Origin of the sequence: Microbacterium sp. MMO-113, assembly GCF_037148555.1 — a bacterium.
Lineage (GTDB): Bacteria > Actinomycetota > Actinomycetes > Actinomycetales > Microbacteriaceae > Microbacterium.
In genome coordinates this window covers 441,599-496,088 of the sequence record NZ_JBBCTD010000004.1, presented here as the reverse complement: position 1 = coordinate 496,088, position 54,490 = coordinate 441,599, and the positions used below count along the sequence as shown (strand labels likewise).

58 protein-coding genes (2 of these 58 cut by a window edge) are annotated in these 54,490 nt (G+C 69.8%); 35 read left to right on the top strand and 23 right to left on the bottom strand.

The window, feature by feature from the left end; genetic code table 11:
* From WFJ36_RS16135 to WFJ36_RS16115, 5 genes are all read left to right on the top strand, one after another.
* Positions 1–12: the 3' portion of a ParA family protein gene (locus WFJ36_RS16135; protein WP_442927878.1), read on the top strand. Its footprint begins 912 nt before the window's first position; the window shows 12 of its 924 coding nt (coding positions 913–924); its start codon lies beyond the left edge, outside the window; the stop codon is at positions 10–12.
* A complete protein-coding gene (locus WFJ36_RS16130) occupies positions 12–986 on the top strand; it encodes a ParB/RepB/Spo0J family partition protein (protein ID WP_336643701.1) in 975 nt (324 codons plus the stop codon). The genes WFJ36_RS16135 and WFJ36_RS16130 overlap by 1 nt, the downstream gene beginning before the upstream one ends.
* A 61-nt stretch (positions 987–1,047) precedes the next feature.
* Positions 1,048–2,496 carry a sugar porter family MFS transporter gene (locus WFJ36_RS16125; protein ID WP_218138570.1) on the top strand — a complete coding sequence of 483 codons (1,449 nt, stop codon included), beginning with the start codon at positions 1,048–1,050 and terminating at the stop codon, positions 2,494–2,496.
* A gap of 9 nt (positions 2,497–2,505) precedes the next feature.
* Positions 2,506–2,841 carry a tryptophan synthase subunit alpha gene (locus WFJ36_RS16120; protein WP_336643700.1) on the top strand — a complete coding sequence of 112 codons (336 nt, stop codon included), beginning with the start codon at positions 2,506–2,508 and terminating at the stop codon, positions 2,839–2,841.
* 15 nt (positions 2,842–2,856) lie between these two features.
* Positions 2,857–3,222 (top strand): GrpB family protein, encoded by a 366-nt coding sequence (locus WFJ36_RS16115; RefSeq protein WP_336643699.1) that lies wholly within the window; start codon positions 2,857–2,859, stop codon positions 3,220–3,222.
* A 73-nt stretch (positions 3,223–3,295) separates the two neighbouring features.
* On the opposite strand, the gene trxA is transcribed toward WFJ36_RS16115, so the two are convergent.
* The 4 genes from trxA to WFJ36_RS16095 all read right to left on the bottom strand — a co-directional run bounded on the left by trxA (position 3,296) and on the right by WFJ36_RS16095 (position 8,546).
* Complete coding sequence (gene trxA, locus WFJ36_RS16110; RefSeq protein ID WP_025102859.1) at positions 3,296–3,619, bottom strand: thioredoxin; 324 nt, start codon at positions 3,617–3,619, stop codon at positions 3,296–3,298.
* A 68-nt stretch (positions 3,620–3,687) separates the two neighbouring features.
* Positions 3,688–4,662 carry a thioredoxin-disulfide reductase gene (gene trxB / locus WFJ36_RS16105; RefSeq protein WP_025102858.1) on the bottom strand — a complete coding sequence of 325 codons (975 nt, stop codon included), beginning with the start codon at positions 4,660–4,662 and terminating at the stop codon, positions 3,688–3,690.
* 79 nt (positions 4,663–4,741) lie between these two features.
* The gene (gene murJ / locus WFJ36_RS16100) at positions 4,742–6,358 is read right to left on the bottom strand and encodes a murein biosynthesis integral membrane protein MurJ (RefSeq protein ID WP_071329775.1); all 1,617 of its coding nucleotides are present in this window, start codon (positions 6,356–6,358) and stop codon (positions 4,742–4,744) included.
* Positions 6,351–8,546 (bottom strand): DUF6049 family protein, encoded by a 2,196-nt coding sequence (locus tag WFJ36_RS16095; RefSeq protein WP_336643698.1) that lies wholly within the window; start codon positions 8,544–8,546, stop codon positions 6,351–6,353. Before WFJ36_RS16095 ends, murJ begins: the two co-directional genes overlap by 8 nt.
* A gap of 96 nt (positions 8,547–8,642) precedes the next feature.
* Between WFJ36_RS16095 and WFJ36_RS16090 the strand changes: the two genes are divergently transcribed.
* The 3 genes from WFJ36_RS16090 (at position 8,643) to WFJ36_RS16080 (ending at position 11,986) form a co-directional block, all read left to right on the top strand.
* Entirely contained in the window at positions 8,643–10,151 is a 1,509-nt protein-coding gene (locus tag WFJ36_RS16090) for a class I SAM-dependent methyltransferase (RefSeq protein WP_442927877.1), read from the top strand.
* Positions 10,152–10,179: 28 nt separating this feature from the next.
* Positions 10,180–11,238: an LLM class flavin-dependent oxidoreductase gene (locus WFJ36_RS16085; protein ID WP_071329777.1), complete on the top strand. Its 1,059-nt coding sequence runs from the start codon at positions 10,180–10,182 to the stop codon at positions 11,236–11,238.
* 97 nt (positions 11,239–11,335) lie between these two features.
* Positions 11,336–11,986 carry a dihydrofolate reductase family protein gene (locus WFJ36_RS16080; RefSeq protein ID WP_071329778.1) on the top strand — a complete coding sequence of 217 codons (651 nt, stop codon included), beginning with the start codon at positions 11,336–11,338 and terminating at the stop codon, positions 11,984–11,986.
* Positions 11,987–12,067: 81 nt separating this feature from the next.
* On the opposite strand, the gene WFJ36_RS16075 is transcribed toward WFJ36_RS16080, so the two are convergent.
* The 4 genes from WFJ36_RS16075 to WFJ36_RS16060 all read right to left on the bottom strand — a co-directional run bounded on the left by WFJ36_RS16075 (position 12,068) and on the right by WFJ36_RS16060 (position 16,820).
* Complete coding sequence (locus tag WFJ36_RS16075; RefSeq protein ID WP_336643696.1) at positions 12,068–12,652, bottom strand: alkaline phosphatase family protein; 585 nt, start codon at positions 12,650–12,652, stop codon at positions 12,068–12,070.
* The gene (locus WFJ36_RS16070) at positions 12,613–13,824 is read right to left on the bottom strand and encodes an alkaline phosphatase family protein (protein ID WP_336643695.1); all 1,212 of its coding nucleotides are present in this window, start codon (positions 13,822–13,824) and stop codon (positions 12,613–12,615) included. Before WFJ36_RS16070 ends, WFJ36_RS16075 begins: the two co-directional genes overlap by 40 nt.
* Before the next feature lie 72 nt (positions 13,825–13,896).
* The gene (locus WFJ36_RS16065; RefSeq protein ID WP_292789053.1) at positions 13,897–14,082 is read right to left on the bottom strand and encodes a hypothetical protein; all 186 of its coding nucleotides are present in this window, start codon (positions 14,080–14,082) and stop codon (positions 13,897–13,899) included.
* Between the two features lie 176 nt (positions 14,083–14,258).
* A complete protein-coding gene (locus WFJ36_RS16060) occupies positions 14,259–16,820 on the bottom strand; it encodes a metallophosphoesterase family protein (RefSeq protein ID WP_336643694.1) in 2,562 nt (853 codons plus the stop codon).
* Between the two features lie 142 nt (positions 16,821–16,962).
* Here WFJ36_RS16060 and WFJ36_RS16055 point away from each other — a divergent pair, with 142 nt between their 5' ends.
* The gene (locus WFJ36_RS16055; protein ID WP_336643693.1) at positions 16,963–18,390 is read left to right on the top strand and encodes a CCA tRNA nucleotidyltransferase; all 1,428 of its coding nucleotides are present in this window, start codon (positions 16,963–16,965) and stop codon (positions 18,388–18,390) included.
* Between the two features lie 88 nt (positions 18,391–18,478).
* Here WFJ36_RS16055 and treZ read toward each other — a convergent pair whose 3' ends face one another.
* From treZ to WFJ36_RS16030, 5 genes are all read right to left on the bottom strand, one after another.
* The gene (gene treZ / locus WFJ36_RS16050) at positions 18,479–20,233 is read right to left on the bottom strand and encodes a malto-oligosyltrehalose trehalohydrolase (RefSeq protein WP_071329783.1); all 1,755 of its coding nucleotides are present in this window, start codon (positions 20,231–20,233) and stop codon (positions 18,479–18,481) included.
* Complete coding sequence (gene treY / locus WFJ36_RS16045) at positions 20,230–22,578, bottom strand: malto-oligosyltrehalose synthase (RefSeq protein ID WP_071329784.1); 2,349 nt, start codon at positions 22,576–22,578, stop codon at positions 20,230–20,232. The genes treZ and treY overlap by 4 nt, the downstream gene beginning before the upstream one ends.
* Entirely contained in the window at positions 22,575–24,749 is a 2,175-nt protein-coding gene (glgX, locus tag WFJ36_RS16040; RefSeq protein ID WP_071329785.1) for a glycogen debranching protein GlgX, read from the bottom strand. Before glgX ends, treY begins: the two co-directional genes overlap by 4 nt.
* Complete coding sequence (locus WFJ36_RS16035) at positions 24,746–25,030, bottom strand: hypothetical protein (protein ID WP_071329786.1); 285 nt, start codon at positions 25,028–25,030, stop codon at positions 24,746–24,748. Before WFJ36_RS16035 ends, glgX begins: the two co-directional genes overlap by 4 nt.
* A 104-nt stretch (positions 25,031–25,134) precedes the next feature.
* Positions 25,135–25,704 (bottom strand): dihydrofolate reductase family protein, encoded by a 570-nt coding sequence (locus WFJ36_RS16030; RefSeq protein ID WP_071329787.1) that lies wholly within the window; start codon positions 25,702–25,704, stop codon positions 25,135–25,137.
* Positions 25,705–25,774: 70 nt separating this feature from the next.
* On the opposite strand from WFJ36_RS16030, the gene WFJ36_RS16025 reads away from it, so the two are divergent.
* The 5 genes from WFJ36_RS16025 to WFJ36_RS16005 all read left to right on the top strand — a co-directional run bounded on the left by WFJ36_RS16025 (position 25,775) and on the right by WFJ36_RS16005 (position 30,413).
* Complete coding sequence (locus tag WFJ36_RS16025; protein ID WP_071329788.1) at positions 25,775–26,341, top strand: TetR/AcrR family transcriptional regulator; 567 nt, start codon at positions 25,775–25,777, stop codon at positions 26,339–26,341.
* Between the two features lie 80 nt (positions 26,342–26,421).
* Positions 26,422–27,744 carry a GAF domain-containing protein gene (locus WFJ36_RS16020; RefSeq protein WP_292786580.1) on the top strand — a complete coding sequence of 441 codons (1,323 nt, stop codon included), beginning with the start codon at positions 26,422–26,424 and terminating at the stop codon, positions 27,742–27,744.
* 171 nt (positions 27,745–27,915) lie between these two features.
* Positions 27,916–29,466 carry an acetaldehyde dehydrogenase ExaC gene (gene exaC, locus WFJ36_RS16015; protein WP_336643692.1) on the top strand — a complete coding sequence of 517 codons (1,551 nt, stop codon included), beginning with the start codon at positions 27,916–27,918 and terminating at the stop codon, positions 29,464–29,466.
* A gap of 71 nt (positions 29,467–29,537) precedes the next feature.
* A complete protein-coding gene (locus WFJ36_RS16010; protein ID WP_292786583.1) occupies positions 29,538–29,927 on the top strand; it encodes a DUF779 domain-containing protein in 390 nt (129 codons plus the stop codon).
* Between the two features lie 81 nt (positions 29,928–30,008).
* Positions 30,009–30,413, top strand: coding sequence for an arsenate reductase ArsC (locus WFJ36_RS16005; RefSeq protein WP_071329792.1), 405 nt, complete (start codon positions 30,009–30,011; stop codon positions 30,411–30,413).
* Between the two features lie 7 nt (positions 30,414–30,420).
* Here WFJ36_RS16005 and WFJ36_RS16000 read toward each other — a convergent pair whose 3' ends face one another.
* Entirely contained in the window at positions 30,421–31,332 is a 912-nt protein-coding gene (locus WFJ36_RS16000; protein WP_336643691.1) for a LysR family transcriptional regulator, read from the bottom strand.
* A 103-nt stretch (positions 31,333–31,435) separates the two neighbouring features.
* Between WFJ36_RS16000 and WFJ36_RS15995 the strand changes: the two genes are divergently transcribed.
* On the top strand, positions 31,436–32,821 hold the full coding sequence (locus WFJ36_RS15995) for an MFS transporter (protein WP_071329794.1): 1,386 nt from the start codon (positions 31,436–31,438) through the stop codon (positions 32,819–32,821).
* A complete protein-coding gene (locus WFJ36_RS15990; RefSeq protein WP_292786592.1) occupies positions 32,818–33,564 on the top strand; it encodes a 3-hydroxybutyrate dehydrogenase in 747 nt (248 codons plus the stop codon). Before WFJ36_RS15995 ends, WFJ36_RS15990 begins: the two co-directional genes overlap by 4 nt.
* A 4-nt stretch (positions 33,565–33,568) precedes the next feature.
* Here the strand turns inward: WFJ36_RS15990 and WFJ36_RS15985 are convergent, their stop codons facing one another.
* Positions 33,569–34,207, bottom strand: coding sequence for a TetR/AcrR family transcriptional regulator (locus tag WFJ36_RS15985; RefSeq protein ID WP_071329796.1), 639 nt, complete (start codon positions 34,205–34,207; stop codon positions 33,569–33,571).
* A gap of 63 nt (positions 34,208–34,270) precedes the next feature.
* Between WFJ36_RS15985 and WFJ36_RS15980 the strand changes: the two genes are divergently transcribed.
* From WFJ36_RS15980 to WFJ36_RS15970, 3 genes are all read left to right on the top strand, one after another.
* Positions 34,271–35,584: a glycosyltransferase gene (locus WFJ36_RS15980; protein ID WP_071329797.1), complete on the top strand. Its 1,314-nt coding sequence runs from the start codon at positions 34,271–34,273 to the stop codon at positions 35,582–35,584.
* A gap of 486 nt (positions 35,585–36,070) precedes the next feature.
* Positions 36,071–36,487: a hypothetical protein gene (locus tag WFJ36_RS15975; protein WP_336643690.1), complete on the top strand. Its 417-nt coding sequence runs from the start codon at positions 36,071–36,073 to the stop codon at positions 36,485–36,487.
* Between the two features lie 30 nt (positions 36,488–36,517).
* The gene (locus tag WFJ36_RS15970) at positions 36,518–37,807 is read left to right on the top strand and encodes a hypothetical protein (protein ID WP_336643689.1); all 1,290 of its coding nucleotides are present in this window, start codon (positions 36,518–36,520) and stop codon (positions 37,805–37,807) included.
* A gap of 10 nt (positions 37,808–37,817) precedes the next feature.
* Here the strand turns inward: WFJ36_RS15970 and WFJ36_RS15965 are convergent, their stop codons facing one another.
* The 3 genes from WFJ36_RS15965 to WFJ36_RS15955 all read right to left on the bottom strand — a co-directional run bounded on the left by WFJ36_RS15965 (position 37,818) and on the right by WFJ36_RS15955 (position 40,663).
* Positions 37,818–38,906: a hypothetical protein gene (locus tag WFJ36_RS15965; RefSeq protein WP_071329799.1), complete on the bottom strand. Its 1,089-nt coding sequence runs from the start codon at positions 38,904–38,906 to the stop codon at positions 37,818–37,820.
* Entirely contained in the window at positions 38,903–39,808 is a 906-nt protein-coding gene (locus tag WFJ36_RS15960; protein WP_071329800.1) for a hypothetical protein, read from the bottom strand. Before WFJ36_RS15960 ends, WFJ36_RS15965 begins: the two co-directional genes overlap by 4 nt.
* A gap of 78 nt (positions 39,809–39,886) precedes the next feature.
* A complete protein-coding gene (locus WFJ36_RS15955) occupies positions 39,887–40,663 on the bottom strand; it encodes a VOC family protein (RefSeq protein ID WP_071329801.1) in 777 nt (258 codons plus the stop codon).
* Positions 40,664–40,772: 109 nt separating this feature from the next.
* Between WFJ36_RS15955 and WFJ36_RS15950 the strand changes: the two genes are divergently transcribed.
* A complete protein-coding gene (locus WFJ36_RS15950) occupies positions 40,773–41,132 on the top strand; it encodes a hypothetical protein (RefSeq protein WP_256209484.1) in 360 nt (119 codons plus the stop codon).
* Position 41,133: 1 nt separating this feature from the next.
* Here the strand turns inward: WFJ36_RS15950 and WFJ36_RS15945 are convergent, their stop codons facing one another.
* On the bottom strand, positions 41,134–41,721 hold the full coding sequence (locus WFJ36_RS15945; RefSeq protein ID WP_234024180.1) for an Lrp/AsnC family transcriptional regulator: 588 nt from the start codon (positions 41,719–41,721) through the stop codon (positions 41,134–41,136).
* 151 nt (positions 41,722–41,872) lie between these two features.
* Here WFJ36_RS15945 and WFJ36_RS15940 point away from each other — a divergent pair, with 151 nt between their 5' ends.
* From WFJ36_RS15940 to WFJ36_RS15920, 5 genes are read left to right on the top strand one after another with little or no spacing between them, the layout of a single operon-like run.
* The gene (locus WFJ36_RS15940) at positions 41,873–43,456 is read left to right on the top strand and encodes an ABC transporter substrate-binding protein (RefSeq protein WP_071329802.1); all 1,584 of its coding nucleotides are present in this window, start codon (positions 41,873–41,875) and stop codon (positions 43,454–43,456) included.
* 10 nt (positions 43,457–43,466) lie between these two features.
* Positions 43,467–44,528, top strand: a complete 1,062-nt coding sequence (locus WFJ36_RS15935; RefSeq protein ID WP_058631931.1) for an ABC transporter permease — start codon at positions 43,467–43,469, stop codon at positions 44,526–44,528.
* Positions 44,525–45,436 carry an ABC transporter permease gene (locus WFJ36_RS15930; protein ID WP_025102819.1) on the top strand — a complete coding sequence of 304 codons (912 nt, stop codon included), beginning with the start codon at positions 44,525–44,527 and terminating at the stop codon, positions 45,434–45,436. The genes WFJ36_RS15935 and WFJ36_RS15930 overlap by 4 nt, the downstream gene beginning before the upstream one ends.
* Positions 45,433–46,248, top strand: a complete 816-nt coding sequence (locus WFJ36_RS15925) for an ABC transporter ATP-binding protein (protein ID WP_062637787.1) — start codon at positions 45,433–45,435, stop codon at positions 46,246–46,248. Before WFJ36_RS15930 ends, WFJ36_RS15925 begins: the two co-directional genes overlap by 4 nt.
* On the top strand, positions 46,241–47,080 hold the full coding sequence (locus tag WFJ36_RS15920; RefSeq protein WP_071329804.1) for an ABC transporter ATP-binding protein: 840 nt from the start codon (positions 46,241–46,243) through the stop codon (positions 47,078–47,080). Before WFJ36_RS15925 ends, WFJ36_RS15920 begins: the two co-directional genes overlap by 8 nt.
* A 34-nt stretch (positions 47,081–47,114) precedes the next feature.
* Here the strand turns inward: WFJ36_RS15920 and WFJ36_RS15915 are convergent, their stop codons facing one another.
* From WFJ36_RS15915 to WFJ36_RS15900, 4 genes are all read right to left on the bottom strand, one after another.
* Positions 47,115–47,321 carry a hypothetical protein gene (locus WFJ36_RS15915; protein WP_336643688.1) on the bottom strand — a complete coding sequence of 69 codons (207 nt, stop codon included), beginning with the start codon at positions 47,319–47,321 and terminating at the stop codon, positions 47,115–47,117.
* A gap of 16 nt (positions 47,322–47,337) precedes the next feature.
* A complete protein-coding gene (locus tag WFJ36_RS15910) occupies positions 47,338–47,613 on the bottom strand; it encodes a hypothetical protein (protein WP_143049325.1) in 276 nt (91 codons plus the stop codon).
* A 164-nt stretch (positions 47,614–47,777) separates the two neighbouring features.
* On the bottom strand, positions 47,778–48,017 hold the full coding sequence (locus WFJ36_RS15905; protein WP_331201498.1) for a DUF2283 domain-containing protein: 240 nt from the start codon (positions 48,015–48,017) through the stop codon (positions 47,778–47,780).
* Positions 48,018–48,106: 89 nt separating this feature from the next.
* On the bottom strand, positions 48,107–48,811 hold the full coding sequence (locus tag WFJ36_RS15900; protein WP_071329819.1) for a hypothetical protein: 705 nt from the start codon (positions 48,809–48,811) through the stop codon (positions 48,107–48,109).
* Positions 48,812–49,036: 225 nt separating this feature from the next.
* Between WFJ36_RS15900 and rpsF the strand changes: the two genes are divergently transcribed.
* The 10 genes from rpsF to WFJ36_RS15850 all read left to right on the top strand — a co-directional run.
* The gene (gene rpsF, locus WFJ36_RS15895) at positions 49,037–49,405 is read left to right on the top strand and encodes a 30S ribosomal protein S6 (protein ID WP_021201450.1); all 369 of its coding nucleotides are present in this window, start codon (positions 49,037–49,039) and stop codon (positions 49,403–49,405) included.
* Between the two features lie 5 nt (positions 49,406–49,410).
* Positions 49,411–49,914 (top strand): single-stranded DNA-binding protein, encoded by a 504-nt coding sequence (locus WFJ36_RS15890; protein ID WP_025102815.1) that lies wholly within the window; start codon positions 49,411–49,413, stop codon positions 49,912–49,914.
* A 71-nt stretch (positions 49,915–49,985) separates the two neighbouring features.
* The gene (rpsR, locus tag WFJ36_RS15885) at positions 49,986–50,240 is read left to right on the top strand and encodes a 30S ribosomal protein S18 (protein ID WP_017203799.1); all 255 of its coding nucleotides are present in this window, start codon (positions 49,986–49,988) and stop codon (positions 50,238–50,240) included.
* 11 nt (positions 50,241–50,251) lie between these two features.
* Positions 50,252–50,704, top strand: a complete 453-nt coding sequence (gene rplI / locus WFJ36_RS15880) for a 50S ribosomal protein L9 (protein WP_025102814.1) — start codon at positions 50,252–50,254, stop codon at positions 50,702–50,704.
* 137 nt (positions 50,705–50,841) lie between these two features.
* Positions 50,842–51,252 (top strand): acyltransferase family protein, encoded by a 411-nt coding sequence (locus WFJ36_RS15875; protein ID WP_336643687.1) that lies wholly within the window; start codon positions 50,842–50,844, stop codon positions 51,250–51,252.
* Between the two features lie 23 nt (positions 51,253–51,275).
* Positions 51,276–52,322 carry a CapA family protein gene (locus WFJ36_RS15870; RefSeq protein WP_336643686.1) on the top strand — a complete coding sequence of 349 codons (1,047 nt, stop codon included), beginning with the start codon at positions 51,276–51,278 and terminating at the stop codon, positions 52,320–52,322.
* A gap of 16 nt (positions 52,323–52,338) precedes the next feature.
* Positions 52,339–52,704: a cupin domain-containing protein gene (locus WFJ36_RS15865; RefSeq protein ID WP_336643685.1), complete on the top strand. Its 366-nt coding sequence runs from the start codon at positions 52,339–52,341 to the stop codon at positions 52,702–52,704.
* A gap of 109 nt (positions 52,705–52,813) precedes the next feature.
* On the top strand, positions 52,814–53,110 hold the full coding sequence (locus WFJ36_RS15860) for a hypothetical protein (protein WP_336643684.1): 297 nt from the start codon (positions 52,814–52,816) through the stop codon (positions 53,108–53,110).
* Between the two features lie 142 nt (positions 53,111–53,252).
* Positions 53,253–54,212 (top strand): hypothetical protein, encoded by a 960-nt coding sequence (locus WFJ36_RS15855; protein ID WP_336643683.1) that lies wholly within the window; start codon positions 53,253–53,255, stop codon positions 54,210–54,212.
* Positions 54,213–54,247: 35 nt separating this feature from the next.
* Positions 54,248–54,490 carry the 5' portion of a hypothetical protein gene (locus WFJ36_RS15850; protein WP_292786657.1) on the top strand. Its footprint extends 141 nt past the window's final position, so the window shows 243 of its 384 coding nt (coding positions 1–243); its start codon is at positions 54,248–54,250; the stop codon falls past the right edge of the window.

Genomic DNA, 54,490 nt, shown 5'->3' with positions numbered 1-54,490 from the left:
AAGGAGAAATAATGGCGAAGCGCACTGGACTCGGCCGCGGCATCGGCGCCCTCATCCCGACAGCGGACCAGACGGAACGTCCCGTCGACGTGTTCTTCCCCGGCGCGAAGATCGCTCCGACCCCCGAGGCTCCCTCCACGAGCGCCGACGCCGCGCCCGCGCCCGAACTCGAGGCGGTTCCTGGGATCCATCTGATCCAGGTCGACCCGCAAGCGATCGTCCCCAACCCTCGCCAGCCACGCACGCACTTCAACCCGGAGGACCTCGCGGAGCTCGTCCACAGCGTCCGTGAGTTCGGCGTGCTGCAGCCGGTGGTCGTCCGGAAGAACAACGACGGCGAGTACGAGCTCATCATGGGGGAGCGGCGCACGCGTGCCGCTCGCGAGGCCGGACTCGAGGCGATCCCGGCCATCGTCCGCGACACGGCCGACGAGGATCTCCTGCGGGACGCGCTGCTGGAGAACCTCCACCGCTCGGAGCTGAATCCCCTCGAAGAGGCGTCGGCCTACCAGCAGCTCCTGGATGATTTCGGCATCACCCAGGAGGAGCTGGCCACGCGTATCGGTCGCTCCCGTCCGCAGATCAGCAACACCATCCGCCTGCTCAAGCTCCCGGTCCCGGTGCAGCAGCGGGTGGCCGCCGGCGTGCTGACCGCCGGGCACGCCCGCGCCATCCTCAGCGTGGAGTCTGCGGAGGCGATGCAGCGTCTCGCGGACAAGGTCGTCAACGAGGATCTGTCCGTTCGCGCGACGGAAGAAGCCGCCAAGGCGCAGCCGTCGGCAGGCAAGACCCCGAAGCCGACACCTGGTGCGCGTCGGGCGTACCTGGACGAGGTCGCCGGCACGCTCGGCGACCGCCTCAACACCCGGGTCCGGATCTCGCTGGGTGCGCGGAAAGGCCAGGTCACGATCGATTTCGCATCGATCCAGGACCTGAACCGCATTCTCGAGGAGCTCGGTGAAGAAGGGTACGGCTCCGCGCGGTGACCGCGCCCCTGGTCGGGGCTGGCATAGACTCGCGTCATCTTGACGATGCGAGGGGGATGTCATGTCCAGACCAGCTGATCCAGCGACCATCAAGCGTCGCGTGATCGCCGTCAGTATCGCGGCGGCCCTGGGTGGTTTCCTCTTCGGATTCGACACCGCGGTGATCAACGGCGCCGTCGACGCTCTGGCCGGAGACGTCTCCGGATTCGATCTCGGCACCGGCCTCAAGGGCTTCGCGGTGTCGTCGGCCTTGATCGGCTGCGCTGTGGGTGCCTGGTTCGCCGGGCCCGTCTCGAACAAGTTCGGCCGCATCCCGGTGATGGTGGCCGCCGCCGCCATGTTCTTCGTCTCGGCGATCGGCTCCGGCCTCGCCTTCAGCGTCGTCGACCTCATCATCTGGCGAGTCATCGGCGGCCTCGGCGTCGGTGCGGCGTCGGTGATCGCACCCGCATACATCGCAGAGGTGTCGCCGGCAGCGATTCGCGGCCGTCTCGGCTCGCTGCAACAGCTCGCGATCGTCCTCGGCATCTTCGCCGCACTGTTGTCCGATGCCCTGCTGGCCGGCATCGCGGGAGAGGCGGACCAGCCGCTCTGGGGTCTGACCGCGTGGCGATGGATGTTCATGGTCGCGGCCATCCCCGCGCTCGTCTACGGACTGATGTCGCTCCGGCTGCCGGAATCCCCGCGCTACCTGGTGCGCAAGGGCGAGGTGAAGCGCGCTGCGGAAGTGCTCCAGACCGTCACGGGGACGATCGACACCGAGGCGAAGATCAAGGAGATCACGGGGACGATCGACACAGAGCGCTCCGAGTCGCTGCGGGATCTGCGGGGGAGCCGGCTGGGACTCAAGCCGATCGTCTGGGTCGGCATCCTGCTGTCGGTGTTCCAGCAGTTCGTCGGCATCAACGTCATCTTCTACTACTCCACGACGCTGTGGCAGTCGGTGGGCTTCGACGAGTCCAGCGCCCTCCTCACCTCCGTCATCACCTCTGTCACGAACATCGTCGTCACGATCGTCGCGATCCTCCTCGTCGACCGCATCGGGCGTCGGATCATGCTGCTCGTCGGCTCGGTCGGCATGACGGTGACTCTCGGGCTGATGGCGCTCGCCTTCTCATTCGGCACGCTCGACGCCTCCGGAACCGCGACTCTCCCCGACCCCTGGGCCACCGTCGCCCTCATCTGCGCCAACGGCTTCGTCGTGTTCTTCGGTGCGAGCTGGGGTCCGCTGGTATGGGTGCTCCTAGGCGAGATCTTCCCGAACTCGATCCGTGCCGGTGCCCTGGCCGTGGCCGCCGCGGCGCAGTGGGTGGCGAACTTCTTCATCTCGACGACGTTCCCCGCGTTCGCCGAGATCGGCCTCACGTTCGCCTACGGCTTCTACGCGTTCTTCGCGCTGCTGTCGTTCTTCTTCGTGTTCTTCAAGGTGCCGGAGACCAAGGGCCGCGAGCTCGAGGACATGAGCGAGGATGCGAAGGTGGAGCGCCGACCCCGTCGCGCACGCGCGTAGGCTGGAGGGATGACCGAGTCCGTCCCCCGTCGCGCCAGCCTGGAAGTGCTGCGCGCCGAGGCGTCGGACGAACTCGCCGTCCTCGTGCAGGAGCGCCTGCTCGGCGGCGAGGACCCCTGGGAGTTCATGGAGGAGCTGCCCAGCGTCGACGAGCTCGTCGTCTACCTGCTCCGCGCCGACAACATCGCGGCAAACGACGGTGTGCGTCCGAACGCCGCGCGACACTACCGCGTGCTGCGACAGATCGCCCTCGAGTACCCGGAACTCACACCGGCCGTGTGGGGGCTCCTGGACGCGAAGCAGCGCCATCGTCGCTGGGATCCCCGCATCGCGGACGCCTCCTGACGACCGATGCTCCTCTTGCCTTCTGACCCGTCCTGGCCGCTGCGGTTCGAGGAGTTCGCGACAACGATCCGCGCCGCCGGGGAGGACGGGTGGATCATCGAGCACATCGGCTCGACCGCGATTCCCGGGATGAGCGCGAAACCGGTCATCGACCTCGCGGTGCGCGTGGAGACGCGGGAGCGGCTCGACGCTCGTCTGCCCGAGCTGGAGGCCGCCGGATGGTGCGTCGGATATGAGCAGGTCAAGCACGACGCTGCGCGGGCGGCAGCGGACGGGGTGTCCTCCTACAACGCGGGAAAGACCGCCGTCATCCAGGAGATCGTGAACAGCGCCCGGGCCGCGCGCGGTCTCGAGCCCGTGGACGTGTACGACAAGCGCTGACCAGTACGGGCGGCCCGGAGGATGCGACAAGGGCCGCACCCGGAGGTGCGGCCCTTCTCGCGGTCGTGGGGGATCAGCCGAGGAAAGCGGCCAGATCCTGCTCGAGGGCGAACTTCGGCTTGGCGCCGATGATCGTCGTCTTGACCTCTCCGCCCTGGAAGACCTTCATCGCCGGGATCGACGTGATCTGGTACTTCATGGCCAGCTCCGGGTTCTCGTCCACGTTGAGCTTGAGGATGGTGATCTTGTCGGGGTTGTCGGACTGGATCTCGTCCAGCACCGGCGCGACCATACGACACGGACCGCACCACTCGGCCCAGAAGTCCACCAGCACGGGACCATCGGCCTGCAGCACGTCCTGCTCCCAGGTCGCCTGGCTCGTTGCCTTTGCACTCATCAGAGTTCTCCTTGTTCGAGGTTCGCCTGTTGCAACAACGGGCGAGGGGAAAGTGTTCCCGGCCGTGGTCAGGCCGTGATGACCTCGGCCGCCTCGGCCGCGGGGACCTCGACGGAGGAGTCCTCCAGGTCGGCGAGGAAGTGCTCGGCGTCGAGGGCCGCGATCGTGCCCGTTCCGGCGGCGGTGATGGCCTGGCGGTAGGTGGGGTCGATCACGTCGCCGGCGGCGAAGACACCGGGAACCGACGTGCGCGAGGAGCGACCGTCGACCCAGATCGTCCCCTCGGGCGTGAGCTCGAGCTTCTCGTGGACGAGGTGGGTTCGCGGGTCGTTGCCGATGGCGATGAACAGGCCGTCGAGGGGCAGGTCGCGCAGCGAGCCGTCCTCGGTGGAACGCAGCTGCACGCCCGAGACGGCGTTGTCGCCGAGGATCTCCACGACCTCGCTGTTCCACACGAACTCGATCTTCTCGTTCGCGAAGGCGCGCTCCTGCATGATCTTCGAGGCCCGCAGGGTGTCCTTGCGGTGGATGACGTACACCTTGTCCGCGAAGCGCGTGAGGAAGGTGGCCTCCTCCATCGCCGAGTCACCGCCGCCGACGACCGCGATGGTCTTCTGACGGAAGAAGAAGCCGTCGCAGGTGGCGCACCAGGAGACGCCGAAGCCGGAGAGACGCTCCTCGCCCTCGATGCCGAGCTTGCGGTAGGCGGAACCCGTCGCGTAGATGATGGTCTTCGCCTCGTGGGTCGCGCCCGAACCGAGGGTGACCTTCTTGACGGGGCCGGCGACGTCGAGCTCGGTGACGTCGTCGTAGAGCACCTCGGTGCCGAACTTCTCGGCCTGCTCCTGGAACTTCGCCATGAGCTCGGGGCCCTGGATGCCCTCCGGGAAGCCGGGGTAGTTCTCCACCTCGGTCGTGTTCATGAGCTCTCCGCCGACCTCGACGGAGCTCGCGATGAGCAGCGGCTCCAGGTTCGCGCGCGCCGCGTAGATGGCAGCCGTGAATCCGGCGGGGCCGGAGCCGATGATGATGACCTGACGCATGTGATCTCCGTTAGAAAGGCGGTGCCGTCGAAAGACGTCCGACTGTTTCAACCCATGGTAACCGCGGGGCATTCCCGCGTCAGCGGCCGGGCAGGAAGCGGCGGACGAGCCCGCCGGCGGCCTTCAGCTCCGGGGCGCGGAAGACCGCGAGGATCGCGACGTACACGAGCACGACGACGAGGCCGATGACGGCCGTCGCCAGGGTGCCGGGAATGACTCCGGACGTCGCCCATCCCGTCGTCCCGCCGAGGAGGAGGAACGTGCCCCAGCCGGCGAGACCGGCCGGGATCGCGGCGATCGCGAAGAGCGCCAGGGCACGCATCCACGAGAGGACGCCCAGCCCACCGATCTTGCGGTGCAGCAGCCAGGTCGCCACGATCGTCTGCAGCGTGCTGGCGATCGACTGGCCCAGAGCCACGGCGGCAGCCAGCTGAGACAGGGCGATGATCTCCGCGGACAGGAGCCCCGCCGCGCCCAGTGCGGTCACGACGATCAACGTGCACTGGAAGATCGTGAACCAGAAGGGGGTGCGGGTGTCGTCGTAAGCGTAGAAGGTCCGCTGGACGATGAACAGGATCGTGAGCGGGATGAGGCTGATCAGATAGCAGAGGAGGACGATGGCGGCTCCCTCGGCATCCGAAGGGCTCTCGGTGAAGACACGCGATGCGGGGATCGCCGCGGCCGCGACCGCGGCGACGGCGGCGACGATGAAGAACAGTAGCGTGCGGATGCTGCGCGAGATGTCTCCGCGGACCTCGTCGTCGCGACCTGCGGCCGCGTGCTCGCTGATCTGCGTGAAGTACGGGGTCCCGATCGACAGCACGATGACCGAGTACGGCAGCATGAAGATGAGCCAGGCGTTGGCCGTCACGGCGAGCGACGCCCCCGACTCCGACGCGTTGCTGACGATGTTCCCCTGGAGCACACCCGCGGACAGCGAGGCCAGGGCCATCAGGAAGGTCCACCCCGCGAGTTTGCCCACGTTGCCGAGGCCGACGCCCCGCCAGTGGAAGTCGGGACGCAGGGACAGCCCGGTCCGTCTCCAGAACAGCAGCAGGATGAGCGCCTGCACGGCGATGCCGAGGGTCGCCGTGCCGCCGAGCATCGCGATCATCTCCGGCGTCCAGTCGGCGGAGTTCCGGGAGACCGGGGAGAAGGCCCATCCCAGGATCAGGAACCCGATGATGGAGACGATGTTGTTGACGACGGGCGCCCAGGTGAAGGGACCGAAGATCCGCCGCGCGTTCAGGGCTTCGCCCAGCAGGGCGTACAGACCATAGAACAGGATCTGCGGGAGACACCAGTACGCGAGCGCGGTCGCGAGCGCCTGGGTGGTCGAGGACAGGCCCCCGGCGACGATCTGCACGAGCCACGGGGCGGCGATCGTGGCGATCGCCGTGACAGCCACCAGCACGACCGTGCCGAGGGTGAAGAGCTTCGAGATGAAGGCATTGCCCCCGTCGGCGTCTGCGGTGGCCTTGACGATCTGCGGCACGATGACCGCGGTGAGGATGCCGACGGAGATGAGGGAGAAGACGCTGTTCGGGAGAGTGTTCGCCGCGGCGAACGCGTCGGCGGGCCCCGAGTTGAACGACCCGATCACCGCCACGAGGACGATGCTGCGCAGCAGCCCGGTCACGCGCGACACCATGGTGCCGGCGCCGATGATGGCGCTGGCGCGCCCGAGACTACTCACGCGACTCCTTCGTCGGCGGGGCATCCGGACCGTCGTGGTGCTCCTGCACGGCCGCCTCCGCCTCCTTCTCCTCGATCAGTTCCTCGACGGCGGCCTCGACGGCCTGCTCCTCGATCGCCTCTCGGCGCTTCCGACGCACGGTGCGCACCACCCCGAGAGCGATGAGGAGCACGGCGAGTCCGCCGAAGACGACGAGGCCGATGGTCTCCCACTCCGCGCGCACCGCGACGCGGATGGTCTGCTCGGACTGGATCGGCACCCCGGTCGGGCTGGTGAGGCTGAGGCGCAGATCGAGCTCGCCGCTGCCGACTCGGGCCGACACCGGCACCTTCGCCCTCGTGGTCGAGTTCGCCTGCACGGCGACGTCGATCACGGGCGTCACCTCGAGGCGCGGATCGGTGGGGGCGGCGTACAGCCGCACCGTCACCGGCCACGGGAGGTCGTTGCGCACGGCGATGGGGAGGTCGGCGTTGGCCGTGAGGAGCTGGATGGTGCTGGAGTCGGGGATGCTGACGGCACCGAGCGTCTCGGTGGTGCGGGCACGATGGGCCGCGACCTTCTCGGCGAAGGCTTCCGCGGACGATCCGACCGCGATGGTCCGCAGGACCCGGATCCGCTCGGGGCTGAGCAGCACGAGGGGGTCGCTGAGGACGGTGGCGAAGGCCGTGAGGGAGCGCTCGTCGGCGAGGAGATTGGTGAGGTCGGACGCCTGGGTCGCCGCGGCCGTCTCGGGCAGCGTCACCGAGGCGGCGGGAGCCGCCCGCACCGTCGAGAGCTCGAAGCCGATCGAGTCGGCTGCCGAGATCGCGTCGCGGAGGGCATCCGCGGAGCGGTTCTCGTCGCGCTCCAGGCCGATGAGGATCGGAGCGCCGGGGGCCCGGGCGCCGGCGAGGAAGAGCCGCGCGGCCGCTTCCGCCAACAGCCCCTGACGGGGAACCGAGGCGGATTCGGTCGCCGCAGCAGACAACGCGGCCGACGTGGCGGCATCGATGACGAGCAGGTCCTGACCGCCCGCTGTCGCATGGGCCGCACTCTGATCGCCGACGGTCTCGGACGACACGATGGTCGTGGCGGGGCGGCCCAGATAGCCGGTGAACGCCGCGAGGTCGGCCTCCGTGAGGTCGCTCTCCGGCCAGACGATCCCCGGGATCGCGCCGTCGATCTCCGTGAGCTCCTCGTCGGTGGGAAGAGCCGGTCCGTCGGTCGGCGTCGGCGACGGTTCTGCAGTGATGCCGGGAGTACTCGTCGGTGTCACGGCTCGCTGCTGGGGGAACGCGGCGGGATCGAGCAGCGAGGTCAGCGGAAGCGGTGCCAGCGCCTCGGGCAGACCGGCCTGCGCTTGCACCGTGAGGTCGGCATCGCCGAACTGCAGGGCGAAACGGGCGTTGGGGAGTTCGTCGAGCCGCTGCAGCCAGTCAGTCGCCGCTGAGGGGGCGGCGGTGCCCAGCGCGCGGATCGACGTGAGGATGGCAGGGTCGACCGCGAGCACCGCCGTCGTCCCGGCCACGCCGTCGAGCTGCGCGGTGAGGTCGCCGTCCGGGGCGGTCAACTCCGCGAGCTCCTCGGCGCTCAGGAGGGCACCGCCCGCCGGCGTGGCGGTGATGGGCACGATGACCCCGACCGGGCTTGTGGGGCCGGAGGTGACGACGAGGACGCTCGTCGCGGTGGTGTCCCAGGTCGTGGTGCGCTGTCCCTCACCATCCTTCGTGCCGGCGTCGCTCAGGGCAGCCCGCAGCGGGTACACCCCGGGTTTCAACGGCTTCAAGGTCTCCTGCGGCACGAACACGGTGGTGCCGGCGGATCCGCCCGCCTCCGTCGGCTTCGTGGTCTCCTCTCCGAGGGAGAGGAAGGAACCCGCGGCCTGGCCCTCGTCCAACCATTCGGTGACGGCGTCGTCGTCGGTCAGTGGCGTGCTGCCGAGCTCGATCTCGACGCGACCAGCGGAGAGCTCCGCCTCGGTGCGGTTGTCGATCGTGACCACGGCCGACGTCGACGTCCCGGGGGCGACGGTCCCGCGCAGGCCCGCCGTGACATGCAGTTCCACCCGTTGATCGTCGTCGGCGGCCGGCTGGTCGGCCGCCACAGCGGGACCGGCGATGCCGACGACGCAGACGCCGGCGGCGACCACGAACGCCGCGAGCCGGCGCACGCGCGCGCGGAGGCCCGTCTCGGGAGTGATCGCGGTCATGAAGGTCTTCCTCGAACGCCGGGGAGAGGCGGATCGTGAGTACTGACTCTGCGATTCTAGGAGGCCGGACAGAGGAGAACCCTGAAGACGCGTAGAGTGACGGCCGTGTCCGACACCCCCGCCCCCCGCCCCGACCCGCTCCGCAGCGCCGCGCTCGCCGCGGATCTGGACGACGCCGACCTTCGCTCCGAGCCCCTGCGTCGCCTCTGGGGAGAGGAGGCGGACGATGCCCTGGGCCGTGGCCTGCGGGAGCCCATCCTGCGGGCGATCGCCGGGGACGAGGGCGTGCTCGCGACCCTCGGGCGGCTCCTGGTGCTCGGGCTTCCGCAGCCCCGAGCGGCGGTGGAGCGTGCCCTGCCCACCCTCGGCGTGGACGGTCTGGAGGCGCTGGGCCTGGCGACGATCGACGCCGACTCCGTGACTCCGATCGCGCTGCTGCGCCCGCAGTCGTTCGTCGACGAGGACGGCGTCGGGGAGTGGTGGATCGCCAGCGACCTGGACGAGGTCGCCCTCGACGGTCCGCTGCCCGCCGATCACGTGCTCGGTGTGGGCGGCGCCTCCCGCACGCTCGCCGAGACGGTCGTGCCGCTCGCGGTGGACCGTGCGCTCGACCTCGGCACGGGCTGCGGCATCCAGGCGCTCCTCGTCGCTCGGCGCGCCGGCCGGGTCGTCGCCACCGATGTCTCTCGCCGCGCCCTCGCCTACGCCGCGTTGAACGCGCAGCTCAACGGGGTCACGAACATCGAGTTCCGTCACGGGAGCATGTTCGAGCCGGTCGCCGGGGAGGCGTTCGACCTCATCGTCTCAAACCCGCCGTTCGTGATCACGCCCCGCACGGAGGGGGTGCCCGCCTACGAGTATCGCGACGGCGGACTCGTCGGAGACGCGCTGGTCGAGCAGTTCGTGCGCACGGCACCGGCCCACCTCACCCCCGGCGGCATCGCCCAGCTTCTCGGCAACTGGGAGTCCCGCACGGGGATCACGGGCCTCGCCCGGCTGGACGCGTGGGTGCCCGCGGACCTCGATCTGTGGGTGGTGGAGCGGGAGGAGCTGTCGCCCCTCGCGTACGCGGAGCTGTGGATCAGGGACGGCGGCATCACACCGCGCGATGCCGCGTTCACTCCGCTGCTGACCGCGTGGCTCGACGACTTCGCCGCGCGGGGCGTGACCGCGATCGGCTTCGGCTACGTGCTGCTCCGCCGCGGGCAGGGGGAGCCGCTGCGGCGGTCGGAGCGGATCTCGCAGCCCGTGGCGAACGTGGGGGCGGCGCTCGGCCTCGGCCTCACGGCCCACGATGCGCTCGCCGACGGACTGCCCGACACGCTCGTCGTGGCCCCCGACGTCACGGAGGCGCGTCACCTGCTCCCCGGCAACGACGACCCGAGCGTGATCGAGCTGCGTCAGGGCGGCGGGTTCGCGCGGACGGTCGCGGTGGACCCGGCGCTGGCCGGGTTCGTCGGCGCCTGCGACGGGGAACTCCAGGTGCTGCAGATCGCCCCCGCTCTCGCCGACCTCTTCGAGGTGCCCTTCGCGCAGCTCTGGGCGGAGCTCGAGCCGCGCATCCGAGGACTCGTGCTCGACGGCTTCCTCCTCCCGGGGGAATAGTCGCGGCTTCCATGCGTTCGAATACACCATGAAGGCTTTCGGATTCCTCTCGTTCGGTCACTACGCCGACGTGCCCGGCTCGGCCACCCGCACCGCGGGCGACATGCTGAAGCAGACCATCGAGATCGCGGAGGGCGCCGACGAGCTCGGCGTCAACGGCGCCTACGTGCGGGTGCACCACTGGGCTCGCCAGGCGGCGTCCCCGATGCCGCTGCTGACGGCCATGGCCGCGCGCACCGAGCGGATCGAGGTCGGGACCGGCGTGATCGACATGCGCTACGAGAACCCGTTCCAGTTCGCGGAGGAGGCGGCCGCGCTCGACCTCATCGCGGACGGGCGCATCGCGCTCGGCGTGAGCCGTGGGTCACCCGAGACGGCGCTGCGCGGCTACGAGACCTTCGGTTTCCGCGACGAGGAGGACCCGGAGCGCGGCAGCGTGCTCGCGCGGGAGAAGTTCGAGATCTTCCTGCGGGCCATCGACGGCGAGCGACTCGCCCCCGGCGACCCCCGGATGGTGGGCGCGGGACAGTACCTCGCGATCGAGCCGCAGTCGCCCACGCTGCGTGATCACATCTGGTGGGGCTCGGGTTCGCGCGCCACGGCCGAGGAGACCGGACGCCAGGGGCTCAACATGATGAGCTCGACGCTCGTGACCGAGGCCACGGGGCAGCCGTTCCACGAGCTGCAGCGCGAGCAGATCGAGCTGTTCCGCTCCGCCTACCGTGACGCCGGCCACACCGGGTCGCCGCGGGTGTCGGTCAGCCGCAGTGTGTTCCCGCTCGTGTCGGACATGGACCGCGCCTACTTCGGGCTGCGCAGCGAGGAGAACGCCGACCAGATCGGCATCATCGACGGGTTCCGCTCCACGTTCGGCAAGACCTACGCCGCGGAGCCCGATGTGCTCATCGAGCAGCTCCGAAAGGACGAGGCCGTCATGGCCGCGGACACCCTCATGCTGACCATCCCGAACCAGCTCGGGCCGGAGTACAACCTGCATGTGCTCGAGGCGTTCGCGGAGCACGTGGCGCCGGCCCTCGGGTGGAAGCCCAACACGGAGGGTCCGGTCCAGGGCGACCCCGTGGCCTGATCCGGCACGGCGGTTCGCTCTTGACAGGGGCCGCGTGACGCCCGACGCTGGGGACGGCGCGCCGACCGGCGCCCGTCCCCACCGCTTCGGAGGCACCATGACCCGCGTGCGCGTCGACCTCAACATCACCCTCGACGGCTTCGCCACGACGACCGATCAGACCCCGGAGAACCCCTTCGGCGAGGACTGGGGACGACTCACCGCGGCCTACACGGCGACCCGCACCTTCCAGGAGCGCGTCTTCCACGACACGAGCGGCGCGGGCACCACCGGGGTGGACGAGAAGTACGCGGCGCAGTACTTCCAAGGCATCGGCGCCGAGATCATGGGGGCCGGGATGTTCGGGCTCCACGCGAACCCGGACGACCCGGAGTGGCGCGGCTGGTGGGGCGAGGAGCCGCCGTTCGAGGTGCCGGTGTTCGTCCTCACCCACACGCCGCGCCCGCCGATCGAGTTCGCGAACGGCACGAGCTTCCGCTTCCTCTCCGCGACCCCGGAGGAGGCGCTGCGGGAAGCCGTGGCCGTGGCCGGAGGGCGTGACGTGCGCGTCGGCGGCGGGGCGACGACGGTCCGGGAGTTCCTGCGCGCCGGGCTCGTCGATGACCTGCACGTGGGCATCACCCCCATCCTCACCGGCAGCGGCATCCGGCTCTGGGACGACCTGCGGGGCCTCGAGGCCGGCTATCGCGTGACGTCCGAGGTCGCGGAGTCCGGGGTGACTCACATCACGTTCTCCCGCGCGGACTGAGGCTCCGGCGCGCGGTCGCAGAGTTGCACCGGGGTCGCGGGAACTCCCGGAAACCCTGCGACCTCGTGCGGAAGTGCGATCTCAGAGCGGAGGGCCGAACAGCTCCTCGCCGTGCTCGTGGAGGATCCGGTACGCGTCGGCGAAGGTCTCCGGTTCCTTCTCGCCCGGCGCGCCGTACCGGGCGAGAAGGAGCCCGAGGAGGCCGCGGGCGGGAGGAGTGAGCGGCTTGAGGTGATCCGCCTGGTTCGGCTGCGGGGTGCCGCCCTCGGGGTTCGGCGGGGTGTACGCGGGCGTGGTCACGGGCCAGTCGGCCGGGTGCCGCGGCTTGTCGAGGTTCACGACGTTGAGCAGCGTGTTGGCCGACTGATCGCGGTCGTTCAGCGGCTCCAGGCCGTGCAGGCGCGACAGCGTGGCCGTGACCGATCCGTGGTGCATCTCGTCGTGGATGATCGTGCCGCGCCGCGTGTACGCCGACACCGCGATCGCCGGGACACGACAGCCGAGCCGGTCGAACGTGAAGCCCATCTCCCCGGCGCCGGTGTCCTTCGTGGGTTTCGTGGCTGCGGGTGGCGGCACGTGGTCGTAACAGCCCCCGTGCTCGTCGAACGTGATGAGCAGCAGCGTGTTCACGGCGTTCGAGCCGCCGGGCGTCGCGCTCGTGCGCACGGCCTCGTAGACGTCGTGGATGAGCCGATCGCCCGCCCGCACATCGGAGATGGCGCTGTCGTACACAGGCTCGCCGTCGACCACGCTCGCCCGCGGCTTCCCGAACGGCGGATGGAAGTCGTTGGGTCGTAGACCATTCGCGGCTCGATGAATGCGTACGCCGGGAGGGTGCCGTTCTTCGCGTCGGCGTAGAAGTCCTCCATCGTGCCGAAATGGTCCGTGCGCCAATACTTCTCGAGCACCGCCGCATGCAGCATCCCCGTGAACGAGACCAGCTGGAGCTTGTCGATGTAGATCCGCCAGCTCACCTTGCGGTCTTCCAGGCGGTTGAACACCGTCGGTGCGGCCGGGGCGTCGAGCCACTTCCGGTAGCCGCCGCCCCCCTGATTCGTCACGAAGCCGTGCGAGGTCGAGGCGTGGAAGAAGGAGCGGTTGCAGAAGGTCTGGGAGGGCACTCCCGCGTACCAGTGGTCGAACACGGCGAACTCGGCTGCGAGGGTGGAGAGCACCGGGAGCATCTCCGGCGAGAACGAGCCCATGATGTGCCGCGCTTCGTCCAGGCCCGGCTCCTTCCCGTCCCGCAGCCGGCGGAAGTTGATGATGTAGTCCTCGAGGAAGCCGGACATCGTCGCCTTCTCGCCATGGGTGGGGGCGTTGAAGGGCGTGGTCATCTGGTCGACGAACAGGTCGGCGTTGGTCTTCGGGTCGACGGTGCCGAAGATCTGCGTGTTGACGTGCGGGTACTCCTCACCCGGGTCCGGATCGGGGAGGCTCATGATGCGGTCGGTGTCGCCCCGGTAGACGTGCGCCTCCACGACCGTGCCGTCCGGGGCGGTGTTGCTGTACGAGCCGAAGTCGAGCCCCTCGAACGTCTCGCCCTGCGGCACATTCTGCTTCGTGTAGAGGTAGCCGAGGAGGTTGTCGAACGAACGGTTCTCGCCCATCACGACGACGAGGTGGTCGAAGCCCGGCTCGCTGCGCGGAGTGAGGGCGGCGAAGGGATCCGGATCGTCGGCGAAGCCGTCCCGTCCCCCGGCGACGGAGGCCCCGATCGCCGCCCCTCCCGCTCCTCCGATCACCGCTCCCGCCAGGGCGGCGCCGCCCGCGGCGAGGAATCCGCGCCGGGAGGGGTCGCGGGGAGGGGCGTCGGAGGGGCTGTCGGCGTCGACCATGCCGCGATCCTACGACCGTCCCCTCCGAAATCGTCCCGTTCTAGGTTCGCGATCTCGGGTGAGTGCGTCGATTCAGATGTCGGCGTAGTCGTTGGCGCCGCTCTGGATGCCGGTCACACGCGGGGTCGGCGACGTTCCCACGGAGACCGTCGGTGTCGGATCGGACGCGGTCTCGACCTGGACGCACGCTGTCAGTGCCATAGCGAGGAAGATGACGGCGCCGGTGAGAGCGGAGGCGCGGCGGAGAGACCGGTGCATGACGCGAGCCTAGAGCGAGGATGCCTGGCCGTGCACGACTTCGGAGATTCGTATCGACGCGCCGGGGCCGCCCCTCCGGGTGCGGCGTGTCGGCCGAGAACTCCGAAGTCGTGCACGCGAGGGACGGCACGGGCGCCGCCGAGAGACCGGCGGCGCCCGTGGAGGGAGGGAACCGGTTACGCGGCTTCCGTCGTCTCGACCTCCGCGGTCGCACGGCGGCGACGCAGGGCGAACAGGCCGAGGCCGGCGGCGAGCAGCACGATGGCCCCGATGACGAACGGCATGCTGTCGGCGCCCGTCGTCGCGAGGTCGCCGTCGGTTGCGCCACCCGAGCCGTTCTCGCCGGGGACGACCGCTCCGCCACCGGCCGCCGCGGTGACGGTGAGGGAGGCCGTCACCTCGGTGCCGTCGGGGAGGATCACGGCGAGCGTGTGCGTTCCCGCCGGAGTTCCGGCGGGAATGGTGACAATGCGCGAGAACGTGCCGTCGGCCGCGACCGTGACCGTGCCGAGGGACACCGGGTCGGATCGCAGCTCGAGGGCGACCTCGGCGCCGGCCGCGAAGCCGCCGCCCGACACCGCGAGAGTGCCCCCGGCCACGACCGAGGATGCGCCGAGCTCCACCGTCGCCGGCTTCTCGGGCTCCGGCTCCTCCGTGACCGGCGGGGTGACGCCGGCCTCGGTGACCCACTTCTCGCCGGCGTCCGACTTCGTCACGGTGAACGTGTCGTACACGGCACCGACGGGGAGGTCCGTCGTGGCGTCCGGCTGCTTCTCGGCCAGATACGACCGGTAGACGAGCTGGTTCTTCGAGACGTCGATCACCTGGTACGTCGTCACGCCCTGACCGCGCAGCACCTGGGTGGCGCCGTTGTTGGTCCAGACGTTCTTCTCGGCGGTCTCCAGGTCGTAGTGCTTCGCGCCGGAGTTGGAGACCACGTAGACCGGTCCCGTGGTGAGGCCGGGGGTCTCGGTCGCATCCGTGTTCACGTAGCCGCGGGCGTACGTGTGGTCGTGGCCCATGAGCACGAGGTCGATGTCGTTGCGCTGGAACACCGGCAGCCACTCGGCGCGGAGCACCGGCTCGTCACGACCGGCCGAGGCCGAGAAGACCGGCTGGTGGAAGGTGACGACGTTCCACTTCGACGGGCTGTTCTGCAGCAGCAGGTCGAGCCAGGCGGCCTGGAAGCGCGTCCACAGGGTGGCGATCTGCGACGACGGGCACTCCGCCCCCGTGCAGGACGGGAGCCCGGCCGGGGTGAGGAAGGTCGTGTCGCGGGTCGCGTTCAGGGTGATGAAACGGACGCCTTGGTAGTCGGTGTAGTACGCGGTCTCGGCGGCGAACGAGCTCCAGTGATCGAAGAACGCGCGGTATTGCTGCGCGACGGCGGAGTCGCCCTTCGCGAGGTTCGCCAGCTCGCCGATGGAGCTCGTCGACGGGTTGTTGTGCGGGTACTCGAATGCGGCCTTCCAGGCCGTGAGCAGCTTGTCGCCGGAATACTCGTGGTTGCCCGGAGCGGCCATCACGTTGGTGCGGACGGCCGAGTCCTTCATGCCCTTGAACCAGTTGACCCACTCGTTCTCGTTGCTGGAGGTGTTGATCAGGTCGCCCGCGTGGACGGAGCCGATCGACCGGGGAGCCTGCGCCTCGGCCTGCTTCACGACGCTCGGCCATGTGGTGTCGAGACCGATCTGGGCGTCGCCGTAATAGATGAACTGGAAGTCGCTCGCCTTCGGGTCCGCCGTGCGGAACTCGTACCAGTCGCTCCAGCTCCCGGGGAGACCCACCCGGTAGCGGTACACCGTGGCGGGGGTGAGGTCGGTGACCGTGGCCGAGAAGTGCTTGTTCGGGTTGCCGTTCACCACTCCGGCGTCGTAGGCATCGACCGTGCGGGTGTCCCCGCCGGACGCGAGACCGATCTCGACCTGGCCGACCGTGTGCGACGCGTCGCCGGCGAGCCAGGAGAACGACTGCGACACCTCCGGCTTCTCGGTCGGGGTGAGGATGACGCGAGTCGGCGGGGCGACGACGGGGGTGCCAGGATCGGAGGCCTTCATGAGGGTGAGCGACGACATGTCGAAGTAGATGTCGGAGCTCGACGCGCGGTCCTGGAACAGCGACACGGCGATCGTGTTCGTGCCGTCGCGGAGCAGGTCGCCCTCGGCGCTGAACGTGCTGGTTAGCGGGTCGCCGTTGGAGTCGCCGGCGTACTCGACGTTGGTGGTGTCGGTGATCCGGCCGTCGACGTAGCGGGCCACTTCTTCGCCGTTGATCCACACGATGAGCGCGTCGTCGAAGGTGACGGTGCTCTGCAGGACGGCGACCTGCTCGGCGACGCCGGCCTCCAACTCGAATGTCGTACGGAAGAAGTAGGTCGGGACCGTCGGGGCCGCCGAGCCGTCGAGGTAGTGGTTGAGGAGCGTCTTCGGGGTGTGCGGCCCGACGGGGGCGAGCGTACCGCTCTTGGCCCCGAAGCTCCCGGGCGCGGTCTTCCACGCGCTGTCGTCGTAGGCGGGCAGGGTCCAGTCGCGCAGCGCGGCCGGGGCCGGTGACGGGTCGGAGCCGTCGTCGAGATAGTGCCAGGGCGTGTCGCCGGTGACGAGCGATCCAGTCGGCACCTCGGGGTCGGGCGCGGCGAGGGCCGCGGGGGCGACGACGGCGCCGCCGAGCACGGCGAGCAGCGCGACGGACGTCAGTCCGCGACGCCGCCACCGCACCGCAGGGGTGGGGGAGGTCATGTCTGTCCTTCGTGGGTGGGTGTCCGTGCTCAGCCGCACGGGGCGTCCCCAGCCCAGCGGAGGCGGATGACGGAGGTCTGACATCGAGGCGACGGGGAGGTGAACGGGGGTGCGTCAAGGGGCGGCCGGTACGCTGGAACCCATGCTCAACATGGCCGACGGCCTCGCGCGTCTCGGCGCGCTCGCCGAGAATCCCGTCGTCCGCACCCTCGCGGAGGCCTTCGACGAAGCCGGTTTCGAGCTGGCCGTCGTGGGCGGTCCGGTGCGCGATGCCCTGCTCGGCCGCGAGACGCACGACCTCGACTTCACGACGAGTGCCTCGCCGGACGAGATCCTCGCGATCGTGAAGCCGGTGGCATCCGCGCACTGGGACATCGGTCGGGCCTTCGGGACCATCGGCGCCCGGGTGCGCGGCGAGCAGGTCGAGATCACGACCTATCGCGCCGACAGCTACGACGGCGTGACGCGGAAGCCGACGGTGGAGTTCGGCAACTCGATCGACGGCGACCTCGTCCGCCGCGACTTCACGGTCAACGCGATGGCCCTCCAGGTGCCCGCGGTGAAGCTCGTCGATCCGACCGGCGGTGTCGAGGACCTCGTGGCGGGGGTGTTGCGGACACCGACCGATCCCCGGGTGTCGTTCGGCGACGACCCGCTCCGGATGCTGCGCGCCGCCCGGTTCAGCGCGCAGCTCGGCTTCACCGTGGCGGAGGACACGGAGCGGGCGATCACCGAGCTCCGCGAGACCCTGAGGATCGTGAGCCCGGAGCGCGTGCAGTCCGAGCTCGTACGCCTCATGCAGACCGACGACCCCGTCCGCGGCATCCGGGTGCTGGTGGAGACCGGACTCATCGACGAGTTCCTCCCCGAGGTCAGCGCGCTCAAGCTCGAGGTCGACGAGCACCACCACCACAAGGACGTCTACGAGCACTCCCTCACGGTGCTCAGCCAGGCCATCGCGCTGGAGCAGGCCAGGAACCCCGGAGCCGGGCCGGACGTGCCGCTGCGGATCGCGGCTCTGCTGCACGACATCGGAAAGCCCCGCACGCGCAAGCTCGAGCCGGGTGGCGCGGTCACGTTCCACCACCACGACGTCGTCGGCGCCCGGATGGCCCGCAAGCGGCTGCAGGCCCTGCGCTTCGACTCGGCGACCACGGACGCCGTCGCGACCCTCATCGAGCTGCATCTGCGCTTCTTCGGCTATGCGGAGGGGGCGTGGACGGATGCCGCCGTGCGCCGCTACGTCCGCGACGCCGGGGACCTGCTGGAGCGGCTGCACATCCTCACGCGCGCCGACGTCACCACGCGGAACAAGCGCAAGGCCGCCCGCCTCGCCGCCGCCTACGACGACATCGAGTCCCGGATCGCGGCTCTTCGCGAGCAGGAGGAGCTCGATGCGATCCGTCCCGAGCTCGACGGCAACCGCATCCAGGAGGTGCTCGGCATCTCTCCGGGCCGGGAGGTCGGCGAGGCGTACAGGTTCCTCCTCGATCTGCGCCTCGATGAGGGCGTGGTGGGCGAGGACGTCGCGGAGCAGCGCCTCCGGGAGTGGTGGGCTTCGCGCGGCTGACTCCTGCCGACCCACCCCCTTGCGTGCCTCCCGGCCCCTTCCGACCGCACGTAGAGGGCCGGGACGACCGCAGAGGGGTGGGTCGACCTCAGTTGATGATGGCGGCGGCGTCCGGGGGGAGAGTCAGGAGCGTGGGGGTGCGCGTGGGGGTGCGCGATGTGGGGAGGGTTGTGAGGAGGATCTCGGACGCGGCGGGGACGGGGAACGAGGCGGGGGTGGGGGAGAGGTTCACGAGCACCGACACTCCTCCGCGATCGATGCGGTAGACGCGGTGCTCGGGGCGGCCGTCCGTCTCTCGGACCTCGACCGCCGCGTGCGCGGAGTCCGGGTCGGTGAGCTCCGGTCGCGCTCGCCGCAGTCGCGCCAGGTCGCGGTACAGCGCCAGCAGCCGGGCGTGCACCGGCGCCTCGGCCTCCGCCCAGTCGAGGCGCGAGCGGTGGAAGGTGGCGGGGTCCTGGGGGTCGGGGACCGCATCCGGATCCCAGCCCATGCGGGCGAACTCCGCCGTGCGCCCCTCCGCGACCGCGCGGCCGAGTTCGGGCTCGGGGTGGGAGGTGAAGAACTGCCACGGTGTCGTCGCGCCCCACTCCTCGCCCATGAAGAGCATCGGGGTGCCCGGGGCCGTCAGGGTGAGCACGGCGGCCACCGCGAGCCGGTCGGGGGACAGAGCGGCGGAGAGCCGGTCCCCGGCGGCGCGGTTCCCGATCTGGTCGTGGTCCTGCGCGAAGGTCACCAGCCGCCAGCTCGGCACCTCGGCCGGGATCGGGGACCCGTGCGGACGGTCGCGGAAGGACGAGAAGGTGCCGTCGTGGAAGAAGCCGCCCTCCGTCACCTTGGTCACCGCGTCGGCTGAGGCGAAGTCGGCGTAGTACCCGGCGGTCTCCCCGGTGAGCGCGACGTGCGCGGCGTGGTGCCAGTCGTCCGACCACTGCGCCGTGAGTCCGTAGCCCCCGGCTTCCCGCGGCAGGATGAGCGTCGGATCGTTGAGGTCCGACTCCGCGATGAGGGTCAGCGGCCGATTCTGCTGCGCGGAGAGGGCGTCCACGCGTTCGGAGAGCTCGCGCAGCAGGTGCACGGGCCGCCGGTCGTGCAGGGCGTGCACGGCGTCGAGCCGCAGTCCATCGACGTGGAAGTCGCGCAGCCACATCAGGGCGTTGTCGAGGATGTACTCGCGCACCGCGTCCTCGTCGAGGTTCACCGAGTCGCCCCAGGTGTTGCTCTCGCCCTCGCGCAGGTACGGACCGAAGAGGGGGAGGTAGTTCCCGCTCGGACCGAGGTGGTTGTAGACCACGTCCTGCACGACGGCGAGCCCGTGTGCGTGGGCGGCGTCGACGAACCGCTGGTAGGCCGCCGGACCGCCGTACTCCTCCTGCACCGCGTACCAGAGCACGCCGTCGTATCCCCAGTTCCAGCGCCCGTTGAAGGCGTTGACCGGGAGCAGCTCGACGTGGGTGACGCCGAGGTCGACGAGGTGCGCCAGGCGGCCGATCGCCGCGTCGAGCGTGCCCTCCGGCGTGAAGGTGCCGAGGTGCAGTTCGTAGATCAGCCCGCCCGCGAGCTGCCGTCCGGTCCAGGAGGCGTCGGTCCAGGCGAAGGCCGCGGGGTCGAAAGCCGCCGAGGCCCCGTGCACGCCGTCCGGCTGACGACGCGACCGAGGGTCCGGGCGGAGGTCGTCGCCGTCGTCCAGCAGGAAGCCATAGCGCTCCCCGTCCGCGAGGACCAGATCGGTGGTCCAGTGCCCCTCGGCCCCCGCCGTGAGTGCGCGCTCCTCCACGGTCGCGCCCGCGGCGTCGAGGCGCCGTACCCGCACACGGGTCGCCCGCGGCGCCCACACCGAGATCATCGGGCCAGCTCGATCAGCGCGACCGGATACGTATCGAGCAGTTCCGCCAGCCGCACCGGTCCGGGCGGGATCCGCCGACCGGTGAGGAGATCCGTCCCCGGCAGCTCCGGGCGCATCAGGACGGTGTCGCCCCAGCCCCCGCGGCGCGCCAGCGCGACCGGCAGCCGCGTGGCCACGGCGGTCGCGCCGCCGCGATGCACGGCGACGGCGTGGTCCGCGGCCGCACCCTCGACGACGGCCGGCCGGTAGAAGCGGAACAGCTCCGGATTGTCTCGCCGCAGCCGCAGGGCCCGCGAGGTCACCAGCAGCTTCGCGGCACCGGAGTCGTCGATCGGCGGGAGCACACCGCGGGCGTGGTCCGCGTCGAGCTCCCGCAGCATCCGGGCGCGCAGAGCGAAGTCGACGGGTCGACGGTTGTCGGGGTCGACGAGCGAGAGGTCCCACAGCTCGGTGCCCTGGTAGACGTCCGGCACGCCGGGACCGGTGAGCTGCAGCAGTTTGGCGGAGAGGGAGTTGGAACGGCCCGCATCGACGATCTCCGCCACGAAACGGTCGAGGATCGGCGCGGCGTCGCCCTCGACGGACCGGGCGATCGCGGCCAGGCCCTCCTCGAAGGTCGCGTCCGGATGCTGCCAGGTGGTCCGCTCGGCGGCCTCGCGGGCGGCCTTCGTGGCATAGGCGAGGAGCCGGTCGGAGGGGAGCGGCCAGGCTCCGACGGCGGCCTGCCAGATCAGCGCGTCGAGAGGACCGTGTCCGGTGGTCGCGACGGCGCGCAGCTCCGCCAGCACCTCGCCCCACCGCTCCGGGATCTCCGAGAGCACCGACAGGCGTGCCCGTACGTCCTCCGAGCGCTTCGTGTCGTGCGTGGAGAGGGTCGTCATCGAGTGCGGCCAGGCCGCCAGTCGTGCCCGCTGCGCGTCGTGGAACTCCTCGACCGACAGGGCGGGGATCGACGGATCGGCGCCGACCTCGGTCAGCGTTCCGAGGCGCGTGAACCGGTAGAACGCGGTGTCCTCAACGCCCTTCGCCATCACGGCGCCGCTCACCTGGGGGAACCGCTGCGCGACCTCGAGGGCGGGGTCGACCAGGAGCGGTTCGAGCGCGCTGAAAGCGGCGGAGAGATCCGGGCGCCGCCGCCGAGCGTCCGCGAAGGCGGCGCGCAGGTGCTCGCGGCCCTCCGGGAGATAGGAGCGGTACACGGGGAAGCAGGCGAGGAGTTCGGCCAGGGCGTCGTCCGCGTGCACGATCCCGTGGGGAAGCGTGCGGACGAGTCGGCGCACCTCGGCGGCCAGGAGCGTGTCGGCGATCATCCGCTTCGTGTCGTGGATGAGGTCGTGCCAGGGGAGCGCGTCCGGGAGGCCGGTCTCCGCACGGAGCCGGGCGTCCAGCCGGTCCAGCGCCGCCACGCCCTCCGCGTCGACGAACAGACGGTCGAGCTCGGCCAGCGCGTCGTATCCGGTCGTGCCGTCGGTCCGCCACCAGGCCGGCAGGGCCTCGCCGGGCTCCAGGATCTTCTCCACGAGCGTGTACGCGCGTCCGGTCGCGTCGGCGAGCTGCTCCAGGTACGCGCCGGGGTCGACGAGGCCGTCCGGGTGGTCCACCCGTAGACCGTCCGCGAGTCCGGTCCGGAGCCAGCGAAGGATCTCCCGGTGCGACTCGGCGAAGACGTCGGGGCGCTCGACCCGGATGCCGGCGAGCTCGGAGACCGCGAAGAACCGGCGGTAGGTGAGATCGGTGTTCTGGTCCTGCCAGAACCGCAGCTCGTAGTTCTGGGCGGCCAGGAGTGCCGGGAGGTCGTCGGCCAGCGCCGCGGTGCCGGGGGCGAGCGGGAGTTCGTGCTCGAAGTAGCGCAGCACGCCGTCCGGTGCATCGGCGGCCGGTGTCGTGTCGACGACCAGTTCGCCCTTCGCGACGACCTCCTCCGGGGTCCCGCCCAGCAGCGGGAGCAGGAGGCGTCCGCCGCCCGCCGCCCAGTCGATGTCGAACGCCGCGGCGCGGCGGGTCTCCCGCCCGAGCCGCAGCACCTCCCACCACCATGGATTCTGCCGCGGCACCGCGACGCCCACATGGTTGGGCACGATGTCGGCGAGGATGCCGAGGCCGGCCGTGCGCGCCGCCGAGGCGAAGCGCACGAGGCCCTCCTCGCCCCCGCGGTCGGGGTCGACGCGCCCGTGGTCGACCACGTCGTAGCCGTGGTTCGAACCGCGGGTCGCCGCCAGCAGCGGCGACAGATAAGCCCACGACGCCCCCAGCTCGGCGAGGTAGCCGACCACATCGGCCGCCGCTTCGAGGGGGAAGCTGCCGCTGATCTGAAGGCGATAGGTCGACAGCGGCCTGTCGGTCACGAGGCGGCCTGCTCGCTCTGCGCGCGGAGCGAGGCGTCGACGGAGTCGTCGGTGTCGACCGGCTCGCCGTCGATCTCCTGCAGCACGAGCATGGCCTTGCCCTCGAGCGGCACGGTGTCGCGCGCCCGGAGGTTCCGGTCGCCCAGCTCGCCGGCGGTGTCCACCGCGACGAGCCATTCCGCACCGTGGCGATCGTCCGGTAGGGCGAGGTCGACGGGCTCGTCGCCGCTGTTGAAGTAGACGAGGAAGTTCACGTCCTCCACGGGTCGCCCTCGCCGGTCGTTCTCGCGGATCCCGCGGCCGTTCAGGAACATGCCGACAGAGCGGCCGAAGCCCGAGTCCCAGTCCTCCGGCGTCATGCGCGCTCCGTCCGGGCGCAGCCACACCACGTCGGGGATGCGCTCGCCGTCCTCATCCGCCACCGGGCGTCCGTCGAAGAAGCGGCTGCGGCGGAAGGTCGGATGCTCGTGCCGGAGCCGTGCCACCGCCGCGGTGAACTCCACGAGCGGCAGGTCGGCGGCCTCCCAGTCGATCCAGGTGAGCTCGTTGTCCTGTGCGTAGCCGTTGTTGTTGCCGTGCTGCGTGCGGCCGAGCTCGTCGCCGTGGGAGATCATCGGCACGCCCTGCGAGAGCAGCAGCGTCGCGAGGAAGTTCCGCTGCTGGCGTGCGCGGCGGCGATTGATGTCGATGTCGTCGGTCGGCCCCTCCGCGCCCATGTTGTCGGAGCGGTTGTGGGATTCGCCGTCGTTGTTGTCCTCGCCGTTGTCCTCGTTGTGCTTCTCGTTGTAGGAGACGAGGTCGCGCAGCGTGAAGCCGTCGTGCGCGGTGACGAAGTTGATGGAGGCGACGGGTCGTCGGCCGGAGTGCTCGTACAGGTCGGCGGAGCCGGTGAGGCGCGAGGCGAACTCGCCGAGGGCCTGCGGCTCGCCGCGCCAGAAGTCGCGGACGGTGTCGCGGTACTTGCCGTTCCACTCCGTCCACTGCGGCGGGAAGTTGCCCACCTGATAGCCCCCGGGGCCGATGTCCCACGGCTCGGCGATGAGCTTCACCTGCGAGACGATCGGATCCTGCTGCACGAGCTCGAAGAACGCGGCGAGGCGGTCGACGTCGTAGAACTCGCGGGCGAGGGTCGCCGCGAGGTCGAAGCGGAAGCCGTCGACGTGCATCTCGGTCACCCAGTAGCGCAGCGAGTCCATGAGCAGCTGCAGGGCGTGCGGGTTGCCCGCGTTCAGGCTGTTGCCCGTGCCGGTGTAGTCCGTGTAGTAGCGCTTGTCCTCTTCGAGCCGGTAGTACGCCTCGTTGTCGATCCCGCGCATCGAGAGAGTCGGACCGAGGTGGTTGCCCTCCGCGGTGTGGTTGTAGACGACGTCGAGGATGACCTCGATGCCGGCCTCGTGGAGCGCGCGCACCATGGCGCGGAACTCCTGCACCTGCTGGCCGTCCTGGCCGCCGGCGGCGTACGCGTTGTGGGGGGCGAAGAACCCGAGGGTGTTGTAGCCCCAGTAGTTCGACAGGCCCTTGTCCTGCAGCACCGAGTCGTTGACGAACTGGTGCACGGGCATCAGCTCCAGCGCGGTCACGCCGAGGCGCTGGAGGTGCTCGATGACCGCCGGGTGCGCGATGCCGGCGTAGGTCCCGCGCAGCTCCTCCGGCACCTCGGGATGCCGCTGGGTGAGCCCCTTCACATGGGCCTCGTAGATCACCGTCTCGGCGTACGGCGTCTTCAGCGGCCGGTCGCCGCCCCACTCGAAGAACGGGCTGACGACGACGCCCTTCGCCATCGCGGCCGCGGAGTCGTCGTCGTTGCGGGAGTCGGGGTCGCCGAAGTCGTAGCCGAACAGGGACTGTCCCCAGTCGATCTCGCCGGCGACGGCCTTCGCGTACGGGTCGAGGAGCAGCTTGTTCGGGTTGAACCGCTGCCCCTGGGCCGGGTCGTAGGGACCGTGCACCCGGTAGCCGTAGCGCTGTCCCGGCTGCACCGTGGGCAGGTAGCCGTGCCAGACGAACGCGTCGACCTCGGTGAGCGGCACCCGTGTCTCCGTGCCGTCCGCGTCGAAGAGGCAGAGCTCTACGCGCTCCGCGCCCTCGCTGAAGAGGGCGAAATTGGTGCCCTGACCGTCGAAGGTGGCCCCCAGCGGGTACGCGGACCCGGGCCAGACCTCGCGGCTCATCCGGCGAGGGCGTGGTCGCGCGAACCCGCGGCCATGGCACTGACGATGCTGACGGCATGGTCGTAGTCGTACACCTGAGCGATCTCCACAGCCCGAGGATACGGGTGTCCGAGGTAGCAGACATAGAGCGGCGGCACGACCTCGATGTACCCGACGGGAGCGTCGTGCGCGACGACGTACCGGTCGAAGTCTATCCGCTCGCAGGCCGGCTCGGTCGCGGCGGGGTGGGCCGCGTCGGCGCGCTGCGAGGAGCCAGTGCTGGTGGGGATGTGGACGTTCATGGCGCCTCCTGACTCGTGATGGGACCACGATAGGAACCGGGAACGGATTCGAGAACGGTATTGCCATCCGGGCCTCGACCGGCTACGCACCCCCGACGGCAGGATCACTCCCCGCGCCGTCGCACGTACTCCGTCACCACGACGCCCGATCCGTAGGGGGTCGTCTCCCCAGCCTCGAACCGTTCCGGACGATAGGGGCGGTCCCCGAAGAGCGGGATGCCGGATCCGAAGAGCAGCGGCTGCCGTTTCAGGATGAGCCGGTCGATCTCGTCGGCCAGCGTCGCCGCGAGAGCCCCGCCGCCGCACAGCCAGATCGCGCCGCCCTCCTCACGCTTGAGCCGTCGCACGACCTGCACCGGGTCCTCTGCCGTCACCTCGAGGTTCTCGGCCTCGGCGGTGCGGGTGCGGCTGAAGACGATCTGACGCAGATGCCTGTACGGGCTCGCGAGCCCGCCCACCTCGTAGGTGTTGCTGCCCATCAGCACGGTGTCGAACACGTCGTTGCGCTGCGGGATGCCGAGGGCTTCGGCGGCCACGGTCGGCAGGGTGTCGGCGAAGCGGGCGTTGATGCCGTCCATGTGGTCGCCCTCGACGAGGAAGGCGTCGAACTCTCCGTTCGGACCGGCGATGAACCCGTCCAGGGTCACCGCGGCGTAGTACACGAGCTCACGCATGGTTCTCCAATCACTACATCTGTTGCGGTTGAGAGTACAACAGTCGTAGTGATTGCGCTAGGGTGGCGGCATGGCGAGGAACGAGCCGCGACGACGGCAGATCGCGGATGCGGGGCTGGCGGTGCTCGCCCGCGAGGGATCCCGGGGGCTCACACACCGCGCGGTCGACGCCGAGGCGGAGGTCCCCGCGGGCACGACGTCGAACTACTTCCGCAGCAGGGAGGCGCTGATCGAGGGACTCGTCGACCGCATCGGGGAACGCCTGGCTCCGTCGCCTGCGGACCTGGAGCGGAGGGCGGAGATCACGCCCAGCCGGGAGCTGTTCGCCGACTACCTCCGGGACATCGTGCGCCGCCTCACCGTCGATCGCGATGTGACCCTCGCCCTGTTCGCCTTGCGGCTCGAGAGCGCTCGTCGTCCGGAGCTCGCCGCCGTGCTCGGGGCCTGGCAACGCGCCGGCTTCGAGGCGGACGTGGCCTTCAACGTCGCGGCGGGCCTCCCGGGAGGACGCCGCGAGATCGCCCTGTTCCACTACGCGATCGATGGTCTGCTGCTCGACCGGCTCACCACCCCGATCGACCCGGAGACCTCGACTGACGACGTGATCGACGATCTCGTGGCCGGGCTGCTGCCCTGACCGCCGCCGCCCGCTGTTCCCCCGGGTCGATCCTGCTCGTACACTGAGGGCACGCTCCCGGCGCCAGGAACGGAGAACGCGTGTCTGCGACGTGGCACGATCCGCGGGAGGCGTCGCCGACGGCGTCTCGCCTCCTCGTCGAGCGTGCGCACGAGGAGCTCATCGCCGGCAATCTCGACGATCACCGTCTCCGCGAGGTGCGTCCGCTCGTGCGCGAGTCGTGGGAGCGGTCGTGGCGTCGTCGCGTCGGCCCGGAGGGGCTGCCGCCGCTCGATCTGCACGAGGACGAGCTCGACGCCTATCGCCTGGCCCATCCGCTCGCCTCCGCGATGGAGATGATCCGCGCGCTGCTGCTTCCCGGTGACTCCGAGGACTCGGGGGTCGTGATCGCCGTCGGGGACCAGGCCGGGCGCCTGCTGTGGATCGAGGGCGACGCGCAGCTGCGGTCCCTCACCGAGGGCATGGGGTTCGTCGCCGGCGCGAACTGGGCGGAGGACGCCGTGGGCACGAGCGCCCCCGGTACCGCTCTCGCCCTGGAGCGGTCGGTGCAGATCCGCGGGGCCGAGCACTACAACCGGCTGGTGCACCCGTGGTCGTGCAGCGCCGCTCCCGTGCGCGACCCGGAGACGCAGCGGGTCCTGGGCGTGATCGACATCACCGGGGGGCCGGAGGTGGTGACCCCGCAGGCGCGGCTGCTCGTCGACGCGACGGCGCGAGCGGTCGAATCCGAGCTCCTCGTGGCGCGACTGCAGCGGAGGGCGGAGCCTCCGGCCCGTCGATCGCCGAACAGGACGACACCGGACGCCCTCGCACGCGCACGACTGCACGTGCTCGGACGCGACCGCGCCCGGCTGGAGACCACGTCGGCGCATGAGGAGGCGGTCACCGAGCTCAGCGCCCGGCATGCCGCCATCCTCCTGATGCTGGCTGTGCACCGTCAGGGCCTCTCCGCCGACCGGCTCGCCGAGCTCGTCTACGGTCCCGGCGTCTCTCCGGACACGCTGCGGCCGGAGATGGTGCGCCTGCGGAAGGTGCTGGAGCGGGCGGCCCCCGACCTCGTGCCGGAGTCCCGCCCCTATCGTCTTCCGGTGCCGCTGGAGACCGACGCCCACGACGTGCTGTCCCTGCTCGACCGCGGGGCTCACCGGGTCGCTCTGACGGCGTATCGGGGTCCGGTGCTGCCGGAGTCGGCCTCGCCCGGCGTCGAGGAGTTCCGTGACTCGGTCCGTGCGGCGCTGCGGGAGGTCATGCTGTCGGGGGCGAGTCTGGACGTGCTGCTCGCCTACGCCGACACCCCCGAGGGGAGCGAGGACGCGGAGGTGCTGCGGCTCGCGTTGGAGATGCTTCCGGCGCGCTCGCCGCGTCGTGCCGGCCTCGTGACCCGGATCGAGCGCCTCACCTGATTCGAATCGCCCGATTGGTCCCATTCCGGCCGCGGATGCAGCACAGTGCGCGATTCGAACGGGGGTGCAACCGGCTGCAACGTTGCGCACCGGGAGTGCAACGGGGAGCGGCCTAGCGTCGAGGGAACACCGCGGCACCGATGCCGCGGCGCCCCGTCGAAGGAGACCCCCATGACCATCGTCGAAGAAGACGTGTCCCTCGCCTACGCGGCGCCCGGGCAGCCCGGAGCCCTCGCGGACTATCGGCCCCGCTACGGCCACTACATCGGCGGCGAGTTCGTCGAACCCGCCAAGGGCCAGTACTTCGAGAACATCAGTCCCGTCAACGGCAAGCCGTTCACCGAGGTCGGGCGCGGGACGGTCGAGGACATCGACCGCGCCGTCGACGTCGCCTGGAAGGCCTTCGCCGCCTGGGGCAAGACGAGCCCCGCGGAACGTTCCGTGATCCTGAACCGCATCGCCGACCGGATGGAGCAGCACCTGGAGGAGATCGCGGTCGCCGAGACGTGGGAGAACGGCAAGCCCGTGCGGGAGACCCTCGCCGCCGACATCCCGCTCGCGATCGACCACTTCCGCTACTTCGCCGGGGTGCTCCGCGCGCAGGAGGGCGGCATCAGCCAGCTCGACGAGAACACCGTCGCGTACCACTTCCACGAGCCCCTCGGCGTCGTGGGGCAGATCATCCCCTGGAACTTCCCGATCCTCATGGCCGTGTGGAAGCTGGCGCCGGCGCTCGCCGCGGGCAACTGCATCGTCATCAAACCCGCGGAGCAGACGCCCGCGTCGATCCTGTTCCTGTTCGACATCATCGGCGACCTGCTGCCGGCCGGGGTCGTCAACATCGTGAACGGCTTCGGCATCGAGGCCGGCGCCCCGCTCGCCCAGCACAAGCGCATCCGCAAGGTCGCCTTCACCGGGGAGACCACGACCGGCCGACTCATCATGCAGTACGCCTCGCAGAACCTCATCCCCGTCACCCTGGAACTCGGGGGCAAGAGCCCGAACGTCTTCTTCGAGGACGTCGCCCGCTCCACGAGCGACCTGTTCTACGACAAGGCGCTCGAGGGCTTCACGATGTTCGCGCTCAACCAGGGTGAGGTCTGCACCTGCCCGTCGCGGGCGCTCATCCAGCGCTCGATCTACGACGGCTTCCTCGCCGACGGCCTGGAGCGCGTGAAGAAGGTCGTGCAGGGCAATCCGCTCGACCCCGCGACCATGATCGGCGCGCAGGCATCGAACGATCAGCTCGAGAAGATCCTCAGCTACATCGACATCGGGAAGCAGGGCGGCGCCCGGCTGCTCACGGGAGGCGAGCGCGCCGACCTCGGCGGCGACCTCAGCGAGGGCTTCTACGTGCAGCCGACCGTGTTCGAGGGGACGAACGACATGCGGATCTTTCAGGAGGAGATCTTCGGCCCCGTGCTCTCCGTGACGTCGTTCGATGAATTCGACGACGCGATCTCGATCGCGAACGACACCCTGTACGGCCTGGGCGCCGGGGTGTGGAGTCGCAGCGGCGACACGGCGTACCGCGCGGGCCGGGCGATCGAGGCGGGCCGCGTCTGGACGAACACCTACCACCAGTACCCGGCGCATGCCGCGTTCGGCGGGTACAAGCAGTCGGGGGTGGGTCGCGAGAACCACAAGATGATGCTCGACCACTACCAGCAGACGAAGAACCTCCTCGTCTCGTACGCGGACGGCCCGATGGGCTTCTTCTGATCCGCCCGCGCCCGGGTGTCGGACGGCGCTCGCCGCGTTGTCCGGCACCCGGCACCCCGGAAGGAGTGGCTGTGGCCGACCCATCCCCGCCCGCCCGTGTCGCGGTGACCGAGCCCGCCGCCGCGCTCGTCCGCGAGCTCACCGCGCAGCACGGGCCGCTCATGTTCCACCAGTCCGGCGGCTGCTGCGACGGCTCCGCACCCATGTGCTATCCGGTGGGGATGTTCCTCACCGGGCCCGGCGACGTGCTCCTCGGCGCCCTCGACGTCGGCCTCGACGATCCCGTCGAGGTCTTCATGTCGGCCTCGCAGTTCGAGTACTGGAAGTTCACGCACCTGACGATCGATGTCGTGCCGGGACGCGGCGCCGGATTCAGCGTCGAAGGTCCCACGGGAATGCGGTTCCTCATCCGGTCGCGCATGCTCGACCCCGCGGAGCTGGCGGGCCTCGGCCTCGCCTGAGGGCCTTCGAATCGCCCGATTGGTCCCATTTCGGCCGGAGATGCAGCCAATCAGGCGATTCGAACGGGATACGCTGGCCCCGTGAACGCACCACACCGACCCTCCGTCCTCTTCGTCTGCGTCCACAACGCGGGGCGCTCGCAGATGGCCGCCGGCTTCCTCCGGCACCTCGCCGGCGACCGCATCGAGGTGCGCTCCGCCGGGTCGATGCCCGCCGCGGAGATCAACCCCGTCGCAGTGGCGGCGATGGGGGAGGTCGGCATAGACATCACAGCCGAGCAGCCGAAGGTGCTCACGACCGAGGCCGTGCAGGCGTCGGACGTCGTGATCACGATGGGCTGCGGTGACGCGTGCCCGTTCTTCCCCGGCAAGCGCTACGAGGACTGGGTGCTCGACGACCCCGCCGGCCAGGGGATCGATGCCGTCCGGCCGATCCGCGACGACATCCGCGGTCGCATCGAGACCCTCGTGGCCGAGCTGCTCTGACCGGCGCTCAGCCCGCCCCGTCGAGCATCGCCTTCGCGGCACGTGTGCGGGTGCGCAGGGCCTCGGCGAGGGCCGCGACCGCGGGGAGCCGCAGCGACTCGGGCCGCGCGACCATGTAGTACGGCAGTTTCTCGGCGAAGACCTCGGGCAGCAGGCGCACCAGGTCCGGGTGCCGGTCGGCGGCGAAGCACGGGAGCAGGCCGATCCCGGCTCCCGCGCGGGTGGCCTCGACGTGCACGAAGACGTTGGTCGAGGTGAGGCCGTCCTGCATGCCGGGGACGAGGCGGCGCGGAAGGTCGAGCGCGTCCACCTGGAGCATCGAGTCGACGAAGTACACGAGTCTGTGCTGCTCCACCTCGGCGCGCGATGCCGGGGTGCCGGTGCGGACGAGGTAGTCCCGCGAGGCGTACATGCCGAGGGTGTACGTGCCGAGCTTCACGGCCTGCGCGCGGCGGGTCTGCGGCGCGCCCACGACCACCTCCAGGTCGAGCCCGGCGCGGTGCTCGGCGGCCCTCCGCGTGGCGGCGACGATCTCGACGGTCAGCCGCGGGTGCGCACGGCGCAGCTCTGCGATCGCGGGGGCGGCGATGTAGGCGCTGAAACCGTCGGTGGCGGACATGCGCACGACGCCGGCGATCGGATCGGGAGTCTCGCCGGGGGCGGAGTCGAGCTGGGAGAGCGCGGCCTCGATGCGTCCTCCGGTCTCGGCGGCGGTGCGCCCGAGGTCGGTGAGCTCCCACCCGGAGGCCGATTGCGCGACGACCCGTCCGCCGAGCGCGTCCTCCAGGGCGGCGATACGGCGCGCCACCGTCGTGTGGTCGAGACCGAGGTGGGCGGCGGCGCTCGTGTACCGGCCGGTACGGGCGACCGCGAGTAGTACGAGCAGATCGTCGGCACGTGGCCTCTTCATCGCATCCATGCTGCAATTATGCACAGCAGCTGCGCGGCGCTGGGCATTGCTGCAAGTCGGTCCCCTGCCGACACTGGAACGGATGTGTCACCGTCGACACCGAAGGAGAGAAATGACCGCCCCCACCCGCGCCTCCGGTCACCCCGCCGCCGCCCCGTCCTCCTCGAAGCTCAAGCGCGTCGTCGCCGCCTCCATGGCCGGCACCGTCGTCGAGTGGTACGAGTTCTTCCTCTACGCGACCGCCGCCAGCCTCGTTTTCGGGACCTACTTCTTCCCGGCTACCGGATCGCCGCTCGACGGCATCATCGCCGCTTTCGTGACATATGCGGTCGGCTTCATCGCGCGGCCGCTCGGCGGCATCGTCTTCGGTCAGATCGGCGACCGCTTCGGCCGCAAGCCCACGCTGCAGGCCACGATCATCATCGTCGGTGCCGCGACCTTCCTCATGGGGTGCCTCCCTGGCTTCCAGAGCATCGGCTACTGGGCGCCCGCGATGCTCGTCGCGCTGCGCTTCATCCAGGGCTTCGCTGTCGGCGGCGAGTGGGGTGGCGCGGTCCTCCTGGTCGCGGAGCAGAGTCCCGACCGGTCGCGCGCGTTCTGGTCGAGCTGGCCCCAGGCCGCGGTTCCCGTCGGCAACCTGCTCGCCACGCTCGTGCTCCTCGTGAGCTCGTGGGCGATGAGCTCGGCGGCGTTCCTCGAGTGGGGCTGGCGCATCGCGTTCTGGCTCTCCGCGGTGATCGTGCTCGTCGGCTACTACATCCGCCGCAACGTCGAGGAGGCCCCGATCTTCCTCGAGGCGAAGGCGCAGGTCGAGGCCGAGAAGGCCACCTCCTACGGCGTCGTCGAGGTGCTCCGCCGGTATCCGGTCGGGATCGTGCAGGCGATGGGACTCCGTTTCGCCGAGAACATCGTCTACTACATCGTCGTCAGCTTCACGATCGTCTACCTGAAGACCGTCCACGAGTACGACACCAGTCAGCTGCTGCTCGCTCTGCTCATCGCGCACGTCGTGCACTTCGCGGTCATCCCGCAGGCGGGGCGGCTCGCCGACCGCTGGGGCCGCAAGCCCGTGTACCTGACCGGCGCGATCCTCAGCGCGACCTGGGCCTTCTTCGCCTTCCCGATGTTCGACACCCTGAACCCCGTGCTCATCGTCCTCGCCGTCACCATCGGCCTCTGCTTCCACGCGTTCATGTACGCGCCGCAGCCGGCGGTCATGGCCGAGCTGTTCCCGACGCGGATGCGGTACTCCGGCGTCTCGCTGGGGTCGCAGGTCACGGCGATCCTCGCCGGGTCGCTGGCGCCGATCCTGGCGATCCAGTGGCTCCGGGACTTCGGCTCTTGGCTGCCGATCGCTCTCTACATCGTGTTCGCCTGCATCGTCACGGCGATCGCGGTACTCTCGCTGCGGGAGACGAAGGGCGTTTCTCTGCAGGCCATCGACGACGCGGATGCCGCCCGCACGAACGCCCGCACCGCGGCTGTGAGTGCCGCATGACGGATCTGCACGGACGTCGTGCTCTCGTCACGGGGGGAGCGAGTGGGATCGGTGCTGCCTGCGCGAGAGCCTTCGCGCAGGCGGGCGCCCGGGTGACGGTCGCCGACATCGACGGCGACGCGGGCGAAGCCCTCGCCGACGAGATCGGCGGGGAGGCGTGGCAGATCGACCTCACCGACCGCGATGCACTGGCCGCACTCCGCCTCGACACCGACATCCTCGTCAACAACGCAGGCGTGCAGCACGTCAGCCCGATCGACGACTTCGACCCCGCCCAGTTCTCGCTCCTTCTGCAGTTGATGCTCGAGGCGCCGTTCCTGCTGACTCGCGCCGCACTCCCGGCGATGTATGAGCGCGGCTTCGGACGGATCATCAACATGTCGAGCGTCCACGGTCTTCGCGCCTCGCCGTTCAAGGCGGCCTACGTGGCGGCCAAGCACGGCCTGGAAGGGCTGTCGAAGGTGACGGCCTTGGAGGGCGCCGCGTACGGCGTCACGAGCAACTGCATCAATCCCGGATACGTGCGCACGCCTCTCGTGGAGCGCCAGATCGCCGACCAGGCGCGGGTCCACGGCATCCCGGAGAACGAGGTCCTGGAGAAGGTGCTCCTCACCGAAGCCGCGATCAAACGCCTCGTGGAGCCGGAGGAGGTCGCCGGCCTTGCCGTCTGGCTCGCCGCCGACGCCGCCGGGATGGTGACCGGCGCGAGCTACACGATGGACGGCGGCTGGTCCGCGCGGTGAGTCGTCACGCCGACGGAGAGGCCGCGGCGAGCACAGCACTCCGCAGCCAGGAGCGGTAGCGGTCCGGCGACCAGCCGGACTGCCCGACGAGCTGCTGGTGGCTCTCCGGTGAGAGCAGGAACGACAGCACGTCGGCGAGGGCGTCGCCGTCGTGGTCCGAGTCGACGATGCCCCGGCGCTGCAGTTCCGCCGCGAACCCCCGGTAGTCCGCCGCCCGGTTCGCGAGGATGCGCTGAAGGGCGGCGTCGACGACCGGATCGGAGAGCGCCGCGCCCAGGAGGACCGTCCAGAGGGCATGCCCCCGCTCGTTCGCGGCGGCGATCTGCGTGATGACCGCGTCGAGGAAGACGTCGTCCGGCAGAGTCGTCAACCCGGAGCCGGCCTCGGTGTCGGCGAGGGTCTCGGCGGCCTCCGAGCCGGAGAAGGTGACCTCGAAGGCGGCGATGAGCAACTCCGCCTTCGCCGCCGTGGTCTTCACCGTCTCCGCGGAGACCCCGGCTTCCTTGGCGATCGCGGAGATCGTCGTCGCCTGGTATCCCTGCGCGGCGAACAGGCGGGCGGCCGCCGCGACGATGCGCGCGCGGGTCTCCTCCGCCTGTCGGGTCCGCAGGGCGGAGCGGTACGGGCGTGCACTCGACGTCATTGACTTTCCTTTGAGGGTTATGAATACTTCAACGGTACAACCAACCCTATCGAGAGAGCCGCCATGTCCCGTTACCTCCTCACCTGCACCCCCGCCCACGGGCATGTGCTCCCGCTGCTGCAGGTCGCCAGGCACCTGGTCGCAGGGGGGCACGACGTCCTCTTCCTCACGAGCACCCGCTACGAGGAGCAGGTGACCGCGGCGGGCGCGCGGTTCCGTCCGCTGCCGGCGGAGGCCGACGTCGATCTCGACGACGCGAACGGCGCGTTCCCCGAGCGTGAAGGACTCACCGGGGTGGCCGCCCTCCGCTTCGACATGAGCACTCTCTTCATCCGCCCGGGCCGGGCTCAGCTCGAGGCCGTGCGCGTCGAGCTGGCGCGGAACCGCGTCGACGCCGTCCTCACCGAGCCGCTGTTCGTCGGTGCGGCGCTGCTGCAGCGGCTGCCGAAGGCCGAACGGCCCCCGGTCGTGGTCCTCGGCATCTTCCCGCTCGGCGCCCGCAGTGTCGACACGGCCCCGTTCGGGCTCGGAGTCACGCCGATGCGCGGGCTGTTCGGGCGGGTGCGCAACGCCTTCCTCCGTGCCGTGGCGGAGCGCGTGATCTTCGGCGGCGTGCAGAAGGAGGCCGACGCCATGGCGCGCGAGGCGGTCGGCCGCGATCTCGGCGGTTTCGTGCTCGACTGGGCGGGCCGCGCCGATGCGTACGTGCAGTTCTCCGTGCCCGCGTTCGAGTACCCGCGCTCCGACCTCCCGTCGTCCGTGCACTTCGCCGGACCCCTGCCCGCGGCGGCGTCGGCCGTGCCGCTGCCCGCATGGTGGTCCGACCTGGACGGCCGGCGGCCCGTGATCCATGTCAGTCAGGGCACCATCGCCAACGCCGACTTCGGTCAGCTCGTGCTTCCCACGATCGCCGGGCTCGCGGCAACGGACGCCCTCGTGGTCGTCTCCACCGGTGGACGTCCTGTCGACGCGCTCCCGGCGGAGCTCCCGGCCAACGTCCGGGTCGCCGAGTACCTGCCCTACGACCGGCTGCTGCCGGAGGTCGACGTGTTCGTCACGAACGGCGGTTTCGGCGGGGTGCAGCAGGCCCTTGCCGAGGGCGTCCCGCTGGTGGTCGCGGGGCAGACGGAGGACAAGGTCGAGGTCTCCGCCCGAGTCGGGTGGACCGGGGTGGGCATCAACCTGCGGACGAATGCGCCGAAGCCCGGGCAGGTGGCCGAAGCCGTGCGCCGGGTGCTGGCCGACCCGACGTTCCGGGACCGCGCACGGCACGTCGGAGAAGCGATGCGCGCTGCGGACGCCTGGCGGACGCTCGACGCGGTCCTGGCCGCGGACACCGCGAGCGGGGCCGCGGCCGACAGCTCGATGCACCGCTGAGCGCCGCGCGGGATAGTGCATTCCCGTGCATGGACGCAACCGGGTGCAACGTCCGCCGGTATACCATCCGGGTATCGCCACGCAGCGTCAGTCCCCAGCTGACCACGGGCGGGACGGTTCAACCGTCAATGCGGAGGGAACGTCGAATTCCTTTCGATCCCGAGGGGGGATGGGGTGGGCGTCGGTTCCCCAGAACGGCACCCACCCCCACATCGGTCTCCGGCCCGGCCTTTCTCTCGCGAGCGAGGAGTGCAGAGCCGCGCGTCCAGAGCATCTCGAGGGTGCCGCGCGAGAAGAAGGCGAGCCACGTCCGAGCGAAGGCGATGAGCACGACGGCCAGGATGACGAACAGGATCGTCGTCACCAGGGTGTTGTCGAGGGTGCGGGACGCCGGAGTCGGGTCGCCGATGTTCTTGGCGTCTGGCAGGTAAGATGTTACCTGCGCATTCCCCTATACAGAGCCAGGTGGAGCGCGGGAAGGGAGAGATGGCCCGATACTGGCCTGAGGCCGACCGAAAGCGCCCCCGTCTCGGAAAGGCCGGGCTCCTTGTCATCCTCCTGACGGTGCTCGCCGGGTGCGCGGCCGCCGATGACACGCCGTCGCCGTCGCCCTCGCCGTCCAGCGAAGACCCTGCCGCAATCGCCGACGATGGCCCGAAGGCGCCTGGTGATCGCGAGATCGTACCGCCGGAGGTCCGCACTCGAAACGGCGTCACGCGCGTGCGTTTCGATCTCGGCAACGTCGCCATCGGGGATCCGCCGCAGCCGGAGGAGTTCATGAGCCCGCTCCGCGGCACTCTCACTCTGCCCGCCCGATCGTCGTCCACCCGCGCGCGTCTGATCGTGATCGGCCATCTGCGTGCGGCGACCTGTGCCGATTCGAGCTTCCGCTACCCGTGCTGAGGCGCCGATTCCATCCGCTATGACGCCGGGATGGACTACCTCGCCGAGAAGCTCGCCGCCCAGGGTTACGCGGTCCTCGCGCCCGATCTTGCCCCCGTCTTCGTCGGGCAGCTCGCGCGAGGGGGATCGTACGATCAGACCCGGGCCTGGCGTCGTGTCGTGCTGGACCAGGTGGAGTCGCTGAGTCGTGCGGTTGACCAAAGCGAGGCCAGGAAGCGGCTCGTCGGATCGGATTCGGAGGCTGACGCCCGGGTCCGAGCGGTGGATACCTCGTCGATCCTCTGGATCGCCCATTCACGGTCGGGGATGATGATTCGCGCCGCCGCCGAGGAAGCCGCGAAGGCGGGAATCACCACGCGCGGCGCGCTGTATCTCGCGACGGCGCACGACGTCGGCAACAACGAAGGGGAGTCGCTCGATGACCCGCCCCTGGACGTCCCCAGCCTCGGGATCGTGGGCGGACGAGATCGCGATGTCCCCAGCGATTCCGTCCAGTGGGCGGCCGCTCACTTCGGCGTCGATCGCCGCAGCCCGTTGGCCGTGGCGACGGTCGGCTCGTTCGGCCACACCCAGTTCAACGCGGCCCCGGAGCTCGCCGACGATCGGTTGGACTGCGGGAGCAAGCCGGCCAGCCCGTCCTGTCCCTCCGGAGAAGAGGCGCGCGCGCTGATGGTCACGACCGCGGTCGGGTGGGCGAAAGCCGTGGATGATGCCTCCTTCCCTTCGTTCATGACGGATGCGGCCACCGCCGTGCCGTCCGAATGGCTGGGATACCGAGCCGACTGGTTCGTGCATACCCTCGCACCACGACGGGTGCTCGTGGACGCCGCACAGGAACCGGCGGCCCGAGCGCTGAAGACCGAAGACGCGAGTGTTCAGCGATGTCGCATCGTCGATCTGATGGAGCCGGTGGCACCGGGAACAACTTCCTGCCCGGATGACAGTGATGTCGTGGCCCGCCCGGGTGGCCCCTATCTCCTCGCCGACTGGAAACCCGGAGGCACTCTCTCCGTATCCACGGGTCAGCCCTCGACAGCCGCCCGGACGGTTGTCCTGCATCTGATGCCGTTCCGGAAGAGTGATCCGGCGGGCGTGCAGCTCGACATCCGCGTCGCATCGAGCCGGGTGGCACTCGGCTCGGACACCCCGGGGCTTCGCATCCCGGGCGTCGGAGACGACGGCGCGAAGACGACCACCGTCCGCGTTCCCCTCCCCCCGGGCACCGCGGGTGCATCGGTAACGCTGGGATCGGACACAAGCGCGGGAGGGGTCTTGATCACCGGGATGGAGCTCGTGACCTCCCCGCCGGGAACGGGCTGAGGCTGCCCCGTCAGTTCCAGCGGCTGAGCATCCAGAAGACCGCGACTCCGATCACCACGAGGATCGGCACCCAGGCGCCCGTGCGCTTGAGGCGCCGACCCTGCGGCGCGACCCCCGGCGGTGGGGTGATCATCCCGACCGGCGGGGCGAACGGGAGAGCGTGCCCCCCGGGCGTCGCGGCGGCGGCGAGGCGGTCATCGCGCCACCGCGCCCACTGGTCGAGCTTGGTCAACAGCGCCCCCACCGTCCCGAACAGCCACGCCCAGGTCGCCGGGTCGAGCGTGGAGGCGCGGCGGGGCGTGTAGAGGAACAGCCAGTCGTCGACGATCTCCACGTCGAGCTGCGCGGCGTTGTCGATGAAGCGCGCCATGATGTCGGGCGAGAAGAGGTAGAGAGCGTCCTGCTCGTAGCCCTCCGGGCAGTACAGGGTGAAGTGCTGGTCGAAGTCACCCTCGAGGGAGAGACGCTGCGCCCGCCGGAACGAGGCCGGCAGGTTGGAGCCGAAGCCGTTGTTGCCCTTCGCGTCGAGCACGATGTTCGGCAGCGGCACATCCAGCTTCACCGCCACATAGCCCCACCGATACGTCGTCGAGTTCTTCCCGGACTGCACCGTGTACTGGTAGTTGCCGAACTCCACGAACCGCGGACTCGTGCCGCGGACCAGGTCGGTGGCCATGCGCGAGCGGCCGAGGTGGAAGATCATGCCGGGGAGCGGCGGATCGTCCACGCGCGGCTCGTACGTCATGCCGTTGGCCTGGGCAAACCGGTGCAGGCGGTACCGGGCGGTGCGCGCGTTGCGGACGCCCATCCAGATGAGCACGCCCACCCCCGCGGCCACCAGCAGGAGGAGCACGAGGGGGATCGCCGCCGACGCGGGAGAGCCGCTGCTCGCCGCCAGTGCCACCACCACGGAGGCGAGGATCGGGAGCAGCACGAGGCCGGCGATCGCCACCGCTACGATGCCGATGATCGACGACACCGTCATGCCTGTCGTCCGGCGGGACCGGAGCTCCGCCGCGAAGGCACGCACGGCCGCCGGGTCGACCGGATCGGTGAGCGGGCGTGCATCGAACGACGCCGATGCCTGCGGAGACGTCACCGGTTGACCTCGTCGGCGTCCCACGTGAGGTCGGCGCCCTCGCGCAGGGCCTTCGCCTCCAGCCGCTCGTCCGTGCAGATCGCGCGGATGAGGTCGGGCGAGCCCGCGACGATCGTGGAGTCGTAGTCGATCTCCGAAACCATCACCCAGGCGTGATCGGCGGGCCAGAGGAGGTTCGGACTCTGAGCGGCGGGCGGGAAGCCGTGCTCCTCGCCGATCCGGTCGCGCCACGGCACGCCGAGCACCCAGTCCGGATCCGCGAAGGCCTGGGCGCCTCCGGAGAACAGCACGTAGTCGCGCCCGGGGAGCTGCAGCCGGGGCCCTTCGGAGATCTCGCGCGAGAGGATGCCGTCCTGCCAGGTGGGCTTCCGGAAGACGTTGTTGAAGGGGTCGTGCGTGCTGCGGTCGAGCATCGCCTGATGGTGCGGGTCTTCGGTGAACGTGAGGAAGACACGGGACGGCCCGTCTCCGAAGAAGCCGACCAGACCGCCGAACCCCTCCCAGAGCGCGACGACCCCTTCGTGCGGCGTCGCGGTGTGGGCGGCGAGGTGTCCGGCCAGGACCGCCACGAGGTCGCTGTCGAGCGCGCCCTCCAGCGGCGCCGTGAACTCACGGCCGTCCGGAGCGATGCGGGTCCGCCAATCGGCGTCGACGGGAGTGCGCACGATCCGGTGCCACTGCGCCTCCGCGTGCATCGTCGTGCCGAAGGCGGCGGCGGTGTCCGCCCAGCTGACGCGTACCTCGGAATCCGCCGCCGTGGGACTCTCCCGCACCGTGGCGGGATGGAACACCCGGGCGTACGCGGGGAAGCCGCGGGGAACGACCGCGTGCATGCTGCCCAGACCGTCGTCGAGGGTCTGGCGCAACCATGCGCCGACGCCGGGGTCTGCGATCCATTCCATTGCACACACGCTACCGGGGGCATGCCCGGCCGGCTGCAAGGCACCGGCGCGGCACGCGCCGCACCGGTGCCGCGTCGCTCAGCGGGTGGCGAGGGCGATCAGGCCGAAGACCTCGCCCTGCGGCCCCTGTACGACGGTAGCGCGTCCGAAGGGGGTGTCCGACACGGGCACCCGCAGCTTCCCGCCCAGCTCCTCGGCACGTGCAGCGCTGGCGTCGACGTCCCCGGTGGCGAACCAGGTGAGCCAGTGGTCGGGCGCGCCGGCCGGCAGCTCGGCGTCGCGGAGGATGCCGCCGACCTCGGCACCGTCGCCCGCGCGGGTGAAGGTCGCGTAGACGAACCCCTCGCCGCCGACGTCGCGGTACTCGTAGCCGAAAACGGACGCATAGAAGGCGCGCGCCGCGACGTCGTCCCTCGCGTGGAGCTCGTTCCACACCAAGGTGCCCGGCTCGTTCACGCGGCCCGCGCCGATGTGGTCGCCCGCCTGCCACAGCCCGAGCGCGGCGCCACCCGGATCGGCGACGATCGCCATGCGTCCCGAGCTCATCACATCGAACGGCTCCGCGATCACCTGACCGCCGGCCGCGGAGACGGCACGGGCGGAGGCATCCACGTCGTCCGTGGCGAGGTACGTGGTCCACACGGAGGGCGTACCCGGGTCCTGCTTCGGGCCGATCCCGGCCACGGCGGCCCCGTCGAGGGTGGCGAGCAGGTAGCCGCCGGACTCCTCTCCGCCGGAGGAGTACTCCCATCCGAAGAGGGCGGCGTAGAAGGCCGTCGCGGCCGTCACGTCGTCCGCGCCCAGGTCGACCCAGGTGGGCGTCCCGGCCGGCCAGGGATCGGTGCGAATGGTCATGGGATCTCCTTCTCTCAGGCGCCGTCCGGATCGGGCGCACCGGAGAGACGCACGATCAGCCATCTCATTACGCGCGGTCGTCGGATCGGTGATCCCCCATAATCGAGGGGTGACTGCCACCGCCACCCTCCCCTCCCTCGACGGCCGACGCTTCCGCATGGTCTCGTCCACGACCTCCGCCGTCGACCCCGACGCCCCCAGCGTCTTCGAGTACTTCGAACGCGACGGCGCGATCTGGGGCGGCTACGAGGGCGACACGGTCACCTTCGGGAAGTTCGTCGGCACGCGCACCGGCGACACGATCTGGGTCTCGTTCGTCCATGTGCTCAAGGCCGACGGCGCTGTGGTCACCGGCGATGGCGAGAGCGAGCTGGAGCTGACCGCGGACGGCCGCATCCGCCTGGTGGAGCACTACGAGATGCACGGCCTCCCGCAGCTCAGCGTCGTCGAGGAGATCCCGGCCGCCTGACTCAGCGCGGCGGGAGCGCATCCCGGCCGGGGGAGGCCGGCGTCCACCGGGTCATCCCCAGCGGCACCTCGGTCTGCCGCTCGGGCAGGTCTCCGGGAAGCAGGTAGGGCCGCCGGATCACTTCGTCGAGCACGACGACGCTGACCACCGTCCGCACCTCGGGAAGCTGCGCGATGACCCCCGTCGAGAACTCGTGCACACCGCTCACGTCGACGGCGCGGATGAGCAGCATCGCATCGTGCTCGCCGGTCGTGATCGCGCACCACTCGACATCCGGCATCTCGATGATCCGCTCCCGGAACGAGGCCCAGGCCTGCGGCATCACCGTCACGAAGACGAGGGCCCCGATCGACAGCCCCGCCTTGGCCTGATCCACGCGGGCGCTGAATCCGGTGATGACGCCGTCGTGCACGAGCGACTCGACCCGCGTGTACGCACTGGCCCGGGAGATGCCGACCTTCTCGGCCAGCGCGGCGATCGAGACGCGACCGTTATCGCGCAGCACATCGAGGATTCTGTACGCCGTCTCATCCAAGGGGGCGGCACTTCGTCCAGATTGCTTCGACGGATCCGCGTCCTTGCTGGACATATTGCTCCTCACATCCGAGCTTCACGACAATGCGTGCCTGTGTGACGCGCACTTGCTGGACACATCGTCGCATATGATGCGAATCTGATCCCCGGTCGTCCACATCGGTGGCGGCCGCACCCGAATGTACTCCTCGCCCTTGGAGGCCCTGATGTCGTCACGCCGTATCACGCCGGTCATCGCGCTCGGAGCCGTCGCGCTCCTGGCGCTCGCAGGTTGCTCGGGAGGGAACTCCGCGAACAACTCCGAGTCGTCCCAGGGATCCGACTCCCTCGTCATCGACACCGCGTTCTCGATCGAGACGACCGACCCGGGTCACACGTACGACCCGACCGGCAACATGATCGCGAAGGCGCTGTACGAGACCCTCGTCGACTTCGAGGGATCCGACGTCTCCACTCCGGTCCCCGGCCTCGCGTCGTGGGAGCAGAACGACGAGGCGACCGAGTTCACCTTCACGCTCGAAGGCGACCGCGTGTTCTCCGACGGCTCGCCCATCGAGGCGAAGGACGTCGTGTTCTCGCTGCAGCGGATCCAGGGGATGGCGGACGCCAAGCCCAACTTCCTGCTCGGCGGCCTGACGATCGAGGAGGTCGACGACAAGACCATCCGCTTCACCTCGGAGACCCCGCTGCTGCAGCTCCCCGCGATCCTCGCGAACCCGGCGCTCGGCATCGTCAACGCCGACGTCGTCATGGAGAACGGCGGGAGCACCGACGGCTCGGACAGCGCCCAGGGCTTCCTCGACGGCGAGTCCGCCGGCTCCGGCCCGTTCGTGCTGGACACCCTCGACCTCAGCTCGCAGGTCGTGCTCACGCGCAACGACGAGTACAACGGCGACGAGGAGTCGGCCTACAGCCGCGTCGTCGTGCGCAACGTCTCGGAGAGCGCGACCCAGCTCGCCAACCTCAAGGGCGGCGACTCGATGGTCGCGATGGACCTCAACGGCGACCAGGTCGCCGGTCTCGGCGATGACATCAGCGTCGACTCGGTCCCGTCCGGCCAGACCATCTTCCTGCTGCTCAACCAGGGCGAGGCCGGCGGTGACCTCGCGAACGTGAAGATCGCGGAGGCCATCCGCTACGCGCTCGACTACGACGCGCTGCTCGAGCTCGCCGGTGCCGGCGCCGTCCAGGCGACCGGCGTCATCCCGCCCGGGTTCGAGGGCGCCCTCGACAGCGGCGTGAAACAGGACCTCGACAAGGCGAAGGCCGCGCTGGAGGAGGCCGGGTACACCGGTCAGACCCTCAAACTCCAGTTCCCGAACGACTACCCGGTCGGCGGCGTGGAGTTCACCCCGCTCGCGGAGCGCATCCAGGCGCAGCTCGAGGACGCTGGCATCGCCGTCGACCTGGCTCCGGCACCGTTCGCGACCGAGCTCGACGCGTACGTCAACGGCACCGAGGGCTTCGGCCTGTGGTTCTGGGGTCCGGACTACGCCGACTCCGCGAACTTCCTGCCCTTCGCCCCGGGTCTGAAGGTCGGTCTCCGCGCCGGCTGGGCGGCCGAGGCCAACCCGGAGATCGCGGGCATCGCCGCCGGTGCGGCCGCCGCGACCGACGCCGAGCAGCGCACCGAGGCCTTCACCGAGTTCGCCGAGGCCATGCAGGCCGAGGGCCCGTTCGTGCCGCTGATCGTCCCCGGTCGCAACATCTCCTCCGCCTCCAGCGTGTCCGGCGCCGTCTACAACTCCGTGTGGGAGATGGACATCGCCGAGATCCAGCCGGCCGGCTGAGCGGATCACCATGACGACAGTGGCCGTGCAGAGGCAGGCGCAGCGGCGCCGCTCGCCTCTCGTCGGATACCTGCTGCGGCGGGCCGGGACCTCTCTGCTCCTGTTGGTGGGCGTGACCATCGTCACGTTCGCGCTCACCAACCTGGTGCCGGGAGACCCGGTCTCGGCCGCGCTCGGTGAGGGCGCGTCGCAGAACCCCGCGACGCGCGAGGCGTTCATCAAGGCGAACGGACTCGACCAGCCACTGTTCGTGCAGTACTTCATCTACATGGGGAACCTGCTCCGCGGGGACCTCGGCACGTCGCTGGTGACCGGACGCCCGGTCACCAGCGACCTCGCCACCGCCGTGCCCGCGACGATCGAGATCGCGATCGGCGCGATCATCGTCAGCCTCGCGGTCAGCATCGTGCTCGGCACTCTGGCCGCCTACCGCCGCGGACTCGTCACCGACCAGGTCATCCGCGTCGTGACGCTCGTCGGGCTCAGCGTCCCGACCTTCTGGCTCGCGCTGGTCAGCTTCTACGTGTTCTTCCTGGAGCTGCGGATCGCCCCGGGTTCCGGACGCATCTCGCCGTCGATCACCCCGCCGCCCCGCGTGACCGGGCTCTACACGGTCGACTACCTCCTCAACGGCGACGCGGTCGGCTTCTTCGACGCCCTCGCACACCTCGCACTGCCGGTCATGGTGCTCTCGCTCGTGACCATCGGACTGCTCACCCGCTTCATCCGCACCTCGGTGCTCGAGGTCCTCGGCAGCGACTACGTGCGCGCGGCACGTGCCAAGGGCCTGCCGGCCATGCGCGTCATCCTCGACTACGTGCTGCGTGGAGCATCGCTCCCGATCCTCACGGTGGTGGGTGTCGCGTTCGGGGCCCTGCTCTCCGGAACCGTGCTCGTCGAGTCGGTGTTCGCCTGGCCGGGGCTGGGCACCTACGCCTACAACTCCGCCGCGAACCTCGACCTGCCCGGCATCATGGGCGTGGGTCTCGTGGTCGGTGTCATCTACCTCCTCATCAACTTCATCGTGGACCTGCTCTACGGCGTGCTCGACCCGAGAGTGAGGATCGCATGAGCCGCATCGCCGCAGCGACCCCCGCCGGACGCTTCCGCTTCCGCTGGCCGCGCGCCTGGCGCACCCCGCTCGGCATCATCGGCACCGTCATCGCCGGTGCCTGGATCATCGTCGCCTTCACCGCGCAGTGGTGGGTGCCCTATCCGCCGAACGCGCAGGTGCTGCCCCGTCTGCAGCCGCCGGGCATCGACACGATCCTCGGTACCGACGGCAACGGCCGCGACATCTTCTCCCGGTTGATGACCGGCGCGACGGTGAGTCTGCCGCTCGCGCTCATGCTCGTGATCGCCGCCCTCATCATCGGCACCCTCGTCGGCGCGGTCGCCGGGTACTTCGGGCGCGCCGTCGACGAGACACTCATGCGCATCACCGACCTCTTCATGGCGTTCCCGACCGTGATCCTCGCCATGGTGGTCGCGGCCTCGCTCGGCCCCTCGCTGTTCAACGCCGTCATCGCCGCGATCGTGGTCTCGTGGCCGCAGTACGCCCGTGTCACCCGCAGCATCGTGCTCGGTCTCCGCGGGCAGAACTATGTGATCGCGGGCCGCCTGCTCGGGCACTCGCCGCTGCGCACGCTCTTCGTCGACATCCTGCCGAACATCGCCGGCCCGGTCCTCGTGCTCGCGACGCTCGACATCGGCGCGGCGATCCTGCTCCTCTCGGGGCTCTCCTTCCTCGGTCTCGGCGCGCAGCCGCCGACGGCGGAGTGGGGGTCGATGATCTCCGGGGCGATGCAGAACTTCGACGCCTGGTGGCTCGGAGTCTTCCCCGGCCTCGCGATCCTCACCGTGGTGCTCGCGTTCAACTTCCTCGGCGACGCGATGCGCGACGTGCTCGACCCGACCGCCGAGATCACACACGAGAAGCAGGCGGAGCACACCGCCTCCGCGACGGGGGTGCCCGCATGACCGCGCAGAGCACGGCGACGCTGAGCATCCGCGACCTCACGATCGACATCGGCCGTCCGCTCGTGAAGGGCGTGTCCCTGGAGCTCGAACCCGGGCGCATCCACGGTCTCGCGGGGGAGTCGGGCTCCGGCAAGACTCTCACCTCCCTAGCGGTGCTCGGCCTCCTGCCGCGACAGGCGAAGACCGGCGGCTCGATCCTGCTCGCGGGGGAGGAGCTCGTCGGTCGCAACCGGCGCGGGCTCAACCGCGTCCGCGGGAAGCGCATCGCGATGGTCTTCCAGGACCCGTCGGCCTCGCTGCACCCGCAGCTGCCGGTCGGCCGTCAGCTCACCGACCACATGCGCGTGCACCTCGGACTCAAGGGCGCCGCTGCGCGCGAGCGGGCGGTGGAGCTGCTCCAGACCGTGCAGGTGCCGAACCCGGCCGAGGCCCTGAAGCGGTATCCCCATCAGTTCTCCGGCGGACAGCGGCAGCGCATCGCGATCGCGTGCGCCCTCGCGTGCGACCCGGAGGTGCTGCTCGCGGACGAGCCGACGACCGCCCTCGACGTGACGGTGCAGGCCGGGATCCTGAAGCTCCTGCGCGACCTCGCGACCGAGAGGAACCTCGCCGTGCTGCTCGTGACCCACGACCTGGGCGTGATGAGCGCGATCGCGGATACGGTCGCCGTCATGAAGGACGGCCGCATCGTCGAGCTCGCCGATCGGGAGACGCTCTTCCGCGCCCCGCAGCACGAGTACACCCGCATGCTGCTCGCGGCCCTGCCGGGGTCGCGCATCGACGAGAGCCCCGAGGAGGCCGCGGATGAGTGAGGTCAGCGTCCTCGACGCCCGCGACGTGGTGGTGCGGTACCCGGGCAACCCGCCCGTGATCGCGGTGAACGGCGTCTCGCTGAGCGTGGCGGCAGGGGAGACGGTCGCCCTCGTGGGCGAGTCCGGCAGCGGCAAGTCGAGCCTGGCCCGCGCCGTCGTCGGCATCGAGAAGACCGCCGCCGGGACGGTGTCGTTCCGCGGCACCCCCGTCGCACCGCTGGGGATCCGTCGTCGTGACACGGCGCTCACCGGCATCCAGATGGTCTTCCAGGACCCGGCGACCTCGCTGAACCCGCGCCGGCGGATCGGCGACCAGATCTCCGACGGCATCGCGACCGCCCGCGCGCGCGGTGCCGCCGGTTCCACCGTGGAGGAGTGGCTGGAGCGGGTCGGACTGCCCGCCGAGGTGCGCACCCGCTTCCCGCATCAGTTCTCCGGCGGGCAGAAGCAGCGCATCGCGATCGCCCGGGCGCTCGCGGCGCGTCCCTCGCTGCTCGTCGCCGACGAGCCCATCTCCGCTCTCGACGCGTCCACCCAGACGAGTGTCGCGGGACTCATGCGCGATCTCGTGGCCGAGTCCGGCGCGGGGATGCTCTTCATCTCCCACGATCTCGCCGTCGTGCGCCGCATCGCCGACCGCACGTTCGTGATGTTCGGCGGGAGGGTGCTCGAATCCGGGCCGACCGACGAGCTCTGGGCGGCGCCGCGGCACCCCTACACGCAGGCGCTGCTCGCCGCGATCCCGGAGCCCGACGGCACCGGGCGCATCCCCGATGCCCCCTCCGCCGACGACCGCGCGGTCTGGGCCGAGGTGCCTCCCGTCGCCTACTGACGCCGGATACGGCGACCCGCGCCGACATGCTCCGTCAGTCGGAGTGCGTGCGTGACCGCGACCGCCGGTGGCGTCGGATCGACATGGCGATCCCGACGGTGATGGCGATCGCCAGCAGCGCCGCCATCAGTATCGAACTGGCGGTGTCGCTGATGAGACCCTGCATACGCAGGATGAGCACAGCAATGGCCACAACCAGCAGGGTCGCGGAGGCGATCCATCGTCCTGAGTAGAGCGTCATGATCCGGTCCTCTCGTTCATTGGGAGTAGCATCCGGTGATGATGCCGGCCCACTGGCGGAGCCGGATGCCCTTCCCGCTACGGGAGCAGCCGATCAACTGAGACTGATTGTTCCACGCCCATCCGAAGACGACGCCGGCCGTGACGCCGACAGGCCAGAACCGAGCTCCGAGGAGTCCCGCCAGGCCAGCCGCGTCTTTGACGACGCCATACTTCGAGATCAGCGTCTTCACTTTGCAGGAGTCGATACGAATGTCCTCCACTGTGACTCCGGTGGAGTAGTCGAACGTCATGAGAGTACCCGCCGCATTCGTGCGCTGTAATGTTACATTGCAGTCGAGGGGCTCGGCGATATACGACACGGCGCCGGAGCGAGCACGCCGGTGCCTTCTCGTGTCTCATCCCGACGCCGATAACGATCACCGCTGTGCCGTCCTCCTTCGTGGTCAGACCTTCGTCAGGGAGACTCGTTCGAGATGCGTCGGGCCCGATCGAGGTCTTCGGCACGGAGGAGCTTCGACGCCTGAAGGATCTCGACTCCGAGGAGGTGCCCGTCGGCGTCGAAATCGAGGATGATTTCCCCGGCCCCGTGCGGGTTGCGTATCTCCGGTACCTGCGCGACGGATTCACCCGCGTGGAGCTCACGCCCGACCGGGAGGTAGGCGGCATCCGCTTCGGGGTCATATCTGAGGTGCATCGACGGCCTCCGTTCCTTCCTCCGCCACCGGTCGTGGTGACGGCGAAGGGCCGGAGCGTGCGCTCCGGCCCTTCGCGTGTCTCGTCCGATCAGAGCGGCGCGACGATGTCCTGCTTCACGTCCCACTCGGTGATCTCGAGGGCGATGTCGACCGACTGCCCCTGGACGGTCGCGGAGCTGGTCGAGGCGAGGTTGACGTAGTCCTCGGTGACCTCGAACACGACCTCGACCGGCGTGCCCGCCTGCTCGACGGTGCCGCTGACGAGGTAGACCTTCTGGCCGAGGCGCTCGCCGGTGCCGGTCACGGTGAAGTCGCCCGTGATGGCCTTCGCCGTCTCGGCGGGGTCCATCGCGGTGACGTCCTTCGCGGTGGTGCTGAGGCCGGCGATGATGGGGTCGCTCGACGACGGGTCGGCGGCCTGCCAGTCGCTGGACGGCGACTTCACCCAGACGTCGTCGCCGATCGCGACGATCGAGCCCATCGGCGAGAGCGACTCCAGCGCCTTCTCGGACGGGTTGAAGCGCGTGGTGGACTCCATGCCCATCACGACGGTCTTGGCGGCGTAGCCGGCGGTGTCGGTCATGGCCTCGGCGATGCAGGCGCCGAGGGCCGAGCCGTCGACGGTGGCGCCGTCGGCCAGTTCGGGGCAGTCGGAGGACGGCGCTTCGGCCTCCTGCGATGCAGCCCCGCTCGGCTTCGACTCGGCAGGCTTGTCCGACGCTCCCGCCGAGCATCCGGTGAGCATGACGGCGGCGGCGAGAACGACGCCGACCCCCCACTTGTTGACGCGCATGGCGCCCCCCTCCAGGTCCGTGCCGATGACCGTCACCAGGCACGCCCTCCAGCATGCCAAGGACGGAGCGGATGTGCGGGAGGCGGTTCCGAGGAAACTCCGCTAGACTGTCGAGGTTGTCTGCCTTGCGGCGTCCATTCGGGATTCCACGGGCGGGCACGTGCACACACCCTCCTGCTCCCGGGAAATCCCCGAGAGCCGTTCTAGTCCGAAGGAGGTGGGTAAGTGACGCACCAGTACGAACTCATGGTCATTCTGACCCCCGAGATCGACGAGCGCCAGGTCGCCCCGACGCTCGACAAGTTCCTGAAGGTCATCACCAACGATGGTGGCTCTATCGAGAACGTCGACATCTGGGGCAAGCGCCGTCTCGCCTACGAGATCCAGAAGAAGACCGAGGGCATCTACGCCGTCGTCAACTTCACCGCGACCAGCGCCGCCACGCAGGAGCTCGACCGTCAGCTCAAGCTGAACGAGCAGATCATGCGCACCAAGGTGCTCCGCGCCGAAGAGGCTCAGGCGATGATCGCTTCCGAGGCCAAGCGCTCCGAAGAGAAGGCTGCCCGCAAGGCCGCCAAGGCTGCGAAGGCCTAAGTCTCATGGCCGGCGAAACCGTCATCACCGTGGTGGGCAACCTCACCGCCGACCCCGAGCTGCGCTACACGCAGAACGGGCTGCCGGTGGCGAACTTCACCATCGCATCGACGCCTCGCAACTTCGACCGTGCCGCGAACGAGTGGAAGGACGGCGAAGCGCTGTTCCTCCGCGCCTCGGTGTGGCGTGAGTTCGCCGAGCACGTGGCGGGCTCGCTCACCAAGGGCATGCGCGTGATCGCGCAGGGTCGTCTGCGCCAGCGTTCCTACCAGGACCGCGAGGGCAACCAGCGCACCGCGATCGAGCTGGAGGTCGACGAGATCGGCCCCTCGCTGCGGTACGCGACCGCGCAGGTCACCCGTGCGGCCTCGGGCGGTGGCGGCGGGGGACAGTCCCGTCCCGCGCAGCAGCAGCAGGTGTCGGAGGAGCCGTGGTCCACGCCCGGCTCGTCGACCAGCGCCGACGCCTGGAGCACTCCGGGCAGCTTCGGCGACGACACCCCCTTCTGAAAACACTTCTTCACGGGTGGGTCCCTGAGCTTGTCGAAGGGCCGCACCCCGCTCATCACTAAGGAAAAGCAATGGCTGGAAAGTCGAGCGGCGACCGCCGCAAGCCGCGGAAGGGCGCGAAGAACGCCGCCCCCGCGAAGTCCATCCGGGTCGGCGTCATCGATTACAAGGATGTCGCCACCCTCCGCAAGTTCGTCTCGGAGCGCGGCAAGATCCGCGCCCGTCGCATCACCGGTGTGTCGGTGCAGGAGCAGCGTCTGATCGCCACCGCGATCAAGAACGCGCGCGAGATGGCGCTCCTGCCCTACGCTGGCGCCGGCCGGTAAGGGGTACTGAGATGGCAAAGCTGATTCTCACGAACGAGGTCGCCGGGCTGGGTAGCGCCGGTGACGTGGTCGAGGTCAAGAACGGGTACGCCCGCAACTACCTCATCCCCCAGGGCTTCGCTACGGCGTGGACCCGTGGTGGCGAAAAGCAGGTCGCGTCGATCCAGGCTGCGCGTCAGGCACGCGCGATCCACGACCGCGACGAGGCTGTGGCCCTGAAGAACACCCTCGAGGGCACCAAGGTGCGTCTCGCGGTGAAGGCCGGCAAGGAAGGCCGTCTGTTCGGCTCGGTGAAGACCGCCGACGTCGCAGAGGCCGTCACGGCTGCGGGCCTCGGCTCGATCGACAAGCGCAAGGTGCACATCCCCTCGCCCATCAAGGCGACCGGTGAGCACGAGGCGACCGTGCGTCTGCACGAGGACGTCACTGCCGTCATCACGCTGCAGGTCGTCGCCGCCAAGTAAGGCACCCGACGGGCGACGCCTGTCGAACGAAACGCCCCCTGTCCTCCGGGACAGGGGGCGTTCTGCGTCGGGACGAGGACGAGCAATGGGCATTTCTCATACGCTGCGGCAACATGCCGTGCTGTTGGCTCGACCGCATGGCGACCCCCTTCTCCTCCCCGACGTCCAGAGCGCCTTGGGGCGATGCTGCGAAGGGGCTGCTGATCGTCCTCGTGGTGTTCTGGCACGTCGTGCTGAAGACCTACCTGCAGGTCGACTGGCGGCTCGGCATCCCCCTCCCCGGAGCCTGGGGTCTCGCGGCCGACCTCATCTGGCCGTTCCTCATGCCGTTGTTCCTGTTCCTGTCCGGGTACTTCGCCTCGGCAGCTTTGGCCCGACCGTGGGCCGTCGTGTTCCGTCCCCGCGTCGTGCGCTTCCTCTACCTGTATCTGCTGTGGAGCCTCATCCACGCCGCCGCGATGTGGGCGTTTCCGGACTTCCCGACGTTCGTGCCCCGGAGCGTCTCCGCGTTCGTGGAGGGGGTGACGATCAGCCCGCCGAACACCTAGTCCCCTGGCGGACACCGGTCGCGGTGCTGAGCCTGGTGGGGGTCGGCCTCGCCGTCAGCGCCGCGGCGGCGATCCCCGCCCGCCCCGCCGCGATCGCCGACCGCCCAGGCACCCGCGCGGGAGAAGTCAGCATCGGCGCCGTGGGCGACATCCTGCTGTACGACGCGGCGCGCGGGATCCCGGCGGACCGCGGGCGATCGACCTTCGACGAGGTTCGCCCCTGGCTCACCGAGGACATCGTCACCGGCAACCTGGAGCAGGTGATCGCGGCGGACACCGGCATCGACAAGTGCGGCGGGAGCGATCACTGCCTCGCGTTCCGCAGCGAGCCGGATGCCGCTGCGACGCTGCGCGGCTTCGACGTGCTCAACCAGGCGAACAACCACAGTCACGACTTCGGCCGGGAGGGCGTCGACGAGACGAGGGCCGTCTTGCGCGCGGAGGGCATCGACGCCGTTGGTGACCGGAACGAGGTCGTCGTGACGAGGGTAGGGGAGACCACCGTGGCCCTGGTCGGTTTCGCGCCCTATGGGGGATTCAACCGGGTCACCGACCTGCGTCACGTCGGTCAGGTCGTGCGTGCGGCGGCGGAGCAGGCCGATCTCGTCGTCGTCCACGCGCACATGGGTGCCGAGGGACCGGAGGCCGACGCGGTCACCGGGGGGACCGAGCTCAGCTTCGGGGAGAACCGGGGCGATCCGCAGGCGTTCGCGCACGCGGCCGTCGACGCCGGGGCCGATCTGGTGGTCGGGCACGGCCCGCACGTCGTCCGGGGTGCGGAGTTCTACCGCGGCCGCCTCATCGCGTACAGTCTGGGCAACTTCGCGGGAGGGGGCGTCTTCGGGGCCGAGGAGGAGACGCGCTTCGGCGCCTACCTGTCGGTCCGTCTCCGTGCCGACGGAACGTTTCTCGGCGGACAGGTCCGCTCGATCCGCTTGGGGGCCGACGGCGGCGCCCCGGAGCCCGATCCGACCGGTCGGGCCGGCGCCCTGATGGACGAGCGCGGCCGGCGGGACTTCCCGGGCAGTGCTGTCGTCGTCGACGCCGACGGGTCGATCGTCCTGCCGTGAGGATAGGCTGCTGGCCATGACGGACGACGTTCGCAACGTGCACGAGGCCCTGTCCACCATCCACGAGCACTGGCAGCCGCACCGGCTGACGAGCGTCAACGACTACGACGTCAAGGTCGTGAAGCTGCAGGGCGAGTTCGTCTGGCACACGCATCCCGACACCGACGAGCTGTTCTTCGTGGTGAGCGGACGCCTGACGATCCAGCTCCGCGACCGCGACGTCGTCCTGAACCCGAACGACGTGTTCGTGGTGCCCCGGGGCGTCGAGCACTGCCCGAAAGCCGAGGAAGAGGTGCACGCGATCCTCTTCGAGCCGAAGGGTACGGTCAACACCGGAGACGCAGGCGGCGACATGACGGCGGAGCTCCAGGAGCTCGGCTAAGCCCCCGCATCGCGTCTGCGGAGAGCGCGTCAGGGCCAGCCGTGGCGTCACGGGGGAACGTGAGAAGACCACATACAATCGCTGTGCGATCAGTGATCCGGGGGGATTCATGCACACGCGTATTCACGTCGATTCTCAGGCCGTCGAGGCTGCGGCTTTGTCGCTGCGGCATCTCGCGTCGGTGCGGGGAAAGGTCTCTGGCTTTGATCTCTCGTCGGTCGGGAGCGATCTCGCCGCGTCCGCGGCGCAGGCGTTCGCCAGCGGATGGTCGGATGCTCTACGCTTCCTCGCGTTCACGAGCACTGGGCTGGCCGGCGGGGTGGATGCGGCATTGGCTGACTTCCTGGCGGGGGAACAGGCTCACCTCGACGCGCTCACGATTTCGATCGGAGCGCTGGAGAAGTGAGCGCGCATTGGACGGACCGTGACCCTGGCGTCGGAGACATCGCGGCGTGCGTCGCCGCTGCAGCGTGGGCCGATGAGCAGTTGGTTGAACTCGCGAATGCGCAGGACACCGTGTCGTCGATCCGGAATGATCTCGACGGGGCGTGGACCGGGCGCGCTGCGGACGCGTTCCGGCACGACTCGAAGAGTTTCGCGCCCGTCTCGAGGAGTCGACTGAGGCGATCGCCACCGCGCGAAAAGCGATCATCGCGTATGGGGATGCCGTAACGGAGATCGCCCGGCGGGCCGCACCTCTGAAGGACGAGCTTGCAGTTGCGCAGGCAGCCGTGAACGGAGTGATCAACGACGTGTCCTTCGGCGGCCACCCAGGGAGCCGTATCGATGCCGAGCAGCAAGCCCTCATAGCGGTTAGCACAGCCGCAACAGCGTTGAAGAAACTTGCGGTTGACCGTGCCGCCGCTGACGAAGACCTCGCGGTTTCGCTTGCGACAGCTGCGTCGGCCGGGTGGGGCGACTTGGACTGCACAATCGATCTGGTCACCGGGACTCGGAGGGATGCCACGAATGCGCGGGTGATGGACCTGTTCGAGCATTTTCGAACAGGTGACGAGCGCGGAGCCGTGCTCACCGATCGCGACATCTTCGTGCAGGCTCTCAAACGCAGTGCCCACATTGCTGCAACGAGGGAGCAAGTACTCGCGGACTTGCGAGATGGCACGCTAGTTCCCGGCGGAGCACTCCGCGGTGATCGTTCCATCAGCGATCAGCCGGGGGTGCTTGTCGTTGACGGGATCAATGCGGTGTCCAGCACGTTGATGGGCACAGTCCCTGATGCCGTTCTCGGCGCACAGAACCTGCCCGAATCATTCCTCGGCTCCTACCGCGTTCAAGTCCGAGCCGGCGAACTCCGACCGGATGGTGGCGTGGAAGTGACGTATTTGATCAACAACGATACGTCCATCGACTCCGCCACCCGCATTCCCGGAACAGGCGGGGCTCACATCCCTGGGCTATACGGCGCTATGTCAGAAGCGAATGCGAAGGATGGCGAGTGGGCCACACATCACCAAACCATCGTCTGGACCGAAATGGTGTACCCATGAATTCGGGCTCCTCCGCCCGCCGACGCCTGGCAGGGGTGAGTGTCATCATTGCCGCAGTCATTTCTCTCACCGGGTGTGTGGGGCCGGAGGTCACATCTCCGGTCGGTGAGTGGGTCGCTGTCGATGACGATCACGGCACGTTATCGATTCGTCCTGACGGCACCTTCACCATCACCGGCGCGTCATACAACCCCCTCGAAGACAGGGACGCTGACAACGACTTCAACGCCGCTGGGGCCTGGCGCATCGTGCGCGACAACAATGATCTCCTTCTGGAC

What these genes read in the sequence shown, in the direction of transcription:
- WFJ36_RS16130 (WP_336643701.1), top strand. Translation starts at nt 12, where the DNA reads ATGGCGAAGCGCACTGGACTCGGCCGCGGCATCGGCGCCCTCATCCCG.
- WFJ36_RS16125 (WP_218138570.1), top strand. Translation starts at nt 1,048, where the DNA reads ATGTCCAGACCAGCTGATCCAGCGACCATCAAGCGTCGCGTGATCGCC.
- WFJ36_RS16120 (WP_336643700.1), top strand. Translation starts at nt 2,506, where the DNA reads ATGACCGAGTCCGTCCCCCGTCGCGCCAGCCTGGAAGTGCTGCGCGCC.
- trxA (WP_025102859.1), bottom strand. Translation starts at nt 3,619, where the DNA reads ATGAGTGCAAAGGCAACGAGCCAGGCGACCTGGGAGCAGGACGTGCTG.
- trxB (WP_025102858.1), bottom strand. Translation starts at nt 4,662, where the DNA reads ATGCGTCAGGTCATCATCATCGGCTCCGGCCCCGCCGGATTCACGGCT.
- WFJ36_RS16095 (WP_336643698.1), bottom strand. Translation starts at nt 8,546, where the DNA reads ATGACCGCGATCACTCCCGAGACGGGCCTCCGCGCGCGCGTGCGCCGG.
- WFJ36_RS16085 (WP_071329777.1), top strand. Translation starts at nt 10,180, where the DNA reads ATGAAGGCTTTCGGATTCCTCTCGTTCGGTCACTACGCCGACGTGCCC.
- WFJ36_RS16080 (WP_071329778.1), top strand. Translation starts at nt 11,336, where the DNA reads ATGACCCGCGTGCGCGTCGACCTCAACATCACCCTCGACGGCTTCGCC.
- WFJ36_RS16070 (WP_336643695.1), bottom strand. Translation starts at nt 13,824, where the DNA reads ATGGTCGACGCCGACAGCCCCTCCGACGCCCCTCCCCGCGACCCCTCC.
- WFJ36_RS16065 (WP_292789053.1), bottom strand. Translation starts at nt 14,082, where the DNA reads ATGCACCGGTCTCTCCGCCGCGCCTCCGCTCTCACCGGCGCCGTCATC.
- WFJ36_RS16060 (WP_336643694.1), bottom strand. Translation starts at nt 16,820, where the DNA reads ATGACCTCCCCCACCCCTGCGGTGCGGTGGCGGCGTCGCGGACTGACG.
- WFJ36_RS16055 (WP_336643693.1), top strand. Translation starts at nt 16,963, where the DNA reads ATGCTCAACATGGCCGACGGCCTCGCGCGTCTCGGCGCGCTCGCCGAG.
- treZ (WP_071329783.1), bottom strand. Translation starts at nt 20,233, where the DNA reads ATGATCTCGGTGTGGGCGCCGCGGGCGACCCGTGTGCGGGTACGGCGC.
- glgX (WP_071329785.1), bottom strand. Translation starts at nt 24,749, where the DNA reads ATGAGCCGCGAGGTCTGGCCCGGGTCCGCGTACCCGCTGGGGGCCACC.
- WFJ36_RS16035 (WP_071329786.1), bottom strand. Translation starts at nt 25,030, where the DNA reads ATGAACGTCCACATCCCCACCAGCACTGGCTCCTCGCAGCGCGCCGAC.
- WFJ36_RS16030 (WP_071329787.1), bottom strand. Translation starts at nt 25,704, where the DNA reads ATGCGTGAGCTCGTGTACTACGCCGCGGTGACCCTGGACGGGTTCATC.
- WFJ36_RS16025 (WP_071329788.1), top strand. Translation starts at nt 25,775, where the DNA reads ATGGCGAGGAACGAGCCGCGACGACGGCAGATCGCGGATGCGGGGCTG.
- exaC (WP_336643692.1), top strand. Translation starts at nt 27,916, where the DNA reads ATGACCATCGTCGAAGAAGACGTGTCCCTCGCCTACGCGGCGCCCGGG.
- WFJ36_RS16000 (WP_336643691.1), bottom strand. Translation starts at nt 31,332, where the DNA reads ATGGATGCGATGAAGAGGCCACGTGCCGACGATCTGCTCGTACTACTC.
- WFJ36_RS15995 (WP_071329794.1), top strand. Translation starts at nt 31,436, where the DNA reads ATGACCGCCCCCACCCGCGCCTCCGGTCACCCCGCCGCCGCCCCGTCC.
- WFJ36_RS15990 (WP_292786592.1), top strand. Translation starts at nt 32,818, where the DNA reads ATGACGGATCTGCACGGACGTCGTGCTCTCGTCACGGGGGGAGCGAGT.
- WFJ36_RS15985 (WP_071329796.1), bottom strand. Translation starts at nt 34,207, where the DNA reads ATGACGTCGAGTGCACGCCCGTACCGCTCCGCCCTGCGGACCCGACAG.
- WFJ36_RS15980 (WP_071329797.1), top strand. Translation starts at nt 34,271, where the DNA reads ATGTCCCGTTACCTCCTCACCTGCACCCCCGCCCACGGGCATGTGCTC.
- WFJ36_RS15975 (WP_336643690.1), top strand. Translation starts at nt 36,071, where the DNA reads ATGGCCCGATACTGGCCTGAGGCCGACCGAAAGCGCCCCCGTCTCGGA.
- WFJ36_RS15970 (WP_336643689.1), top strand. Translation starts at nt 36,518, where the DNA reads ATGGACTACCTCGCCGAGAAGCTCGCCGCCCAGGGTTACGCGGTCCTC.
- WFJ36_RS15960 (WP_071329800.1), bottom strand. Translation starts at nt 39,808, where the DNA reads ATGGAATGGATCGCAGACCCCGGCGTCGGCGCATGGTTGCGCCAGACC.
- WFJ36_RS15955 (WP_071329801.1), bottom strand. Translation starts at nt 40,663, where the DNA reads ATGACCATTCGCACCGATCCCTGGCCGGCCGGGACGCCCACCTGGGTC.
- WFJ36_RS15945 (WP_234024180.1), bottom strand. Translation starts at nt 41,721, where the DNA reads ATGTCCAGCAAGGACGCGGATCCGTCGAAGCAATCTGGACGAAGTGCC.
- WFJ36_RS15940 (WP_071329802.1), top strand. Translation starts at nt 41,873, where the DNA reads ATGTCGTCACGCCGTATCACGCCGGTCATCGCGCTCGGAGCCGTCGCG.
- WFJ36_RS15935 (WP_058631931.1), top strand. Translation starts at nt 43,467, where the DNA reads ATGACGACAGTGGCCGTGCAGAGGCAGGCGCAGCGGCGCCGCTCGCCT.
- WFJ36_RS15930 (WP_025102819.1), top strand. Translation starts at nt 44,525, where the DNA reads ATGAGCCGCATCGCCGCAGCGACCCCCGCCGGACGCTTCCGCTTCCGC.
- WFJ36_RS15925 (WP_062637787.1), top strand. Translation starts at nt 45,433, where the DNA reads ATGACCGCGCAGAGCACGGCGACGCTGAGCATCCGCGACCTCACGATC.
- WFJ36_RS15920 (WP_071329804.1), top strand. Translation starts at nt 46,241, where the DNA reads ATGAGTGAGGTCAGCGTCCTCGACGCCCGCGACGTGGTGGTGCGGTAC.
- WFJ36_RS15915 (WP_336643688.1), bottom strand. Translation starts at nt 47,321, where the DNA reads ATGACGCTCTACTCAGGACGATGGATCGCCTCCGCGACCCTGCTGGTT.
- WFJ36_RS15910 (WP_143049325.1), bottom strand. Translation starts at nt 47,613, where the DNA reads ATGACGTTCGACTACTCCACCGGAGTCACAGTGGAGGACATTCGTATC.
- WFJ36_RS15905 (WP_331201498.1), bottom strand. Translation starts at nt 48,017, where the DNA reads ATGCACCTCAGATATGACCCCGAAGCGGATGCCGCCTACCTCCCGGTC.
- WFJ36_RS15900 (WP_071329819.1), bottom strand. Translation starts at nt 48,811, where the DNA reads ATGCGCGTCAACAAGTGGGGGGTCGGCGTCGTTCTCGCCGCCGCCGTC.
- WFJ36_RS15890 (WP_025102815.1), top strand. Translation starts at nt 49,411, where the DNA reads ATGGCCGGCGAAACCGTCATCACCGTGGTGGGCAACCTCACCGCCGAC.
- rpsR (WP_017203799.1), top strand. Translation starts at nt 49,986, where the DNA reads ATGGCTGGAAAGTCGAGCGGCGACCGCCGCAAGCCGCGGAAGGGCGCG.
- rplI (WP_025102814.1), top strand. Translation starts at nt 50,252, where the DNA reads ATGGCAAAGCTGATTCTCACGAACGAGGTCGCCGGGCTGGGTAGCGCC.
- WFJ36_RS15875 (WP_336643687.1), top strand. Translation starts at nt 50,842, where the DNA reads ATGGCGACCCCCTTCTCCTCCCCGACGTCCAGAGCGCCTTGGGGCGAT.
- WFJ36_RS15865 (WP_336643685.1), top strand. Translation starts at nt 52,339, where the DNA reads ATGACGGACGACGTTCGCAACGTGCACGAGGCCCTGTCCACCATCCAC.
- WFJ36_RS15860 (WP_336643684.1), top strand. Translation starts at nt 52,814, where the DNA reads ATGCACACGCGTATTCACGTCGATTCTCAGGCCGTCGAGGCTGCGGCT.